Here is a 55850-nt window from a genome sequence, read left to right on the forward strand (position 1 = left end):
CGCGAATGGCCGACGCGTCGAGCCCATCGGCGATAGCAGGTTCCGCGCCCATCCGTCTGATGATCGCGGCCTTCGCCGTCGTTCGCGTCGTGCCAACGACGGAATGACCGGCCGCAATCAGGGCGGCAACGAGTGGACGGCCCACAGCGCCAGTGGCGCCTGCAACAAAGATCCGCATGGCAAATCCTCCTGCTGCTGCCCCACAATTATGGCCGGCAGGTAGTCGAAGGAAATGTGAATTCAAGCGCGCGAATGTGGCTGAAGGCCCACCCGGACTTGTTCCGCAAAGGCCAAGCCGCATCGCGCGCGGATCGACAACAAAAAGGCGCGCCGTGGGCGCGCCTTCGAAACGTCGTTGTGACTGAGACTCTTACCGAATCGTGACCGGCGCGGGCAGCGGCGGCACCACCGCCGGCTGCGCACTGGGAGCGGGCGCCAGTTGGGCCTGTGCCGGACGGGGGGCTGCGGCAGCCGGGCCAGCGGCGGGCGGCGGAGCGGCTGACGCGCTAGCGGTATTGGCGGGCGGAGGGCCGCCCGGCATCACCACCACGCGGGTACCGACCTTGGCGCGCTCGAACAGGTCGGAGACGTCCTCGTTCAGCATGCCGATACAGCCCGAGGAGACGAACTTGCCGATCGTCGAAGGCTGGTTGGTGCCGTGGATGCGGTAGATGGTCGAACCCAGATACATTGCACGTGCGCCGAGCGGATTGCCGGGGCCGCCGGCCATGAAGCGCGGCAGATAGGGCTGGCGCTCGATCATCTCGGTCGGCGGATGCCAGTCCGGCCACTCGGCCTTGCGGCTGATCTTCTGCACGCCGTTCCAGGTGAAGCCGTCGCGGCCGACGCGGACGCCGTAGCGAATCGCACGTCCGCCACCGAGCACGTAGTAGAGGTGGGTATTGGCGGTATCGACGACGATGGTGCCCGCGGGCTCCTTGGTCGTGAAGGCCACTTCCTGGCGGCGCAGATGCGGCGGAAGCTGCGCAGGGCCGACTTCCGGCTGCTCTTCCGGCGGCAGCGCGGCGAGTTGCACCGGCTTGCCATCAGCTCCAACGGCGGGTTGCTGCGACTGCGGGAGCGCGCCAGTGGCGGCGGGCGCGGCCGCCGGTGCAGCGCCGATGGCCCCCGGCGGGCGCAGGCCGGCGCGGTCGTCGTTCGGATAGACGATACCGGCGCCGGGAATGCGGCTATCGCCGCGGTCCGAATAGACCGGCTGCTGCGCACCAGGCGGGCGGTCCGCATAGATGACCGGCGGCGGACCGGCCGGGCGGCCGTAACGCGGATCGTCGGGCGAAAGGATCGGGCCCGTCGGCGTCGCGGCGCCACGGTCCGAATAGGCCGGGCCAGCGGCCGGCCGGCCATAGCGCGGGTCGTCCGGAGAAAGGATGGGGCCGGTGGGCACCGGGGCGCCGCGGTCCGAATAGACCGGGGCGGGCGCCGGGCGGCCATAACGGGGATCGCTGGGCGACAGCACCGGGCCGGGCGGCGGCAACGCAGCCGAACTCGGCGCGTTCGGCGCCTCGTCGTCTTCCAGTCCGTCGAAATCAGGGTCGCCGGGGCGGCGATCGTCAACCGCATAGCCACCGGGCACGTACGGTCCCGGAGCTGTCGAATAGGTCTGGCCGGGAGCTGACGGATAGCTCTGCGCATGGGCGAGCGAAGTTCCCGCCATGCCAGCGGCAATGGCGGCACAAATCGTCAAAATGCGGTTGTTCATCATCGCCTTTGTATAGACCCCAAGCCCCACCGGACGGTTAACGGCAGATGACGGAACATCGCGGCGCATTCAAGACAAATCCACGAAATTCGGCCCAAGCCAGCCATTTGTGATCGCGGCCAAGCTGCGGCAAAGATGCCTCAGGACGGCGGAAATCGCCATCGGCGGGTGGTGCGCGACGTCGAACCGCAGATTTTGTAACGAAAAGCCGCCCGGCATTGAGATATTCTCAAATCGGCCTGATTCGCGTGCACCCCCACCCCGCCGCATCCGGCCCGCACAGTGGTCACCGCGTTCCCTTGGCAAGCAATAACCCTTCAGAGATCAAGGAGGGTGGAACCCTGGTCCATGCTTCCCGGCTTTCGTTTTTTGTTCATCGCTATCGTGCTGTCGACGTCGATTCTGGTTTTTGGTCTTGGCGCTGCCGCCCTGTTGCGGGCCGCGCATGAGGAATTTGCCAATCTTCCCTCTCGACGGGCGGCGCCCGAGCCGATGTTCGCCCGCCAGATTGACGAGCAGCCGCCGACGCTGGCGCTGCTGCGCATCGACACGCCAGTCGTGCAGAACCCCACGGAGAGCGTTCCGGCCGCCACCGCTCCGGAAGCAACCGCGGACACCCCGGCACCGCCGACTGCGGACGCCAGTCCGGCTGAGCCCGAGAAACTGGCAGTGCTGAAGCCGGCAGAACCGATGCAAGTCGAAGTCGCCAAGGAAGTTGCAAAGGATGCCGCCAGGCCGGAACCTCTCGCGCGAGAGGCAAGCGCGGAGACCCCGCCCGCTCCCGCAGCCGAAGCTCCCGCTACCAATACGGAACTGAAGCTCGCCGCCATCCTGGAGACGCCCGGACCTTCAGCCGTGGCGACCCCGTCGTCCCCGGCCGAGCCGGCGACGGAGGCAGCTTCACCTGAAGGCAGCCTCGCTGCGACCCGGATCGCGACGCTCGGCGGTCCCGCCGTCCTCATCGATGAAAAGACATCGGCCACGGAAGCGAAGCCGGATCGCAGCGCAATCAAGAAGCAGGCTGCACAGCGGGCCCGGGAAAAGCGGCGAATTGCGGCGGCGCGCCGCGCACGTCTGGCACGTGAGGCAGCGCTGACTCTGCAGCAGCAGCAACCCAATCCGTTCTTTCCGCTCCCGATGACGAGCGCGACGAGGTAACGTCCAAAATTTGAGGATCAGGCCGGGCCGGTCGCAACCGGGGGACCGTCGGCTGCGCCCCACTGCGTCCACGAACCGTCATACAGCGCCGGGTTCTCGACGCCGAGACGATAAAGCGCCAGCGTCAGCACGGCGGCGCTGACGCCGGATCCGCAGCTCGTCACGATCGGTACATCGAGCTTCACGCCGGCGCCTGAGAACGCCGCCCGCAACTCATCGAGCGGCTTCATCGTCCCGGTCGCGGCATCGAACAAATTGTTGTAGGGCAGGCTGAGGCTACCCGGGATGTGCCCGGAGCGAAGTCCTGGCCGCGGCTCGGCAACCTTGCCCTGATAGCGTTCATTGGCGCGCGCATCGATCACCTGCTCGGCGCGGGTCGCGAGGTTTTCGACCAATTGCTGCATGCTGCGCGTGCGCCGCGCATCGAACGTCGCCTTGAACGTCGAAGGCTTCGGCGTCACCTGCCCGCTCTCGACCTTGCGGCCTTCCGCGACCCACTTCTTCAGGCCGCCATCGAGCACGCGCACGTCCTTGCCGAACGACAGAAACATCCACCACACCCGGGGTGCAGCGACCCAGCCGCCGGAATCATAGACCACGACGGTGTCGTCATTGCCGATCCCAAGCGCGCCGACGTCACGGCCGAATTGCTCGGCGGGAGGAAACATGTGCGGCAGCGGATTGGAATGGTCGGACACCGCATCGACGTCAAAGAACACCGCGCCCGGAATATGCGCGGCGAGATAGTCGTCTTTCGGCAACGGCATCACGCCCGGCATCTTGAACGTGGCGTCGACGATTTTGACGTTGGGATCGTTCAGGTGCGCGGCGAGCCATTCGGTGGAGACGAGCGGGTCAGTGGTGGTGGGCATGGAATTGAAGTCTCCGGCATTTGCTGAGATCGTCATTGCCGGGCTTGACCCGGCAATCCATCGTTCTTCGGAACGATTCACTTCAGGGTGGACACGCGGGGTCAAGCCCGCGTGTGACGAGCTGCCCTATTTCTTCTTCGGCTCCCATTTCTCGACCGGACCGCCAGCGTCGCGCCAGGCGGCGAAGCCGCCACCCATATGCGCAACCGGCTTCAGGCCCATGTCCTGCGCGGTCTTGGCCGCGAGCGCCGAGCGCATGCCGCCGGCGCAATGGAAGATGAACTTCTTGTCCTCCTGGAAGATCGGCTTGGCATAGGGGCTTTGCGGATCGATCCAGAATTCCAGCATGCCGCGGGTGCAGGAGAACGCGCCGGGAATCTTGCCTTCGCGTTCGATCTCGCGGGGATCGCGGATATCGACGATCACGACGTTGGGATCCTGCGCCGCCTTGATGGCCTCAGTGGCGCTGACAGTCTCGATCTCGGCATTGGCTTCGTCGATCAGGGATTTGATACCGCGGTGAATGGTCTGGGGCATTTGTTACCTCTTTATGCTTGTACCTGCCCTCGCGTGTCCCGGACGCGGCGCGGCACGGAGTGACGCGACGCAGAGCCGGGACCTACATCGCGGCCAACCGATGGGCCCCGGCTCTGCAGCGCACCGCTGGCGCGCTGCGCTGCGTCCGGGGCGCGAAAGCCGTTACCGCACCAATTCCTTCATCGCGCTTTCGAGGCCTTCGATCGTGATCGGATACATCCGATCCGAAAGCAGCCGGCGGATGATGGTGGTGGATTCCGAATAGTCCCAGTGTTTCTGCGCCACCGGATTGAGCCACACCGTATGCGGATAGGTGCGCGTGATGCGCTCCAGCCAGACCGCCCCGGCTTCCTCGTTCACATGCTCGACCGAGCCGCCCGGCACCATGATCTCATACGGTGACATCGAGGCGTCGCCGACGAACACCACCTTGTAGTCGTGCGGATATTTGTGCAGCACGTCCCAGGTCGGCGTGCGGTCGGTGAAGCGACGCTTGTTCTGCTTCCACACGCCTTCATAGAGGCAGTTGTGGAAGTAAAAATATTCCATGTGCTTGAACTCGGACTTCGCGGCCGAGAACAACTCCTCGACCTGCTCGATATGGGAATCCATCGAGCCGCCGATGTCGAAGAACACCAAAACCTTCACCGCGTTGCGCCGCTCGGGGCGCATGTGCACGTCGAGATAGCCGTGGTTGGCGGTCTCCCTGATCGTGGTGTCCAAATCGAGTTCGTCGGGCGCGCCGGTACGGGCGAATTTGCGCAGACGGCGCAGCGCGATCTTGATGTTGCGGATGCCGAGCTCGACATTGCCGTCGAGGTCTTTGAACTCGCGCTTGTCCCACACCTTCACGGCGCGGTTGTTGCGGTTCTTCTCCTGCCCGATTCTGACGCCTTCGGGATTGTAGCCATGGGCGCCGAACGGCGAGGTGCCGGCGGTGCCGATCCACTTGTTGCCGCCCTGATGGCGGCCCTGCTGTTCCTTCAGGCGTTGGCGAAGCGTCTCCATGAGCTTGTCCCAGCCCATCGCCTCGATCTGCTTCTTCTCTTCCTCGGTGAGGTATTTTTCCGCGAGCTTCTTCAACCATTCGGCGGGAATGTCCGCCTTCTCCATGGCGTCCAGCAGGCTTTCCAGCCCTTTGAACACGGTGCCGAAGACGCGGTCGAACTTGTCGAGGTTGCGCTCGTCCTTCACCAAAGCGGCGCGGGAGAGATAGTAGAAATTCTCCACCGTCTGATCGGCAAGGTCGGCGTCGAGCGCCTCCATCAGCGTCAGATATTCGCGCAGCGTCACCGGGACCTGCGCGTCGCGCAACGATGTGAAGAATTGCAGAAACATAGGTTACAGATTGCCCGCCGGGCGGCACACGTCAAGGGCCAGAGCCTCTCAAAGGCCGGCGCATGGCTGTCAGGCCTAGACCGGGTGGGTTTTTCAATTACAATTGACCTGTAAAAGGCTTATTCCGGCAGGGGAAATTCAATGGGAATCGTAGCGGCGCTGGTCATTGGCGGTATTGCGGGCTGGCTTGCCGGGTTGATCGTGCGCGGCGCAGGCTTCGGGCTGATCGGCAATATCGTGATCGGCATCATCGGCGCGCTGCTGGCGAGCTGGCTGTTGCCGCAGCTCGGCGTCAGCCTCGGCGCAGGCTGGATCCGCGATATCGTCAACGCCACGATCGGCGCGGTGATCATCCTGGTGATCCTGTCACTGATCAGACGCTGACGAAGCCGCAGCAACTCCAATCGCGACCGCCGGACCGGCGGTCGTTTACTGTTCAGGCCGCGAGCGGCTGACGAACGAACCACAAGGCAAACGGATAGATGAAATTTACCGGCACCAAGGACTATGTCGCCACCGACGACCTCAAGGTCGCCGTCAACGCCTCGATCGTGCTCGAGCGCCCGCTGCTGATCAAGGGCGAGCCGGGCACCGGCAAGACCGTACTGGCGGAAGAAGTCGCCAAGGCGCTCGGCGCGCCGCTTCTGACCTGGCACATCAAGTCGACCACCAAGGCGCAGCAGGGCCTTTACGAATACGACGCGGTGTCGCGGCTGCGCGACAGCCAACTCGGCGATAGCAGGGTTTCCGACATCTCCAACTACATCAAGCGCGGCAAATTGTGGGAAGCTTTTACCCACGAGAAGCGCCCGGTGCTTTTGATCGACGAGATCGACAAGGCCGACATCGAGTTTCCGAATGACCTCCTGCTCGAACTCGATCGCATGGAGTTCTTCGTCTACGAGACCGGCGAGAACATCAAGGCGAGCCTGCGCCCGATCGTGATGATCACCTCGAACAACGAAAAGGAACTGCCGGACGCGTTCCTGCGCCGCTGCTTCTTCCACTACATCAAGTTTCCGGACGCCGACACCATGGGCCGGATCGTCGACGTGCACTTCCCCGGCATCAAGAAGCGCCTGGTGGAGGAAGCCTTGCGCATCTTCTTCGAGGTGCGCGAGGTGCCGGGCCTGAAGAAGAAGCCCTCGACCTCGGAGCTGCTCGACTGGCTCAAGCTCTTGCTGAACGAGGACATCACCCCGGAGATGCTGCGGGAGCGCGATCCGCGCAAGCTGATCCCGCCGCTGCACGGCGCGCTCTTGAAGAACGAACAGGACGTGCACCTGTTCGAGCGGCTGGCGTTCCTCAGCCGACGCGAAGTGTAATTCGCTGACGACTGCGACGCCAGAACCTGAGGTTCTGGCGTTTTGCTTTTCAGAACACGACCAACAAAAAAGAACAGGGAAGATGAACGTTCAAAGCCAGATCGACGCAACGTCGCCCCGCACGACGGAGCATTTCGACGTCCTGATCGCGGGCGCCGGCATCTCCGGTGTGGGCGCCGCCTATCATCTAACCACGCAGTGCCCGGGAACGACGTTCGTGGCGCTCGAAGCGCAAAAGACCTTCGGCGGCACCTGGACCACCCACCGCTATCCCGGCATCCGCTCCGACAGCGACCTGCATACCTTCGGCTACCGCTTCAAGCCGTGGACGACAGCGCCGATCGCGAGCGCTGCGGAAATCCTCAAATACATGGGCGAGGTGATCGAGGAAAACGATCTCGCCCGTCACATCCGCTACCGGCACACCATCACCTCGGCCAAATGGTCGAGCGAGGAAAACCTCTGGACCATCGAAGCCACGCGCACCGACACCGGCGAGAGGCTGCGCTTCACCACCAATTTCTTCTGGATGTGCCAAGGCTATTATCGTCACACCGAGGGCTATACGCCGGAGTGGAAAGACATGGCCAAGTTCAAGGGCCCGATCGTCCATCCACAGAAATGGCCTGACGACCTCGACTACAAGAACAAGCGCGTCGTCGTGATCGGCTCGGGCGCTACCGCAGCGACGCTGATCCCGGCGCTGGCTCCCGATTGCGCGCACGTCACCATGCTGCAGCGTTCGCCCACGTATTTTCGCACCGGGCGCAACGCGATCGAAATCGCCGAGGAGCTGCGGAAACTGCAGGTCGACGAGACCTGGATCCACGAGATCACGCGGCGCAAAATCCTGTTCGACCAGGACGCCTTCACCCGCAAGACATTCAATGAGCCGGAAGCGGCTAAGAAGGATTTGTTGTCGGCGGTCGAAGCCTATCTCGGCAAGGACTACGACATTGCAATGCACTTCACGCCAAAATACCGGCCGTGGCGGCAACGCATCGCCTTCATTCCCGATGGAGACCTGTTCCAGGGCATCAAGTCCGGCAAGGCTTCCGTCGTCACCGACGAGATCGAGAGCTTCACAGAGAAGGGAATCCTGCTGAAATCCGGCAAGGAGCTGGAGGCCGACATCATCATCACCGCGACCGGCTTCAATCTCTGCGCCACCGGCGACATCGAGTTTGCCATCGATGGCAAGCCGCTCGACTTCGCCGATACCGTGACCTATCGCGGCATGATGTTCACCGGCGTGCCGAACCTCGTCTGGGTGTTTGGTTATTTCCGCGCGAGCTGGACCCTGCGCGTCGACCTCGTTGCCGACTTCGTCTGCCGGCTGCTCACGCACATGAAAGAGACCGGAGCGAAAAAGGTAACGCCGCAGCTTCGTCCCGAAGACCACAACATGCCGCTACTGCCGTGGATCGATCCGGAAAACTTCAACCCCGGCTACATGATGCGCGGCATGCACTTGCTGCCCAAGCGCGGCGACAAGCCGGAATGGCAGCACAACCAGGACTACTGGGCCGAGAAGGACGAATTCCCGGCGATCGACCTCAAGGACAAGGCGTTTGTTTACGGCTGAGGCCGGTCGGCTGATGATCAGACTGAGTGACGGGGACATCCCGTCACTCGACATCAGCGGGGACGTGCCTCAATCAGATTGAAGCGGCCGGCCGGATGACTCGTGACCAGATCGAAGCCGCTCTGGTCGAGCAATTCGCGGTACTGTCGCTCGGTGCGCTCAAGTCCTCCGGGCCCGCGAAGCATGTTCAGATCGCTCAGCGCCTGCTCTCTGTCCTCGTCCGCCATGGATGGCCTCTCCGGCATCAGCCGTTCCACCAGAAGCAGTTTGCCTTCGCCCGGGAGCGCCTTGCGACAGTTTTGCAGGATCGTGACACTGCGCGCATCATCCCAGTCGTGAATGATGCTCTTGAGGATGATCGCATCAGCGATCGCCGGCACGGTCTTGAAGAAATCGCCGGCCACAAATTCCACGCGGTCATCGACACCGATCTGTCTGAGATGCTTGCTCGCGGCCTCGGCACATCTCGGAAGATCGAAAACAGTTCCGCGCAGTTTGCTGTTTTGCTGCGCGATAACGCCGAGCAATTCGCCGGATCCGCCGCCGACGTCCATCAGGTGGCGTATCCCGCTGAAGTCATAGGACTGAAGGACATTCGGTGTGACAAGACGGGTAAGCTCCACCATCGCCACATTGAACTTGTCCACAATCTCAGGCGTCCGGCCCATCAGCTCGAAGCTGTCATCGACGCCTTGCAGTTGCGCTGCGGTCTTGCCGGTCATGATGGATTCAAGCATTCCGCTCCAGGATTTTGAAATCAGTTCGGTCTCAAGGATTGCCCAGCCCTTGACCGAATGTTTCGCGGAGCTATCGAGGCAGGCACCCATATCCGTCAACGCATAGCGATCTTCGCCGCTGCGCGAACAGATGCCGATGGTGGAAAGCGCGGTAAGCAGGCGTCCGAGCGAACGCTCATCCGCCCCGGTTGCCTTGGCGAGCTTGCCGACCGTCTGCGGTCCGTAGCTCAACAACTCGGCGAGCCCGAGTCTGGCCGCGACATAGATCACCGCCGTAACACGTTGCGACTGGATCAAATCGAAAAGCCTGAGGGCCGATACTTGAGATGACATCGCGCCTCCTGTTGTCGTGATTGTTGATCTCCCTGCGGACTTGCGCGCTTGACCATCAAGCGTGGCGCCTAACCGGGATGAATGAAATGAACCAACTCACAAAACTCATGTATACTATAAAGGTATTTTGATACTTCAAATTCGGTATTATTTGCCAAACGATCGCGATCATTGTATACAGACTGAACCCAAGACGAAGGAGTGCAGCCATGCCGTCCTCATTCCCCCTCAATGCCTGGTACGCCGCTGCCTGGGACGTCGACATCAAGCATGCGCTGTTTCCGCGCACGATCTGCGGCAAGCATGTCGTGATGTACCGCCAGTCCAACGGGCGGGTCTGCGCGCTGGAGGACGCCTGCTGGCACCGCCTGGTGCCGCTCTCGAAGGGACGGCTCGACGGCGATACCGTCGTCTGCGGCTATCACGGGCTGAAATTCAATGCGCAGGGCCGCTGCACCTACATGCCCTCGCAGGAGACCATCAACCCGTCCGCCTGCGTGCGTTCCTATCCCGTGGTTGAGCGCCATCGTTTCATCTGGCTGTGGATGGGCGATCCGGCGCTGGCAGATCCGGCGCTGGTGCCGGATATGCACTGGAACGACGATCCCGCCTGGGCCGGCGACGGCAAGACCATTCACGTCAAATGCGACTACCGCCTCGTCGTCGATAATCTGATGGACCTGACCCACGAAACCTTCGTGCATGGCTCCAGCATCGGCAATGATCACGTGGCCGAAGCCCCGTTCGACGTCACCCATGGCGACAAGACGGTCACCGTGACGCGCTGGATGAAGGGCATCGACGCGCCGCCGTTCTGGGCCGCGCAGTTGCAGAAGCCGGGCCCGGTCGACCGCTGGCAGATCATCCATTTCCAGGCGCCCGGCACCGTCAACATCGACGTCGGCGTGGCGCCCGCCGGCACCGGCGCGCCGGAAGGCGACCGCTCGCAGGGCGTCAACGGCTTTGTGCTCAACACCATGACGCCGGAGACCGACACCACCTGTCATTATTTCTGGGTCTTCGTCCGCAATTACCGGACGACCGAACAGAAACTGACCACCGAAATTCGCGAAGGCGTGTCGAACATCTTCCACGAGGATGAAATCATCCTCGAAGCGCAGCAGCGCGCGATGGACGAGAATCCAGACCGCACGTTCTACAATCTCAACATCGATGCGGGGGCGATGTGGGCGCGGCGCGTGATCGACCGGATGGTGGCGCGCGAGAGCGCACCGCAGGCCATGCAAGCTGCGGAGTGAGGAAATGAGCGAGCGCGACGCCGAACGTTCCGTGTCGCAGACCGTGCGGGCGCAGCTCGCGCTGCGCGACATGATCCTGTCCGGGCGGCTGCGCCCGGGCGAACGCATCTCCGAATTGCAGGCGGTCGACATCACCAGCGTTTCGCGGACCCCGGTGCGGCTGGCGCTGGTCCGGCTGGAGGATGAAGGCCTGCTGCAGGCGATCCCGTCCGGCGGCTTCATGGTGAAAGCGTTCACCGAGCGCGACATTCTGGATTCGATCGAGCTGCGCGGCACGCTGGAGGGCCTCGCCGCGCGCTTTGCGGCCGAGCGCGGCGTCAGCGCGCGTAGCCTTGAGCCGCTCAAGGAGTGCCTTGCCGATCTCGACCAACTGGTTCGGCAGGACCCGATTTCGGTCGAAGCCTTTTCCGCCTATGTGACGATGAACGCGCGGTTTCACGCGCTGCTGAACGAATTGTCCGCCAGCGCGCCGCTGATCCGGGAGATCGACCGCGTATCGGCGCTGCCGTTCGCTTCGCCAAGCGCGTTCGTGATGGCGCAGTCGGCGCTGCCGGAAGCGCACCAGATCCTGCTGATCGGGCAGGATCATCACCGCGTGGTGGTCGATGCGATCGAGAACCGCGAGGGCGCGCGGGCCGAAGCCGTGATGCGCGAACATTCCCGCCTCGCCGCGCGCAACCTGCGGCTCGCGATCCGGAACCGCACGCATCTCGATTTGCTGCCCGCGCTCGCCCTTTTGAAATCGCCAGTCGAATAGAGATAGCCCATGCGTTTTGCCGAGCAATGGAGCTGGTGCACCGTCGAATCGATCCGCGACGTGACGCCGACGATCCGCGAGTTCCGCCTGCGTCCTGAAAGCGGCCGACTAGCGCCCTACCCGGCAGGCAGCCATATCGGCGTCTCCGTGCTGATCGACGGACAGCCGGCGCGGCGCTCCTATTCGCTGGTGGAGAACAGTGACGCCGGCACTTATCGCATCGCGGTGCGGCTGGCGCCGGATAGCCGCGGCGGCTCGCGCGGCATGTGGAATTTGCGAGCTGGCGCGCGGATCGAGATCTGCAACCCGAGCTCGCTGCTGGAGATCGATTGGACGCGGCGAAATTATTGCCTGATCGCTGGCGGCATCGGCATCACGCCGATGACAGGCATCGCAGCCGCACTCCGGCGCAGGCATATCGACGCCCCGCTGCATTATGCCGTGAAATCGCGCGGCGACGCGGCCTTCTTGGACGAACTGACGACGCTGCTCGGCGACCGGCTGAACGTCTACGCCTCCGACGAAGGCGCGCGGCTCGATCTCGACGCCACCTTCCGCGCGTTGCCGGATGACGCCATCGCCGTGATGTGCGGGCCGATGCGGATGCTGGAGGCGGCGCGGCGCGCCTGGAACGAGGCAGGTAGAGCGCCCGCCGATCTCCGCTATGAGACCTTCGGCTCCAGCGGCTTGATGCCGACGGCGGAATTCCGGGTGCGGCTGAAGGATACGGACACCGAACTGGTGGTGCCGCAGAACAGCTCGATGCTCGACGCGCTGAACGGCGCCGGCTTCGAGGTGATATCGGACTGCCAGCGCGGCGAATGCGGCGTCTGCGCGGTCGACGTCGTCGCGGTCGAGGGCGAGATCGACCACCGCGACGTGTTCTTCAGCGATCAGCAGAAGCAGGACAACCGCAAGATCTGCCCGTGCGTGTCACGCGCGATCGGTGTCGTGACCATCGATACGCTGTACCGGGCTGAGGCTGTCTAGTTTAGCGCTCGGACAGGCGGATTATCTGGCGCCCGCTATTCATCGCCTTGAGATTGTTGACGTACTCCTCAGGGCGCTGCCAGCGGTGAGGAACTTTCAATCCCATGAATTCCGCGATGTCACCGATGAACGCAGTGCAATTGGTTGTTTCGGCGTTCCAGACCGGTGAACTCGCCTGCAATTTCTTGATGTAGGCGAAAACCCTTTTTGCGTCCGGCTCATTCAAGTAAACGCGATAACTAGCGGTCAGGTACTGCGGATCAAGATCGCCATAGCTTGCCGTGGTCTCGGACGGCACCCACATCAAATGACCAAGGACATAAGCTGCGTTGTCTCCCGCAGGGGTAAGGCCTGCGACTTCAACTGCTCGCTCGCTTGTCTTCCCAAACCAGACGAAAGCGTGTCCCCAGCTCGCCGCCGTCCTGGCTCTGAAATCAACGTAGTACGGGCCCTTTGCTGATCCCGGCTTTCGAGTCGGCTGTGGCGCCGGTTTGGATTCAGTGGACGCCGCCTCACTGGAAACAAGCGCGCTCGCAGCGGCGGCGCGCTTGTGGACCTCCCGTTTCTGGGGAATGAAACGTTCCGAGCGGGCGCGAGTGTCAATCTCGCGTGCCGAAGCTGATTGGGTTTTGCACTGGAGCAAGACAGCGAGTGCGAATCCCGCAAGCAAGCATATTCCCAACCACTTCGGCCGATTTGCCACGCTTCGCCCTTCAACTGTCGACGATAAAGGTCAGATTCCGCGAGACCTTAAATCAATACCGCGCATAGGGCCGCGGCGGCGCGACAGGCGTCTTGCCGATTGGGGTCTTCCCGATTGGGGTCTTGCCAATCGGCATCTTTCCGACTTGGGCCGTCTGATAGACGGGCTGTCGGCGCGGAATGTCGGCAGCACCAGCGGCAGTCACCACGGCAAGCGTTGCACCGACAACAATCACAGTCTTCATCACGGTACTTTTCCTCCAGGTTAGAAGAAACAAGGCAGCAAACTGCTGCGGCGTTCTCCTCAGACCCGCCGTGAGCATGAGCGTCGGAATACGTCGACAGTGCGGCAGATCAGACACGTTCGAGGGATAGGTCTACAGTGCGGCATATATGAGACATGTTGGAACCTCGACCCTATTCGGTCGATGGTGCGATAGCCGAACGCCATTGTCGCGCCAATCCATCCGATGGCGATGCCAAGGCGATATTGACAACGGGCCTACGTTGTTCGGCTTTGGGCAAACTCGTAAGTCCGGAGGTGATCGGCAATAGACGGAGGCTGCCATGTGGGCAGCCTCTCTCCATGCCTTCTATCTCCACGTCGCCGCCTGCCCCCGTCATGGGGACTCATCCCAACGTGGAGATGAAACGACAGGGCTCACGCCCATCCCGAACTCACGTGTGGGCTTCCGATCGGTCCTCAACAACCGTTGTGCGGCCTCGGCGTTTGTGGCGCAGCGCTCGAGCCAGCGAGCCACGAGAAAATCAACCCGCGCGGCAAATCGCCGTTGAGCCGCTGCCAGCAAAGGCCTCGCGCCCAAGCTCTGATTGGATGGTCTCTTGACGTCGTTGCGGGCGTTCATCTTGCCCTCCTGCCGGTTCGGCGGAGGGAGCGGCCCTGCGCCGAGAGTTACACTCTTGCTTTGCGGATCAGCCCCGCTTCGAGCTGAAAGTTCGGGCCCCACGTCATCACGGACATGCACGACCAATCGGCCAGCCGAATAAGCGGCCGGACGCGGACGGCAGTCTCTGCGATGTGTGTGCGCGCGTTACGCATTGCGGTCCTCTAAGAGTGCAGGCAATTTCACCCGCGAAGAATGTCACGATCTAAACGCAGAGAAAATTCGGCGCGTCAATGTTTTATGCGCACGAGGTGCGGGATTTGTTGCGCGCTAGTAATTTTCGAACGCTAGCGGAGCCGACTGGGTTCGAAAATTTCAGGCTATTGTCCGTTGGGCGGAAGTGGCGGTTTACTTCGCCATGTCCGGTCTAGCCCGGGAAGCACACACCAATCGGACGGATCGGTATGTCCACTTGGGGGTCATTAGCTGAACCTACAGCCCATCTCCGGACCTCCGTTCTGCCCGCGAGAGCAGACGTTGCCCATCGTGATCGTCATGCCGGCGATGGGCCACGAGCGGACAGTTAATGAGGCCTCAGCACCCCTTGTCGCGCCAAGTTTTGTCGTCGATCCGCAGTGGATCGCTGTCAAGTCCGCTCAGCGGCACTAGAAAAGTAGAGAAGCGCCGCAACAGAGCTGATCACCAACGTCGCGCCCGTTAAGCTCAGCATCGTAATACGTTCGCCAAGGATCCATGCTCCTAGCATGAGCGCGACGACTGGATTGACGAAGGTGTAAGTGGCGACAACCGGGGCGGACATGCGATCGAGCAGCCACAGGTAGGCTGTGTTCCCGACGACGCTACCGAGGAGCGCCAGATAGAGCATACCGCCGAGTGATACGATTGAGACCTGGCGCGGCGAGAAGTCGATCCATTCGCCGACCAAATGACTCAGCATCAACAGGCCGACGCTACCACAGATAAGCTGCATGCCAGCAAGATCATGGGGCGGAATATGGGCTGCGCGCCTTTGCACGTACACGCTGCCGAGTGCCCAGGACAGAGAGGATACCAGAAGCAAAAGAATCACACCGATCGGCAGCGAATTGTGCGTATTCGATGTTTCATTCCATGCGATTACTGCAACGCCGGCCAAGCCGGGCACAAGCGCTAAGAGTCTTCTTAAAGCTTCGCTTTGACCAGTTGATACGTTGACAAGCACGATCCAGAACGGAATCGTCGCCAAAAAGATGGCCGATAACCCCGAAGGGACATAACGCTGGGCATATGCGAGGGTCCCGTGACATCCGATGAAGAGGAGCGCGCCACTGATTGCAGCGTGCCACCAATCTTCCCGCGATCGTGGAGTCAATCTCCTCAATTGCGAGAAGCCAAGCAATACAGCGCCACCAAGAATGGAGCGCGCTCCAATCAGAAGCAAAGGGGGGATTGACTGCAAGCCTAGCGCGATTGCTAGATATGTTCCCCCCCATAATAGATAGATGGCGCCGAATGCGCCTATTAATTGGGCTCGGCGTGTGCCTATCGACATAGATGCCCTCTTGCTGTTGACAATCAAGACAACAGCATGCCAACACATCGACAAGCGACGAGGTTTCCGTTGCTGATAAAGGCTCGCCCCGAGGTGAAATGTCTTCTCCGGGTCACGAGCGGCAATCCTCTAACTGATCGTAGGATTTCCGCCTCTCCGTCCGAAGCGAAAATCTGCGCCTTTGTGAGTCCACGCCCCTAGAAGAATTCGTCGAGGAACGCCGCCGCTTCATCCGAGATGCCGGCGATCTTGTTCGTTGCCTGACGATAGAACTTGAAATTGAGCTCGGTCCCGGGTTGGCCGTCATTCCAGTCGGTGAAATGCTCGAGCTCGCTCCGCCCCAGCGGCCGCTTCGCGAGCGCGGTGCGTCGGATGGTGACGCTCACGCGCGGTGTTTGCCTGGTGATGCCGCGCTTCCTGGCGATCGCTTCAGCCGAAACCACAACGCCGCGCGCGATAAGGCCCTGCCCGCCCTCGTTCTCGCTCGCGAACACGAAAACCGTGTCGCCTTCGGCGATATGCTTGCCGCCATACATGGTCTTTTGCGCTGTCAACGCGAACGTCTTCGGCCGCAGATCGGAAACCTCGGCCTTGATCGCGAACGCCATGCTCCTCGTGCCAATGCTAGGCCGACACCGGGAATCTGACGGCTTCCAGCGCGGTTTTGCCGCGGATCATGTCGGAGGCCTTGTCGGCGATCATCAGCGTCGAGGCATTGAGATTGGCCGAGATCATGCGCGGCATGATCGAGGCATCGACCACGCGCAGGCCCTGCAGTCCGTGCACGCGCAACTGGTCGTCGACCACGGCCCATTTGGCATCCGCCGGTCCCATGCGGCAGGTGCAGCCGGGGTGGAATGTGGTCGTGCCGCGCTCGGTGGCGGCCGCCAGGAATTCGTCGTCGCTCTGCACCTTGGGTCCGGGGAAATCCTCATAGGCGTAGTATGGCGCGAGCGGCTTGGACGCGAGCAGCCGGCGCGCCAGTTTCATGCCGGCGACGACGACGCGGCGGTCGATCTCTTCCACCAGATAATTGGTCTGGATGATCGGCGGCGCGAACGGATCGGCGGAGCGGATGCGGACATAGCCGCGGCTCTCCGGGCGCTGCTGCCATGAGGCAACCGTCATGCCGGGCTCGTCCTCGAGCTGGCCCTGCACGCCTTCCTTGTAGCTCGCCGGCGTAAAGGTGAGCTGCAGGTCGGAGCTTTCGGTGGTCTCGCCCGAGTGCCAGAAGCAATAGACCATGGTCGGCGACAGCGACAGCAGGCCGCGCCGCGTCGTGGCCCATTTCAGCGCCTCGACCCAGAGGCTCAAGCCGCGCCGGAGTTCGTTGATAGTCCTGATGTTCTTGACGCGCGCGACCGAGCGCGGCGCGTAATGATCCTGCAGGCCTTCGCCGACGCCCGGCAGCGCGTGACGAACCTCGATCCCGTGCGATTGCAGTAGTTCGGGCGAGCCGACGCCGGACAATTGCAGCACCTGCGGCGAGTTATAGGCGCCGCCGGAAAGAATGACTTCCTTGTTGGCGCGCACCTCGACGGGCGTGCCTCCCTTGCCGCCCCGGAGATAACGCACGCCGACCGCGCGCTTGCCCTCGAAAATGAGGTTGGTGACATGCGCATGCGTCCGCACATCGACATTCGGCCGCTTCCGCGCCGGATGCAAAAACGCCTTGGCGGCGCTCATGCGCAGACCGTTCTGGATGGTGCGCTGGCAGTAGGAGACGCCCTCCTGGATCGCGCCGTTGTAATCGGGATTTTTGGGGATCCCGAGGCTGACGGCACCTTCCATGAAGGCCTCGCACAGCGGATCCTGCCAATCCATGGTGGTGACGGTGAGACTGCCTTCGCGGCCGCGATAGGTCTCGTCGCATTCGCCGACGCGGCACTCCAGCCGCTTGAAATAGGGCAGTATGTCCGGATACCCCCAGCCGCGGTTGCCTAGCTGCGCCCAGGTATCGAAATCCTGGCGCTGGCCGCGGTTGTAGATATGGCCGTTGATCGACGACGAGCCGCCCAGCGTCTTGCCGCGCGGCGCGTAGATGCTGCGCCCGCCGGTCCATGGCCCCGGTTCCTGCTGATAGGCCCAGTTGACGCTCTTCATATGGAACGTCTTGATGAAGCCGGCGGGCAGATGGATGTAGGGATGCCAGTCCTTGCCACCCGCTTCGAGCACGCAGACGCGGCTGGAAGAATCTTCGCTGAGCCGGTTGGCGAGCACGCTGCCTGCGGAGCCCGCGCCGATAATCACATAATCGAACGTTTCCATCGTCTCTTTTCTGGCGCGGCTTAGTTACCGCGGCTTATCGTTGAGTTGATAGGTAAGATGCGCCTTCACCGTCGGCCATTCGCTGGCAATGATGCTGTAAACCACGGTGTCGCGCAATGTCCCGTTCGGCGCGATCTGATGGCTGCGCAGGATGCCGTCCAGCTTGGCGCCCAGGCGCTCGATGCCGCGCCGGCTCTGGTGATTGAAGAAATGGGTACGGAACTCCACGGCAATGCAATTCAACTTCTCGAACGCGTGCGTCAGCAGCAGCAATTTGCACTGCGTATTGAGCGCGCTGCGCTGCACGCGCTTGGCGTACCAGGTCGAGCCGATCTCGACGCGGCGGTTGGCGGCATCGACGTTCATATAGGTCGTCATGCCTGCAATCTTGCCCTCGGCATCAAACACCGTGAACGGCAGCATCGATCCCGCCGCGAACAGGCCGAGCCGGCGATCGATTTCTTTTTTCATGTTTTCGGCGGTCGGAATGGCGGTGTACCAGAGCTTCCACAGCTCGCCGTCCCTCACCGCTTCCACCAGGCCGTCGATGTGATCGTGCGACAACGGCTCCAGCCGCGCGTGCTCGCCGCGAAGGGTTATCGGTTCAAGAAAGGCCATTCTCTAACTCCGCTCTCTCCGTTGTCATTGCGAGGAGCAAATGCGACGAAGCAATCCATCTATCCCCTCGTGGCGCAATGGATTGCTTCGCTGCACTCGCAATGACGTGGATGGTTCACTTGTTCAAAAAATTCAGCGCCAGTCCCGGCCGCGCCCAGTCCATTGCGATCAGTTCGCCTCTGCCCGACAGCGTGATGTAGGCGGTCTTCAACTCCGGCCCGCCGAATGCGATATTGGTGGTGACGCGGTCGCCGGTCGGCACCTGCTCGACCAGCGTGCCGTCAGGCGCGATCACCGAGATGCAGCCCGACACCAGCGTCGCCACGCAGACATTGCCACTTGCCTCCACCGCCATCGAGTCAAACATCTGATAGCCACCGAGCCCCGCGATCGGCTTGCCGCGCTCGCCGCGGTAGATCACGTCGCGCGGCTTGATGGTGCCGGGCTCGGATATCTCATAGGCCCACAACCGCGCGGTCGGCGTCTCCGCGATGTACACCGTCTTCTCATCCGGCGACAGGCCGATGCCGTTGGCGGGCAGCACGCCGTGCACGACCTCCACGACCTCCTTCATGCCCGGCTTGAGATAGTAGAACCCGCCGACATCCATCTCGCGGGCGCGGCGCTTGCCGAGGTCAGAGAACCAGAGGCCGCCGTGCTTGTCGAACACGAGGTCGTTGGGCCCCCGCAGCGCATGCTCGCCGCATTTGTCGACGACGGTCTCGACCTTGCCGCTCTGCAGATCCACGCGCTGGATCGAGCCGCCCTGATAATCATCGGGCTGCGGCCCCGGCATGATCATCTTGCCCGTGGGAATCCAGCTAAAGCCGCCATTGTTGCAGATGTACATCTTGCCGTCGGGGCCAAGCGCTGCGCCATTGGGGCCACCGGGAATTTGCGCGACGACCTCCTTGCGCCCATCAGGATAAACCCGCGTCAGCCGCTTGCCGCGGATTTCGACCAGCACCACCGATCCGTCCGGCATGACAACCGGGCCTTCCGGAAACTCCAGATCGGTGGCGAGAACGCGGATATTGGCCATGAATCCTCCCGGCTTGCTTTTGGCTGCAGGCGGATTTCTGGCTCGGCCCCGCACGCGCAACAACTCGTTGCGGCAGTTATGGCAAAGTCGGTTTGGCTTGCCAAGCAATCACGGGCAATGAAGCGGCGCAGGGCAGCATTGCGGAGACGCTACTCCTTGACCGGCACCCAGATCTCCAGCCCGCCATTGCCGGTGGCGGGATCGAAATTCTCGTCGTAGCGCTCGAAGCTCGGCGCATCTGCCGCCTTCATGCCGGATGCCGGCAGCCAGTGATTCCAGATCGTGTTGACGGTGCGGCGGATCGTCGAGATGTGCTCTGAGTGGGTGAACACCGCATACTTCTGCTCCGGAATCCGCACACGGGCGAACTCGCGCGGCAGATCGGAGAAGTCGGCGACTTCGACGCCGGCGATGTAGTCGAAGCCGGAATCATCGCCATTGCAGCAGACGCCGTAGGCCACCTTGCCGACCCGGTTCGGGATGTCGTCGACTTTCTGGTGAAATTGCTCCCACTGGTTCGGAATGCCGGCGCCGCCGTTCTCATGCGTGCAGCGTTCGCTGATGCCGGCGATGAGCAACGGCTTGGAAGTTTCGAAACGCGGCGGCTTGAGGGTATCGAGCAGGGTTGAATCCATCATGATTGGCTCCTGAAGCTTGAGATGATCAAGGCACGTTGCGGCGCGGACCGCTTCGGGCGTCGTGCCGAAATGGTCGCGGAACGCGCGGGTGAAAGCTTCGTGAGAACTGTAGTCCGCATCCAGCGCGAGGCTGAGAATGTCGGGCGCGCCGGCGGCCAGTGCCTGCGCCGCCTTGGTCAGCCTGCGGGCACGCACATAGCGCATCACCGAAAGGCCGGTCGCAGCGGCAAACGCCCGCACCAGATGGAAACGCGAGACGCCGGCAATGCCCGCGATCTCATCGAGCGTCAGCGGCTCGGCGAGATGGCTTTCGATGTACCAGAGCGCCTTCTGGGCTGGATTCATGACGGACAGCTCTCATGCGAAGCGTTGGCATTATCGGCGGTTCCGCCGCGCTTCATTTGACAGTCCTTGCTCTTCGATCGTGCCACTGACAAGGTAGGGAACGCTCTCGGAGGTACCATGCTGATCACCAATGTCCGGGCGCACCATATCCGTATTCCCTATGACGCCGGTGTCGCGAGCTTCAAGCAAGGCGCATCCGCCATCTCGGCGCTGGAAATCGTCATGGTGGAAGTTTCGACCGACGCCGGCATCACAGGCTGGGGCGATGCCTTTGCCTATGTCTGCCCGCGAACCAGCTACGCCGCCATCGAGGAAATGATTGCGCCGCAAGCACGGGGACTGGAAGTCCCAGATGCGGCCGGCATTCCCGCCTTCATGGAACAGATCCAGCGCAACCTGCATCTGTTCGGCCGCTATGGCATCACCATGTTTGCGATCTCAGCGTTGGATATTGCGCTGTGGGACCTCGCGGCAAAGGTCAAGGGCGTGCCGTTGCACCGCCTGATCGGCGAAGCCAGGCGCACGCGGATTCCTGCCTATGCGAGCCTGCTGCGGATCGGAAAGCCCGAGCTGATCGCAAGCGAATGCGAGACCGCGCTGCGGCAGGGCTACAAGGCGATCAAGCTGCATGAGACCACAACGCCTGCGGTATATGCCGCGCGGCAGGCGATCGGCGCCGGCATTCCGCTGATGGTCGACTTGAACTGTCCGCTGAATGGCGAGGCCGCGATCGCCTTCGCGCATTCCTGCCGCGACGCCGCGCCGCTGTTCCTCGAGGAGCCGGTCTGGCCGCCGGAAGATTTTGCAACGCTAGCTGAAGTGCGAAGCAAGGGCGGGCTCAACGTTGCGGCCGGAGAGAATGCCTGCACGGTTCATCAGTTCAGGCAGATGCTGAAGGCGGGCGCGGTAAGCCATGCGCAACCCTCCGTCATCAAGGTCGGCGGCATCACCGAGTATCTGAAGGTCGTCGACCTCGCCGACGAATTCGGCGTCAGGCTTGCACCGCATTCACCGTATTTCGGCCCGGGCTTCCTGGCGACGCTGCACTTGATGTCGCTGGGCGACGACGCGAGCTTTGTCGAGGTGTTCTCCATGAAACGCGCCGCCTGCTTGTGGCACGGCCGCATCGACGTCGATGCCAATGGCAATGTGGAGGTGCCGCAGGGGCCGGGTCTCGGTTACGAACCGGACAAGGCCATCATGGAGCAATACCGCGTAGCGTAATCCGCGGGGCAGCCCCCTACTTGGTGCCGTCTTTCGGCGTCGCTGCATCCTTCGCAGCAGGCGCTGAATCCTTCGCCGTGGGCGCAGCGGTCTTCTTCGCATCCTCCGCCGCCTTGTTCTGCGCCGCCTGCAACTCGCCGACCAGCTTCTGCAAGCCAATGACCGCGTTCTTCAGCGCCTCGATCTGCCGGTTGGCGGCATCAGTTTTCTGCTGATGGTCGGTGGTGAGTTTTGTGATCGTCTTCTGCAGGAAGTCGACATTGCTCTGCAGGCAAGAGGTGCGCCGCTCCATGGTTTTTTCGACGGTGCAGATCTCGATGCCGGGAACGTCCTGCGCGTGGACGCCCGCCGGCAACAAAGCCATCAGCAGCGCGATGGCGACGATCATGATCCTGGGCATCGCAGCAATCATCAAAATCCTCGTTCCACAAGCATCTCACGCGGGGGAACGTCTATCACGGCAATTTGCGCGAAGCAGGGCCCCGTCCCCAGAGATACCATACTGATACCTCATTCAGGCGTTGTGCTTCATCCCGTTAACAGTGGATGGATTTCGCCGCACCTCAAACCGGTGTGTTTGCCGGCTGCGGCAGTGGAGATTGATTGATGGCAACGCGTGAAAAACGACTGGCGCAGTTCGACGGCAACGGGGAGCCGCCGCCGAACCTGCCGGTGGAAGTTCTTTGCGAGGATCACAGCGGAACCTATCAACTGCCGTTCGCCTGTCGATGGATCGACGGTCAATGGCGCAATGACAGGACCGGCGGCATGGTCGAGGCCACCGTGGTCGGTTGGCGACTGCCGCGGCCGAGATCTGAAAACGCCGCGGAGAGGCCCTGAGCCGTCGCAGATTGCGTCAAAATGCGACGGATGCGCGCGGAACTTTAAGGTTCGGAACAGCTACGGAACGAACCGCGCCCGAATCACTGATTTGGTGCCGTACGCTCCTGTTCACGGCTAGATGTCGGGCGCCATCCCAGGCGGCGCACCACATAAAGGACCACGGCAATCGGCCGCAGCCAGCGGCCGACGACAAAGGTTAATTCCTCGGCGGATGACATGGCGGTCAGCTCCACGGCGTGGGCGGCGGCACCTTGTCGATCGCAGGAGGGACGTCGACGGTCTTGAAGTCGGCGGGGCTGACGATCTCGAGGTACTCCATGTCCTTCGAGTAATCGTACAGGTAATGCGTGATGCCCGGCCGCTGATGCACGACATCGCCGGCCTGCACCAGGGTCGACTTGTCCTCATACATGAAGCGCGCCCAGCCCTTGGTCATGATCACGATCTGGAATTCGCATTCGTGCTTGTGCCAGCCGGTGCCCTCTTCAGGCGGCAAGTCGGGGTTGGCCTTGACCAGGTGGCAAATCACCTGCCCGCCGGTGGCATCGGCAATGCCGAGATCGCGGTACAGGAAGAAGTCGCGCAGACCTCCGCCCTTGAACTCGGTATCGCCGGGTTTGACGTGAGAGAATTTACTGACGATGGCCTGCTGGTTCATGGAAACCTCCACGGTTCGCGTTGACGGGACCGCGACAGGCGAAGAGCGTCCAAATTTTCGGCAGCGTCGCATCGTCGCGTTCACGGCTGCATGTTGCTATGCGAAATCCACGCCAGTCGCGCTGCAATGCAGCGGTCGCCGGCATCGGTGTAGTGAACCGCTTGGCCGGAGGCAGAAATCCGGTTTCAGCAGCTTGCGAAAATGGTGAAGGGATCGGGCCCTGCGCCGGTCACGGGTGGCACGGGGCTTGAGCAAAGGCTGCCCGTTGCCTGAGCCGTCCAAACGGGCCATGGCCGCGCCAGGCCTGCCTAATATTCGACCTCGAGTTCCTCGATATCGGCCGGCTCGGCCTTGGCCGCCTCGATCCATTCCTGCATCTCTGGCATCGCCATGATGGTACTGGCGTAGGCCGCGAGGGCGGGCTCGAGTTTGACGTCATAGGTCATGAAACGGGTCACTACGGGCGCGTACATGGCGTCCGCCATGGTGCGCTCGCCGAACAGGAACGGCCCGCCTGACTCCGCAAGGCATTCGCGCCAGATGGTGCAGACCCGGTCGATATCGGCCTGCGCGCGCGACCAGATCTTGAAGCCGGGGAAATAGCCCTTCAGGTTGACCGGCAGCGAGGCACGCAGGGTGGTGAAGCCGGAATGGATTTCACCGCAGATCGAGCGGCAATGGGCGCGCCGGATCCGGTCGGCCGGCAGCAGGCCAGCGCCGGGCATGGCCTCGTTGAGGTATTCCGCGATCGCCAGCGTATCCCAGATGGTGGCGCCGTCGTGGCGCAGGCACGGCACCAAGATCGACGACGACAGCAGCAGGATTTCGGCCCGCGCCGAGGCATCGTCGGGAGCGGTGATGACCTCCTCGAATTCGAGACCTGAGAATTTCGCGAGCAGCCAGCCGCGCAGCGACCAGGACGAATAATTCTTGCTGGAGATGGTCAGTGTCGTCGTCGCCATATGGCCTTCCCTCGAATCCCCAAAACGCCTTTGCCGGGCAAGGGCGGCCGACCGCGGCGCCGCCCAATGCCTGTGCGCTGGGCATTTGCGCAGCAAACCACGTGCCAGTTTTAGAGGCGGCCGGGCCCGCTGTGGCGTCGATATTGCATGGCGTTATGGGACAGGGGCTGATGTGAATGATGTCAATGATGTACCAAGCCTATCAGAACCACATGGACCTGACGTCGCCATGGCGGACCGGGGCGGCAGCGGCGCTCAGATATCTCAACCTGGTGCCGCAGGGCGTCTCCGACAAATTGTTCGGCCGGCTGGCCGCTTCGCTCGAACTGATCTCGCGCTCCTCCCTCACCTATCACCGGCCAGCCTATGGCATCGACAGGGTACTGGTCGGCAATCAGGAGCTGGAGGTAACCGAGGAAGTCACCTTCGCCACCCCATTCGGCTCGCTGCTGCACTTCAAGAAGGAGCTTGCGCCGGAGCAGCCGCGGCTGTTGCTGGTAGCGCCGATGTCCGGCCATTTCGCGACGCTACTGCGCGGTACCGTGAAGACACTGCTGCAGGACCACGACGTCTACATCACCGACTGGCACAATCCGCGCGACATTCCGCTTCGTGCCGGCCGGTTCGGGCTCGAGGATTACACCGATCACCTGATCACCTTCCTGGACAAGATCGGTCCGCGTGCGCACATGGTGGCGATCTGCCAGCCGTCGGTCTCGGCGCTGGCTGCGGCTGCCGTGATGTCGGAGGATAATCACCCCGCCCGCCCGGCTACACTGACCCTGATGGCCGGGCCGATCGACACGCGGATCCAGCCGACCAAGGTCAATGAATTCGCCAGGAGCAAGCCGATCAACTGGTTTGAAAAGAACCTGATCAATTACGTGCCGGTGCAGTGCAAGGGCGCGTTCCGAAAAGTCTATCCCGGCTTCGTGCAGCTCACCGCCTTCGTATCGATGAATCTGGAACGCCACATCAAGCAGCACATCGACCTCGCCAATCATCTCGCCAGGGGCGAAAAGGAAAAGGCCGCGATCATCAAGACCTTCTACGACGAATATTTTGCGGTCATGGACCTGCCCGCCGAATTCTATATCGAGACTGTTCGCGACGTGTTTCAGGAGCATCTGTTGCCGCAGGGCAAACTGATGCATCGCGGCCGGCCGGTCAGCCCGGCCGCGATCAGGCGCATGGGCCTGATGACGGTCGAGGGCGAAAAGGACGATATCTGTGCGATCGGCCAGACGCTGGCGGCACAAGACCTCTGCACCGGCGTGCGCGCCTATCGCAAGGTGCACCACATGCAGGCCGGCGTCGGCCACTACGGCGTGTTCTCCGGCAAGCGCTGGAACAACGAGATCTATCCGCTGCTGCGGGACTTTGTGCATCTGAATTCGTGAGGGCTGGCGCACCGCTCTCTCCACGTCATTGCGAGGAGCAAAGCGACGAAGCAATCCATTGGCTCCTCGTGCGCCGAGAGATGGATTGCTTCGGTTCGCTCGCAATGACGGAGTGGCGGGTCTAGCCGTCCTCCCTCTCGCGCGCTAGCATTTGCCAAGGTCGACCGCTCAAGAGTCGTCCCAGGAGGATTTCATGATGCGGCTTTCAAAAATACTTCGCACACTCGCGCTCGCCACTCTCAGCGCACTCCTGCTGTCCGTCACAGCCACGGCTGCCGAGGTGCACGTGATGATCTCGGGCGGACTGTCGGCCGCCTACAAGGCGCTAGTTCCGGAATTCGAGCGCAGCACCGGCCACAAGGTGCTGACGGCTTACGGGCCGTCGATGGGAACGACCACGAATGCTATCCCGGTACGGCTGGAGCGCGGCGAACCGGCTGATGTCCTCATCATGGTCGGTTATGCACTCGACGATCTCGCCAAGAAAGGCAAGGTGACTGCCGGCACCAAAGTCGATCTCGTCAGGTCGCCGATCGGGGTTGCCGTCAAGTCAGGCACGCCGAAGCCGGACATCTCTACGGCGGATGCGCTCAAGCGCGCGCTGCTTGCGGTGAAGACGGTCGCCTATTCCGACAGCGCCAGCGGCGTCTACGTCTCGACCGAGATGTTCGACAAGCTCGGCATTGCCGACGAGATGAAAGACAAGGCGAGGAAGATTCCGGCCACACCAGTCGGCGAGATCGTCGCGCGCGGCGATGCCGAGATCGGCTTCCAGCAGATCAGCGAATTGAAGCCGGTGGAAGGCATCGAGATCGTCGGCCCGCTGCCGGACGAATTGCAGAAGATCACGGTGTTCTCCGCAGGGATCGCCAGCGTCTCGAAAGAACCCGAGGCCGGCAAGGCGCTGATCAAGTTCCTCGCCTCACCCGCCGCGCGTTCCGAAATCGTCAAGAGCGGGCTCGACCCGATCGCGCCTTAGTTTGGCGAACTAGCAAACTTTGCGTTCCCCGGATGCTGCGCAGCGCGCCGCCCTTGCGGCGTGGTGCGCTGCTGATCCGGGGTCCACGCTGCGAGATTTGGGTCCCGGCTCAGCGGAGCAGCGCTTTGCGCTGCTCCGCGTCCGGGACATGATGCCTTCACCGATGCATGTGCTGCATGGCGAGCAGCACGATCACGGCGAGCGCCAGCACGACCGTCGTGCTCTTCCAGAACAAGAGCGGATTGCGCTCGATCAGCGGCGTCCGTGACGTCGAGAGATAGTTGGCATTGGGATGGCGCAGGTCGAACAAGAATTCCGAAAAACTGTCGTAACGCTTGTAGGGATTGGAGTGCACCGCCTTTTCCAGCGTGCCGTCGATCCATTGCGGCAACTCGCGGTCGCCATGCGACACCGGGCGGTAGACCAGCTTGTTGAATTGCGACCTGGTCCGCGCCTTTGCGATCTGCGCGCCGTAGGGCAGTTTTCCGGTCAGCATCTGGTAGGTGATGACGCCGAGTGAAAACAGGTCCGAGCGCGTCGTCGCCGGCTCGCCGAGGAAATATTCGGGGGCGGTGTATTGCTGGGTGCCGAGAATGTCATTGCGGATGCCGGAGGGCTCGCCCTCGACGACACCAGTGATTTTCGTCGAACCGAAATCTATGATCTTCACGGTGCCCGTAGCATCGATCATGATGTTGTCGGGCCTGACGTCCTGGTGCAGCATCTCCTTGCGGTGGAAGGCGCGCAAGCCCTTGGCGATCTGCTCGACGATGCCGCGCACGGTCTCCAGGCTCGGCTTCGGATTGTCGATCATCCATTGCGTCAGCGTCTGACCGTCTATGTACTCGGTCGCGACATAGAGGAAGTTGCGCTTGCGCTGCAGCAGGCAGGGTTTCAGCACGTGCGGGCTGTCGATCCGCCGCGCCACCCACTCCTCCATCATGAACCGCTTCAGGTAAGCGGGATCGTCGCGCAAGTCGATCGACGGAATCTTGATGGTGACCACCGCGTCGGTTTCGATATCGACGGCAAGGTAGATGTGGCTGCGGCTGGAGCCGTGCAGTTCGCGGACGATCCGGTAGCCGTCGAACACGGTGCGCGCCTCCAGAAGCGGCGGCAGCGGCAGTTCATGCGGCTGGGCGAACACTTCGCTGGCGGCGCCGTCGGGCACCTCATCGACGCGGACGATCTGGACGGTGAGATTGTCGTTGCTGCCAGCTTCAAAAGCCTGGTCGACAATCCCCTTGGCGGCTGCATCGAGATCGGCGCCGCCTTCATTCACCGCCTTTGCCATGCGACGGGCGCTGAGATGCTCGTAGATGCCGTCGGTCACGAGCACAAAGACGTCGCCCGGCTCGAGCCGCAGCATCTGGTAGTCGATCTCGATTTGCGGATTTACGCCGAGCGCCCGGCCAAGATAGCTCTGCTGCGAGGAGATGACGATGCGGTGGTCGTTGGTCAGTTGCTCCAGCGTGTTGCCGGAGAGGCGATAGATGCGGGAATCGCCGATGTGAAAGAGATGCGCCGTGGTCGACTTGATGACCATGGCGGAGAGCGTACAGACGTAACCACGGTCCTTGTCATAGGCATACTGGCTGCGCGTCTGCGAATGCAGCCAGGAATTGGTCGCCTCCAGCACGCGCTGCGCCGAGGTGCGCACCGACCAGGATTCCGAGGTGCAGTAATAGTCGGTCAAAAACCCCTTCACTGCCGATTCCGCGGCGACCCGGCTGACCTTGCTCGTGCTGATGCCGTCGGCCAGCACGATGGAAATGCCCTTGAGGCTGAGCAGCGGCTCGTCCGGGATCAGGACGCCATGGAAATCCTGGTTGGTTTCCTTGAGGCCCTTATCGGAAAATTGTCCGACCGATATTTTCAGCTCGCGCGGCATTCCCGGCTTTCACGACAATGGGCCTCTCCCGTTACGAGGAGAGGCCCATCCTCGTCTTAAGATCAAGCGGCAATGCGCGAGGACGGCCGCGAAGATGCCGCAGCCGACGCGCTACGCGACGGACCGGTCTTCACGTGAGTGGCGTACAGGGTCAGCCCGGTGAAAGCGAGACCACCGACGAGGTTGCCGACCACGGTCGGGATCTCGTTCCAGACGATGTAGTCCCACCAGGTGAACTTGCCGCCGAGCAGCAGGCCCGACGGGAACAGGAACATGTTCACGATGGAATGCTCGAAGGTCATGAAGAAGAACAGCATGATCGGCATCCACATCGCGATCACCTTGCCGCTGACGTGGGTGGAAATCATCGCGCCGACGACGCCGGCCGAGACCATCCAGTTGCAGAGCATGCCGCGGATGAACAGCGTCAGCATGCCGGCCGCGCCATGGTTGGCATAGCCGACGGTGCGGCTCTCGCCGATCGTGCCGATCACCTGTCCGACCTTGTCCGGCGGCTGCGACCAGCCGAAGGTGAACACGATCGCCATCATCACGGCGACCGTGAAGGCGCCGGCAAAATTGCCGATGAAGACGAGGCCCCAGTTGCGCAGCACGCCGCCGAGCGTCACGCCAGGGCGCTTGTCGATCAGCGCCAACGGCGCCAGCACGAACACGCCGGTGAGCAGGTCGAAGCCGAGCAGATACAGCATGCAGAAGCCGACCGGAAACAGCGCGGCGCCGACGATCGGCACGCCGGTCTGCACGTTGATGGTGATCGCAAACGCCGCGGCAAGCGCAAGGATCGCTCCGGCCATGTAGGCGCGGATGACCGTATCGCGCGTCGACATGAAGATCTTGGATTCTCCGGCGTCGACCATCTTGGTCACGAATTCCGAAGGCGCGAGATAGGCCATTCCAGTTCCCCTTTCGAGACAACGTTGAAGCGCGCCGGATGCTGCGCAGCCGTGCACCGATTGAATGAAAAATCTTGCCGTCCTCGTGCGCGACAGATCCCGCGCCGCCTTTGAGCGGCACAGAACGACGCAGGTCACGCCCGATCAGGAACGGAGGATGCGCGAGCTATCGTGAGGTGGTCCCGAAGACTGCTCGAAGCGCCTCACGCGAGGCCGCTTGATCCCAACGCCTTCAGCCAACGCTGGCCTTGGCAATCCGAACGGACGGCAGTCGTCATTGACTGAGACAGGATTAAGCAATCGATGTGCCAACCCGAAATCGGGCCGCAGGCTCAAAAAGGCGCGTATTTCTACGTGGTTATGGCCCTATCGCGCGGGATCCGGACGAGAACAGATGCCTTGTATTTGTGCAATTGCACAGAAGTTAGCGCCTGCTGTGCAGCGCCTCGTCGTGCCGAAGCGCGCGTAGCACGGCGCTGAATCCGCAAACTCGCTGTCGTCCCGGACAAGCGAGCACGGCGAGCGCCGATCCGGGACCCATAGCCACAGGACAAAGTTTTGCGAACGCTGGCGCCCCTGCATCTTCCAACAACTCAATCCTGTGGCTATGAGTCCCTGCGTTCGCATGCGTTCGCAGGGACGACAGCGGAGCAAGCTTCTACTTCGTCTGCGTCCGGATCGGCCGATCTTTCAGGCCGTTATTGTCGTAGGCCTTGCGCAGCGTGCCGTTGGAGATCGCTTCGTTCAGGAACTTTACCGCAAACGCCAGCGACAGCGGATGATTGGGCGGCACCGCCACTGCCGTCACGGTCTGCTTGAAGGTTTCATCCAGCACGCGCGTGCCCGGAATCCTCTTTGCCATCGCGTTGAGCTGATCGCGCGACAGCGCGAACGCATCGATCTCGCCATTCTTGAGCAGGCCGAAGATTTCGTCATAGGTCTGGTAGCCCGTGACCTCAGCGTTCTTCAAATGCGCGATCGCGCCGCGCATCGTGGTCGTGTTGTTGACCGCCGCGACCTTGATCCCGGGTTGATCGAGTGTCGCGAAATTCGTGACCGTCGAGCCAGGCTTGACGATGTAGGTCGCATCCGACACCTCATAGATCGGTCCGAACGACATCCTGCCCTCACGTTCCGGATCCTTCGGCAGGAAGGTGATGTCCCAGGCGCCCTTCGACGCCGCATCGACGATCTGCCCGGAATTGTTGTGCGCGACATATTCGACGGGGACGCCGAGTTGCTCCGCCATCGCCTTGCCGAGATCGACCGGCACGCCGGCATAACCGGTCTCTGTCCTGGTCGACCAGAACGCGCCGCCGGCCGGACTGATCGCGATCGCCACCCGCAGCTTGCCGGTCGGCGCAATCTCATCCTTCAAGGCATCGGCTGTAGCGGGCATCGTCATCATCACCGTCAATCCCAGCAAGAGACCGGCCGTTGCCGGCGAGAGTTGATTGAACATCGGGTGCTCCTTTCCCAGCCGGCGGCTGGCGTCGCGCTCACCCCTTCACCGATGATCAGCGCTTCTTTTTTGCCGCAGCCGCGCCTTTTGGAGCCGCAGCCGGTGTTGCCGGCTCGGCCGTTTCGAATTTGCCGATCGCCATGATCTGGACGCGCGCATTGGCTGATGACGCCGGACGATTGACATCCTGCAACTGTTCCTCGCCTAAACCAAGCGCCTGAAGCCGTTTCGGCGACACCTTGAAGGTGTTCACCAGAACGTCGCGGATCGATTCGGCGCGCCGCTGGCTCAGGATCAGATTGTGGTCGCGCCTTCCGGCGGATTCGACATGATCGACGATCAGATATCGGTAGGGCCGCGTCTTCGGATCTGTGAGCGCGTCCGCGATGCTGCCGATGGTCTGATAGGAGGCCGGCCGGATCAGGGAGGAATCCTGGTCGAACACGACGTCGACACGGATTTGCGGCAGCTTCGTCAGTTGCGGCGCGATCGGCGGGCGCTTCTGCGGCTGCGCATCCGCTCTTGCCTTGATGCGGTCGGCAGCCTGCTGGCGCAAGGCAGCCAAGTCGATATCCGACTCGGCTTCGACGGCAAGCTTCTCAATGATGTCCCCGCTCGACATGGCGGTTTGCGCCCGGCTCGCCGTTATCGGCAGGGCAAAGGCAGCCATGGCGCCCAGCGCGAGACCGATACCGCACAGCTTTTCTCCCCCAAGCATCAGCGATACCCCGCGGCGCTGATCGCCTTGTTGCAGTTCGGGGTCGCCTTCTGGGTGGATTCCAGCAGGCATTGCAGACCCTTGACAGGATCGGTTCGAACCTCACCGCAGAAGCGGTTCAACTCCCAATTGCAGAGTTTCACAAGGGAGGTGCGCGCGGTAATGCGCTGCTGGATGGCGCCGAGGGCCTGGGGATAATCGGTCTTGCACTTCGCCGACACCACATCCTGATTGCGGCCCAGGCACTCCTTCAGGCGCGTCGCATCGAGATTGACGCCGCGGCAATTGTCATCGATGTCCTTGCCGCAGCTCGCGGCCAACATGGCCGCGGCCTCCTCGAATTTCATGGTCTGCGCCGTCGCCAGCGAAGGTATAAATATCGCAATGATGAACAGGAAAAGCCGGATTCGGGTCATGCGCTCACCTCACACAAGGAGGGTGGCGATGGTCAAGTGTTCTGTTTGAGTTCACGGCCGCACAGCGGAGCTATTGCGCCGCAACAAATCGTCGCGGGTCGCAGGGGCCAGCACCTCCGTTCGTCATGCCGGCCTCGTGCCCGCCTTCCATGACGGAAAGGGTGCATGATCAATTGATTAGTGATGTCACGGCGCGGTTTGCGCGGCCGGTACCTTGATCTCCTGCGGCAGGATGATCGCCGCCACGATCACCAAAAGGCACAGCGCGCCGAACGCCTGCAGCATGGTGACGAAGCCGCCCTTTTCGTAGAGCCACGCCACCAGGCCGACGGAGGCGCCGGCCGCGGTGAAGCCGACGAAGTAGCGCACCGAATAGGCGCGCGAGCGCCATTCCTCGGTGGTGTATTTGCCGACCATGGCGTCGTTGACGGTGACCTGCCCGAACGCACCCATCACGATGCCGATGGACGCGATGATCAGCGGCAGGTTCGACAGCGTCGCCGCGAAGTACATGAACGGCGCCAGCAGGAACGACAGCGGCAGCATCACGGCCTTCAACGAATAATGGTCGATCAGCTTGCCTATGGTATATTGCGTCATCGCGCCGAACACATAGACGCCGGCCGCGATCACCCCGAGCAGGGCCGGACTGTTGGTCAGGCCGGCCAACCGCTCGGCGAACAGTTTCGGCATCGCCACGGTGATGGCGTTAAAGGTCGTGGATATCGCGATCACCACGATCAAAAGCGCCAAAAACACCCGCCACATGTCTTCTTTCGCAACCCGCGCCTGCGCTGCGGCCTGCCTGGTGCCGGTTCGGTCCTCGTGCACTACCATCAGCGCAAAGGCCGCGCCGATCAGGATCGTGACGATTCCCGGCGCGATGAAGGCCCAGCGCCAGCCGAGATACTGCCCGATCACGCCGGTGACCAGCGCCGAGGACGCCACGCCTAGATTGCCCCAGACGCCGTTCAGGCCCATTTCGCGGCCGAGTTTGTCGGCATAGGACACGATCATCGCGGTGCCGACCGGATGATAGATCGAGGCGAACAGGCCGATCGCCAGCAGTGCCGCGCCGAGTTGCAAGGGCGTTTGCACGAAGCCGACGGCGATCATCGACGCGCCGATCCCTGAGAAGAAGATCACCATCATGTGGCGCCGGCTCCAGCGGTCGCCGAGCCAGCCCGTGACCAGCGAGCCTGCGCCGAAGGCGACGAAGCCCGGGGTGGCGTAAGGCAACAGCTCCGAATAGGCCATGCCGAGCGCCGGGCCCATGATGATGACGGCGGCGGCAAAGATCAGCATCGAATAATGGTCGATGAAGTGGGCGGCGTTGACGAAAGTGATCACCCGGCTTGCGCTGTTCTTTGGGCTGTTCATGGTCGATTCCCGAATCCCGCAATTTTCCGAAATAGGTTATACGGGGTTGTCCTGACGGGATGTCGCCAATGAATATCGCCGAAAAGCCAATTGCCGCCATTATCGGGCGCCGCATCTCGACCGGCGACGGCATCCACATGATTGCGAACAGCTACCGGAAGGGCGTCCGGCTCGACACCCACATGCACCGCGAGGCGCAGCTCGTCTATGCGGCGAGGGGCACCATGCAGGTGACGACGCCAAAGGGCCGCTGGCTGGTACCGCCGGACCGTGCGGTGTGGGTGCCCGCGCTATCGGAGCATGCGATCGACGTGCTCGCCGATATCGAGATGCGTACGCTCTATTTCGAACTCGACTGGCTGCAGCGCGAAGTGCGCAGCCACAGCCTGGATGCCGAATTCGTGGTGCGGGTGTCGCCGCTCCTGCATCAGACCATCCTGGCTTTGTTCGACGATCGCGGCGACCGCGAGCGAACCGAGCTTCTGCTGCGACTGGCCATGATGGAGCTCGACCAGGCCGAAGATTCGGCGACGTTCATCCCGCTGCCGCGCGAGCTGCGCTGCCGGCGCGCCGCCGACATCGTGCTCGCGGACCCAACCGGCGACCATGAGATCGAAACGCTGGCGCGCGAGGTCGGCACCTCGGTGCGGACGTTGTCGCGGCTGTTCTCGTCGGAGACGCAATTGAGCTTCAAGAGCTGGTGCCAGCGCGCCCGGATTGCAGCGGCGATCGAGAAGCTGTCGACGGATGCCGGCGTCTCCGTCAAGCAGCTTGCCTCGGATTTGGGCTATGCCAGCGTGCCGGCGTTTTCCCATGCTTTCCGGCAGGTTACCGGCAAAACACCGACGGAATTCGCGGGGAAGGAGTGAGGTAAACGACATTGTATTGACGTCATTACCCGCGAAGGCGGGGTAATCCAGTATTCCAGAGGCGGTGATGATTAACGAACAGGCCGCGGCGTACTGGATACCCCGCAGGAGCCTGTCATCAGGCTCGCCGAGGCGATGGCGGGGCATGACGACCTGGACTTCTTGATTGTGATCGGCACCGACCTAAATCCCATGTAAGATTCCGCAAAACCCCCCGCTGGATTCGACCCGCCACATGGCCAATGCCTTTTTCTCCGATCTTCTCGCGACGATATCAGAACGCGGCCGTACACTGCTGCGGCGGGCCGGACCGTCCGACGACGGCCAGGACGCTTCGGAGCTGATCGAGTTATGTGAAGCGCTGCTGTCGGGCCGCGGCGAAGCCTCCGGCACCGCGATGGCGCGCGAGGTGCTCGATCGCTACCACGATCTCGACGCCGCCGGCCGGCTCACCTTCTTCGAAACGCTGGCCCGCAACTTCGGCCCCGACCGCGAGAAGCTGTCGCAGGCGATCGAGAGCTGGCGCAGCCAGCCGAATGACAGCGATGCCAGCGACCTTCATTTTGCGTCCGAGCCGCGTCGGCAGGAGCTGATCCGCCGGCTCAACCGTGCGCCCGGCGGCACCAGCGAGCTGGTGGCGATGCGCGCCGACCTGCTTTCCTTGATGAAGGGCAACAAGGATCTGGCCGCGCTCGATCGCGACGTGGTGCATTTGCTGTCTTCTTGGTTCAACAGGGGATTTCTCGTGCTGCGAAGGATAGACTGGTCGACGCCGGCCAATATTCTGGAACAGATCATTCGCTATGAAGCCGTGCACGAAATCCGCGACTGGAACGATTTGCGCCGCCGCATAGATCCCGTCGACCGGCGGTGCTACGCCTTCTTCCATCCCCAGCTCAACGACGAACCGCTGATCTTCGTCGAGGTCGCGCTGACCGAGACAATTCCGACCGCGATCGCACCGCTGCTTGCCGCCGAACGGCAACCGGTGCCGATCGAACGCGCGCGCACCGCCGTGTTCTATTCGATCTCGAATACGCAGAAAGGGCTTGGCGGCATTTCCTTCGGCAGCTTCCTGATCAAGCAGGTGGTCGAGGAGTTGCGGCGCGAACTGCCGAAGCTCGACACCTTCATCACGCTGTCGCCGGTGCCGGGCTTCATGCAATGGCTGAAACAGGCCGACGATGTTCCGCTGGGCGATGAGGAGCGGATACTGCTCGAAAGCCTCGACAAGCCGGACTGGTTCGAGAACGACGAACTGACCGCGCAATTGCGCACCGTGCTGGAACCGCTGGCGGCGTACTATTTCCTGAAAGCCCGCACACCGAAGGGCCGACTGGTCGATTCGGTGGCCCGCTTCCACATCGGCAACGGCGCACGGCTGGAGAAGATCGACTGGCTCGGCGACCTCTCGCCCAAGGGCCTGCGGGAATCTGCAGGCATCATGGTCAATTACCTCTACCGGCTCGAGGACATCGAGAAGAACCACGAGGCCTACGCCAACCAGGGCGAGATCGCCGCCTCCAGCACGGTGAAGAAACTGCTGAAGACCGAGGGGCGGCGGTTATTGGACATGCGGCTGTCATAGGACGGCGCGGAGCCCTTCGCGATGACGGTCATTTGGAGCGACAGCCGCGACGGCGTGGACTGGCAGGAACTCGAAGCGCTCTATCGGGCTGCCCCGCTCGGCACCAAGAACGCGGCCGATCTCGAAGTGGTGTTCGGCAACAGCATGTTCTGCTGCTTTGCCCGCGATGGCGACCGCCTCGTCGGCGCCGGTCGCGTCCTGGCTGACGGACGCGATTGCGCGTATCTTTGCGACGTCGCGGTTTTGCCGAGCCATCAAGGAACAGGTCTCGGAAAACAGCTTATCGAAAGACTGCTCGCCAAATCACAAGGACACGCGAAGATAATCCTCTATGCGGTCGCGGGCCGCGAGCCGTTGTATGCGAAGTTCGGCTTCCTGCGGATGAAGACCGCGATGGCCATTTTCAGGAACAGGCAATCAGCCATCGAGAAGGGGTTATTGTCCGAGGGCTGATCTGGGAATCCGTCTCAGGACTTGTACTCATAGAGCAACCGGGCTCGGATGGTGCCTTCCAGCGCCCGGATGTCCGCGAGCACGCGCTGGCCGTCGGCGGCCGAGGCATCGACGTCCAGCACCACGTAGCCGACGTCGTGCGCGGTCTCGTAATATTGCGCGGCGATGTTGACGGCATGACGCGCCAGCACTTCATTCAAACGCCCGAGCATTCCCGGCAGGTTGCGCTGCACCTGAATGAAACGCGTGCCTGACGGCCGCGGCGGCAATTGAACCTGCGGGAAGTTGACGGCGCCCATGGTCGAGCCGGAATCGCTGTAATCGACCAGCTTGCGCGCGACTTCGGCGCCGATACGCTCCTGCGCCTCCTCGGTCGAACCGCCGATATGCGGCGTCAGGATGACGTTCTCCAGGCCCTGCAGCGGCGAGACGAAGCGCTCGGAGTTCGAGCGCGGCTCGACCGGAAAGACGTCGACTGCGGCGCCGCGGAGCCGGTTTTCCCGCAGCGCCTCGGCGAGCGCCTCGAGGTCCACGACAGTGCCGCGGCTGTTGTTGATGAAATACGCGCCATGCTTGATCGCGCGAATCTCCTCGCGCCCGATCATGCCGTTCGTGGCGGGAGTTTCCGGCACATGCAGGCTCACGACATCGCTTTGCGTCAGAAGCTCATGCAGGCTCGCGGTCGGCTCGGTGTTGCCGTGACGAAGCCTGTCGGTGTGATCATAAAAGATCACCCGCATGCCCAGCGCTTCCGCGAGGTTGGAGAGCTGCGAGCCGATATTGCCGTAACCGATGATGCCGAGCGTCTTGCCCCTCACCTCATAGCTGTCGTTGGCCGACTTGTCCCAACGTCCCTCATGGGCGGCGTTGGAGCGCGCGACGATCCGGCGCAGCAGGACGACGATCTCGCCGATTACAAGTTCTGCCACGCTCCGCGTGTTGGAGAACGGCGCGTTGAACACCGGAATCCCGCTCCGGCGCGCGGCCTCAATGTCCACCTGGTTGGTGCCGACGCTGAAACATCCGACCGCGATCAGGCGGTCCGCAGCGTCGAGAACCTCCTTGGTGATTTGCGTGCGCGAGCGGATGCCGAGCAGATGCACCCCCTTGATGGCCTCTTTCAGCGCATCGCCCTCGAGCGCCTTGGACAGGCGTGTCATGTTGGAATAGCCGGCAGTTTCGATTATCTGCACGGCGCTGTCGTTGACACCTTCAAGGAGCAAGACGCGGATCTTGTCCTTCGCAAGCGAGAGTTGGGGAAGCGTGGTGGCCAAGATCGCGGCGTCCTTCAACGATGGATGAGCGGTAAACTGGCGGCCCGGAAATCCATGATCGGCGCCAGAGCGAATGCCCTGTCCAGGCCACCGATTCCAGTCTTTCCTATGGCATCCGGCCCTACGCCGCCAGCGCCTTCATCTCGGCATAGAGATCGGATTTTCCCTCCCGGCCATGGCGTTCGGCGAGTAGCCGGAACAGCGGCTTCCCTGCGATCTTCGCCACCGCGTCCCTTCTGCCGTCATTGCGAGCGAAGCGAAGCAATCCATCGAGCCGCGCATACGGATGGATGGATTGCTTCGTCGCTTCGCTCCTCGCAATGACGGTTGATGCAGATTTGGCTCAAGACTTCGCCTTGTCGCGGAAATACGGCTCGACCGGGCCGTGCACCTTGATGGTCAGCGGATTGCCGTAGCGATCCTTGGCATTGCCTGCGGTGACGCGCACCCAGCCCTCGCTGATGCAATATTCCTCTACATTGGTCTTCTCGACGCCCTTGAAGCGAATGCCGACGTCGCGCGCGAGGATCTCGGCGTTGTAGTACGGGCTGCTCGGATCGACCGAAAGACGGTCGGGGAATTGGTCGCTCATTGCTTTGTTGGTCTCGTTCACAGCAGTGCCTCGATTTCTCTTCTGATTCCCTCGGGCGTCGCGGTTGGGGCGTAGCGCCCGACCACCCTGCCCGAGCGGTCGACCAGGAATTTGGTGAAATTCCATTTGATCGACGGACCCAACAGCCCCGATTTCGCGTTCTTCAGATGGTTGAACAACGGATGCGCATGGCTGCCGTTGACGTCGATCTTGGCGAACATCGGAAACGTTACGTCATATTTGCCTGCGCAAAATTGCTCAATCTGCTTGGCATCGCCCGGTTCCTGCCCGCCGAACTGGTTGCAGGGAAACCCGAGCACCGCAAAGCCGCGTGGCGCCAGTTCACGATGCAACTGCTCCAGGCCCTTGTATTGCGGCGTGAACCCGCAGGCGCTGGCAGTATTGACGATCAGGAGCACCTGATCCTCGAACCGCTTCAGCGGAATGTCTTCGCCGGTAAGCGACTGCGCCGTAAAATCATAAACGCCTGACATCGTCCTCTCTATTGTCACCGGAGCATGATCTTATCCGAAAACCGGTACCCACTTTTCGGGATCATGCTCTAGCTCGCCGGATCGATCGCTGCCGAAGGCGTTCCGCCGGCTTCCACCGCCTCGCCTGCGGCGAGACAGAGATCTTCGCGATAGCGCCCGGAAACCAGTTGCACGCCGACGGGAACGCGTCCGACCAGTCCGGTCGAAACCGTTAGCCCGGGCAGGCCCATGAAGGGAATGGCGATCTGCGGCAATTGCGCATGCCAGACGCGCGCAAACGACGCCTCGTCCTTGCGGTCGAGCTGATCGGGGAACGGCAATTCGCCCGATACCGGCATCAGCAGCACGGCATATTGTTCGAAGAACCCCAGCCATTCGCGGGTCAGCGTCGCACGCCGTGTCAGCGCTTTCGACAGGTCGAAGGGATGCACTTTCGCGCGGTTGCCGCGCAGGCACGCCAGCGCGCCGGGATCGCCTTCGCGCTCGGCGGCTTCCAACTGCGCCTCATAGCCGTCGCCGAGCCAGAGTTTCGTCTGCAGATCGGCGGCCTCGCGCAGCGGCGGCGTGTCGGCGATTTCCTCGACGATCCAGCCCGCGCGCTCGAGCCGCTTGCCGGCGTCCACCACCGCAGCTTTGACTTCAGGTACAGGATCAAGGCCGCCAGGGTTGAGGCACATCGCGACGCGCCTCGGCATTGCCGGCCCTTCGAGCGGCGCCGGCACCCACCAGGGATCGCGATAATCCTGCGCCGACATCGCAGCCAGCGCGATCCTGATATCGCCGATGGTGCGGGCCAGCGGGCCCGACACGGCGCTGATCTGCGGCCCGATCGGCCGTTCGGGGAGCGCCGCGTTGAACGCCGCGATGCGTCCCATGGTCGGCCGCAAGCCGTGCACGCCACAGGCGTAAGCCGGATAGCGGATCGATCCCGCAATGTCGGTGCCGTGCGCGATATGCCCGATGCCCGCTGCGACCGCAGCACCTGCACCGCCGGACGAGCCGCCGGGGGTGATGCCGGGGTCACGGGGATTCTTGGTGTCGCCATGGATGAGGTTGGTGGTGAACCAGCGATAGGAGAACGCAGGGCAATTGGTGCGACCAAGAATGACCGCGCCGGATTTGCGCAAATTGTCGATCACCGGGCTGTTGCTCTTGGCGATCGCGTCGCGCTGCAGCTTCAGCCCGTTGGTGGTGGGAAAACCTTGCTGGTCGATATTGACTTTCACGGTAACAGGCACACCGCCCAGCGGACCGGCATCCTCGCCGCGCCCGATCGCGGCATCGATGGCGGCAGCCTGAGAAAGAACGTCCTCGGGCCTGTGGTCAACGACAGCATTGATTTTGGGATTGACCGCGTCGAGCCGCGCCAGCGCCGCGGTCGCCGCCTCTTTCGCCGAGACTTTTTTCGACCTGATCAGTGAGGCCATTTCCGCAGCCGACAGTCGCCATAGCTCTTGCATGCAAAACTCCATCCAATTGCCGCCCTTGTAGCGCCGCGCGCCGGGCAATGCCAGCGGGGCCGCCGCCCGGATTTAGCGCATATGGGCAATGTAATAGGCGAGATCGGCGATCTGCTCCGGCGAGATCGGCGCCATCACGTCGGCCATGCTGGCGTCGTAGCCGTGGCGGCTATTGTCTTTGTACTCGCCAAGCGTCTTGGCAAGATAATCCTCGCGCTGGTTGGCGATGCGCGGGACGTTTTCCTTGCCGGCGAGGTCGCCGTTATGGCAGCTATCGCAGCGATGCTGCCGCACCAGCGCCTGGCCGCGCTGCATCCGCGCCGGATCGCCATTTTCCCCTGGCGGCTCAGGCTTCGGCATCTTGGCGATGAAGTCCGAGAAAAGGCGGAGATCGTCGTCGGTCAGCGGCTTCGTCATCTCATTCATCGGCTCGAAGACGCGCAACTTCTCGCGGAACATGAAAAGCTGGATCAGCGTATAGGGCGCCTGCTGGCCGCCAAGCGACGGCGTGTTTTCGGTTTCCGATTGGCCTTTCTCGCCATGACAGGCGAGGCACGGCGCGATGCGTTGTTCGATGGTTTCGGCGCTTGCTGATAAGGCGATAGAGGCAAACGCCAGCGCCATTATTGTTTTACGCATCGGCCTTTTCCCGGCACTGTCGTCATTCCGGGGCGATGCGAAGCATCGAACCCGGAATCTCGAAATTCCGGGTCTGGTGCTTACGCACCATCCGGAATGACTGCTACTCGCAATGACGGTTGTTGCTGGACTACGACTTGCCCGCCGTCTTCTGCTTGCCGTAGGTGATGCGATAGACGGCGCCGTTGTAGTCGTCGGAGACCAGCAGCGAACCGTCCTTCATCTGCAGCACGTCGACCGGACGGCCGATATACTTGTTGTCTTCCAGGAAGCCGGTGAGGAACGGCTCCAGCGACTTCATGGTGCCGTCCTTGTTCAGCTTGGCAATGACGACATCGCCGCCAACCTTCTTGGAGCGGTTCCAGGAGCCGTGCCGGGCGATGATCGCCGCGTTCTTGTAGGCTTTCGGGAACATGTTGCCGGTGTAGAAGCGCATGCCGAGCGCTGCGGAATGCGGGCCCAACAGCCCTACCGGCGCGGTGTATTCGTCGCAGGATTTGCCCCAGCCGAACTCGGGATCGACGATGTTGCCCTGCAGGCAGAACGGCGCGCCGAAATGTTCGCCGACTTTGGTGATCCGGTTCAGCTCGTCCTCGGGCACGTCTTCCGACATCCAGTCGCGACCGTTGTCGGTGAAGTAGAGCTGCTTGGTCTCCGGATGCCAATCGAAGCCGACGGTGTGGCGCAGGCCCCGGGCGATCACTTCCGCGCCCGAACCGTCAAAATTCATCCGGCGGAGCAGGCCATGCTCGTCATCGTTGAGCACGTTGTTGCCGGGCTGGCCGACGGGAGCGTAGAGCTTGTTGTCGGGACCGATGGCGATGAACTTCCAGCCATGGGCCTCATCCTTCGGCAGCTTGTCGAAGATCACGGTCGGCTTCGGCGGGTTATCCAGATTGTCTTCGACCTTCTCGATCTTGGAAATCTTGGACAGTTCAGCGATGTAGAGCGTGCCGTCCTTGAAGGCGACGCCGTTCGGCCGGTACAGGCCGGAAGCCAGCACCTTGACCTCGCGCTTGCCGTCCTTGTTGACGATGGCATAGACCTTGTCGACGAGGCGGCTGCCGACGAACACCGTGCCCTTGTCGCCAAGCGCGAGCGAGCGGGCATTCGCCATGCCGGCGGCATAGACCTCGATGTTGAAGCCGGCCGGCACCTTGAGCTTTGCCGTCGGCAGCTTGTCCGGCGCCGCGGGGATCGGCGGCGGCGCGATCGGCGCCAGCTTGGCGGCGGCATCGTTGCCCGCGGGACGTCCGATCAGCGGCGATCCCGGCGGAAGCGAGGGTGATGCCGCGGTACCGGCGGGCGGCGGCGCGCCGGCAGCCGGCGGCGTAGCAGGCTGCTGAGCGGCAGGTGGTTCGGCGGGCTGCTGGGCGGCAGCCGGCGGTTCGGCGGACTGCTGGGCGGCAGCCGGCGGTTCGGCGGGCTGCTGGGCGGCAGCCGGCGGTTCGGCGGACTGCTGGGCAGCCGCGCTTAGTATGAAGGCACTCAGGAATGCGCCGGACAGCAGCACGCTGCGCGGCACCGACAAATAGCTCATCATGGGCGTTCTCCCTGGCGGAAGCCTCTCTCTTCGCGCGGGCTCGCACCGGCGCCGGAGGCTTTCCGGCCGGCACTCTCCAATATTTATCCGCCGGTGCGCAATCGCAAAACTTGCGCCCGGAAGTTGCATCGCAAAACCGAGCGAACACGAAGCTCCGACGCCGGTACAGCGCGCCGTCAGTGCCTGGTGATAGGACCGCCAGGCGCATCTAGAATCGCTTCGGCGAACGGAAACTCCAGCACGATCTCGCCATCGTCGTCGGTGACTTCGATGGTGGCGCTGAGAAGCGCACCGTCGGCGCCATCGGTCTTGAGCAGTTCCCGGATCATGGCACGCGCCATTTCCCAGGCGCGATCGGGATCCCTGAGCACTTCGCCGTCGGGATCGGAAATCAGCTCATCGCCGATACGGGTGTTGAAGTAATATCGCGGCATCGGCGGAAACCTGGCTCCCAGTTGAGCCCCCGCAACCGGAAGGCCCATCTCACACGTTCTTTATCCGGAGCCGGCAGCGCTCCGTCGCACTCAGAATTGCCATTCGCGGTGGTGCGAACAACCGCGAAACGCTTGATCCCACGCTGTTTTGACCAAGGCCCTCCGCACAACTCCGTGACTTGTTCTTTGCGGCGCAGCATAAACAAATAGGGGTTCCAGGCAAAAGATTTAACTGGCGAACTTTTTGATCCGCAGTACTTTAACCAGCGAGGGCGGAAGTCGTCCGGTAGCAAAAGGAGCACCAAATGGCCTGGAAGGCACCGAAAATCGCCGAAGTATCGGTCGGCATGGAAATCAACATGTATATGTGCGCCACCCGCAAGTAAGCGGCAGCGCGTATCAAATCTCACGCAGGTGGACTTCCAGACCTGACGCGTTCCGCGAGTGCGGAATTGTGTCCGAGGCTGGTATCCACCTCGTGGCGTTTTTGGTTTGTATCTTCGAGTTTCGAATCTCCAGGAGACGGATCATGCTTCGCGTCGTCGTCCTGGGCGCCGCGGCTGGCGGCGGAGTTCCGCAGTGGAATTGCGGATGCCCGGTGTGCCGGAAAGCACGAAGCGATCATCCCGAATTGCGGAGCACCCAGGCCTCGATCGCGGTCAGCGCCGACGGGGAGCACTGGTTTCTCGTCAACGCCTCGCCCGACCTTCGCCAGCAGGTGACCGCAACGCCGCCGCTTCATCCCCGGGCTGGACAGCTCAGGCACAGCCCGATCGCCGGCGTGATCCTGACCAATGGCGAAATCGACGCCGTCGCGGGACTGTTGTCGATGCGCGAGGGTTCGCCGTTTACGCTCTATGCGCATGAACGGGTACTTGCGATTCTCAGATCCAACAGCATCTTCAATGTGCTGAACGAGAAAAACGTGAAGCGGCAGCCGATCGAGGTCGACAAGGCGTTCGAGCCGGCGCTGCCCGACGGCAAGCCGTCAGGCATTGAGGTGCTTCCGTTCGCGGTTCCCGGCAAGGGCGCGTGGTATCTCGAAGGCAAGGCGCATCCGGCAGGCGGCGACGGCGCGGGCGACACGCTGGGCTTGCGGATTCTGGACAAAGGAAGCGGCAAGTATTTCTATTTCCTGGCCGCCTGCGCACGCGTGACCGACGATCTCAAATCGCGCCTTTCGGGCGCTGCACTGGTGTTCTTTGACGGCACCGTGTGGCGCGACGATGAATTGATCGCAGCCGGCCTCGGCACCAAGACGGGACAAAGCATGGGCCATATTTCGATGTCGGGCGATCATGGCGCGATCGAGAGCCTCGCCGATCTCGACGTTGGAACGAAGGTGTTCCTGCATATCAACAACTCCAACCCCGCTCTGCTGCGCGGCTCGGACGAGCGCAAGGCCGTGGAGCAGGCAGGCTGGCACATCCCCGCTGACGGAACGGAGATCAAGCTGTGAACGTCGTCGCTGCACCCGCAATGACCGCCCTATCGATCGGCAAGGGCATTACGCTCGATAGCGCCGAGGAACTGGAGGCGACCCTCCGCCATATCGGCGCAACGCGCTATCACAGCTTGCATCCGTTCCATCGGCTGTTGCATGGCGGCAAGCTCAACAAGGGACAGGTGCAGGCCTGGGCACTGAACCGCTATTATTACCAGAGCACGATCCCGCTGAAGGATGCGATGGTGATCTCGCGGTTCCGCGACCGTGCGACCCGGATCGAATGGCGGCACCGCATCGAGGATCACGACGGCGATGTGGGCAGCGAAGGCGGCATCGAGCGCTGGCTCAAACTGACCGAGGGGCTCGGTCTCGACAGCGCCTATGTGGAATCGACCGAAGGCATCCTGCCGGCAACGCGATTTGCGGTGGAGGCCTATGTGCATTTCTGCCGCGACAAGACGCCACTGGAGGCCATCGCTTCCTCGCTTACGGAACTGTTCGCGCCGAACCTGCACGAGGAGCGCATCTCCGGGATGCTGCAGCACTATGATTTCGTCAATCCTGACATCATGAGCTATTTCAGCCGCCGCCTGACCCAGGCGACGCGCGATGCCGGTTTTGCGCTGGAATACGTCAAGGCGAACGCAAAAACGCCGGCCGAGCGCGAGGCGGTCTGCAACGCGCTGATCTTCAAGACCAATGTGCTATGGGTTCAGCTCGACGCGCTGTATCATGCCTATGTCGAGGGCCACATACCGCCCGGGGCATTCGTGCCCCAAGGAAACTAACACGGAAACTAACGAGGAAACCGACAAAGGAACTGGCGATCGATGGCTGCAGGCCGCAACATCAGTGTGAGCGAGGCGAGCCGGCCGAAATTGCCGCGCCACGCTCGCTTGAAGTTCGATGAGACGCGCCAGGTCTGGGTGATCCTGGCGCCGGAGCGGGTGCTGGCGCCGGATGAGATCGCAGTTGAGGTATTGCAACTTTGCGACGGCGTGCGCAGCGTCGCCGACATGGTCGACCAGCTCGCAGCCAAATATGCCGCGCCGCGCGAGGCGATTTTGACCGACGTCGTCGCCATGCTGCAGGACCTCGCCGACAAGGGCTTTCTGACTGAAGCGCGTGAGAAGACGTCATGACCGACATCCTCGCAGACGGCAAAACAGCCAGCGCCGCGCCCAGTGACGGGCTCGCGGTGCTCGAGCAGAAGCGTTCGACCGCGGAGACGTTCGGCATTCCGCTTGCCGTGCTCGCCGAACTGACGCACCGCTGCCCGCTGCAGTGCCCCTATTGCTCCAACCCGGTTGAGCTCGACCGCGGCAGCAGCGAATTGACTACAGAAGAATGGAAGAAGGTCTTGAGCGAGCTCGCCGAAATCGGTGTGCTGCAAATCCATTTCTCCGGCGGCGAGCCGACCGCGCGCAAGGACTTGGTGGAATTGGTGCAGCACGCGACCGATGTCGGGCTGTACAGCAATCTCATCACCTCGGCGGTGCTGCTGAACAGGGAAAAGCTTTCGGCGCTTGCCGATGCCGGGCTCTGCCATGTGCAGATCAGCTTCCAGGGCAACGAGCCGATCGTGGCGGACCGCGTCGCAGGGCTGAAAAATGCGCATGAGAAAAAACTTGAAGTCGCTAAATGGACGCGCGAACTCGACCTGCCGCTGACAGTCAACGCGGTCATGCACCGTCAGAATTTGCACCAGCTCTCCGACATCATCCAGATGGCGGTCGATCTCGACGCCGACCGGCTGGAAGTCGCCAACGTCCAATATTACGGTTGGGCCTTGAAGAACCGCGCGGCGCTGATGCCGACGCTCGAACAGATCGAGGAAACCAGCCGGATCGTCGAGGAAGCCGCGACGCGCCTGAAGGGCATCCTCGCCATCGACTATGTCGTTCCGGATTATTACGCGCTGCGGCCGAAGAAGTGCATGGGCGGCTGGGGCCGGCAGTTTTTCAACATCTCGCCCGCGGGCAAGGTGCTGCCCTGCCACGCCGCGGAAAGCATCACCGGGCTCGAATTCGAATCCGTACGCTCAAACCATTCGATCGCCTGGATCTGGCAGAACTCGGAAGCCTTCAACCGCTATCGCGGCACCGGCTGGATGCCCGAGCCGTGCAAGAGCTGCGAGTTCCGCGAGATCGATTTCGGCGGCTGCCGCTGCCAGGCTTTTGCGCTGACGGGTGACGCCGGCAATACCGATCCGGCCTGCACGCTGTCGCCGATGCACGAGCAGATCTTCAAGGATGCCGAACGCGAGGCCGCCGCGCACCAGGACCGCTTCCTCTACCGCAATTTCGCCGGCGGCACGCTGGAGACGGAAGGCGAGCATGGCGCCTGATGCCGATGCCGGCAAGTCCATCAAACGCGCCGACCCCTTTGCGCCGCTGACGTCGGAGCAGTTCGCGGTCGGTGACGATCACGACATCTACGTCGAGAGCATCGGCCGGCCTGATGGCACTCCAGCGGTCTATCTGCATGGCGGGCCCGGCAGTGGCTGCCAGCCCGATCATCGCCGGCTGTTCGATCCCGAACGTTTTCATGCGGTGCTGTTCGACCAGCGCGGTGCCGGACGCAGCCGCCCCAAGGGTCGTCGCGAAGCCAACACGCTGCCGCATCTGATCACCGACATGGAAATGATCCGCGAGAAGTTCGGCTTTCAGCGCTGGATGGTCGTCGGCGGCTCCTGGGGCGCGACGTTGGCGCTGGCCTATGCGCAGGCCCATCCCGACCGCGTCAGCGGCATCGTGCTTCGCGCTACTTTCCTGGGCACATCAGAGGAAATCGAAAACGGCTTTCTAAAAGTGCTGCCGCGGTTCTATCCTGGGCTTTACGACGACTTCATGAGCGTGTTGCCGGAAGGCGAGCGCGCGCAACCGCTGCAGGCCTATTTCCGCCGCATCCTCGATTCCAATCCCGACGTGCATATTCCTGCCGCGCGGGCATGGGGCGAAACCGAACGCATACTTTCCGAACACACGCCGAACCGCACGCGCCTCGACCGCTCAACGCTGAATTCATCGCGCGGCCTGCCGACAACGCCCTTCATGGAAGCGCATTACTTTGCCAATGACTGCTTCATGCAATCGAACCAGTTGTTGCGGGAAGCGGGTAAGCTCAAAGGCATTCCCGGCATCATCGTGCAGGGCCGTTATGATCTGCTGTGCCCGCCTGCGACCTCGCATGCGGTTGCTGCCGTGTGGCAGGAAGCCGAAATCCGCTTTGTCGAGGGCGCCGGCCACACGCTGTACGATCCGGGCGTCCGCGACACCGTAATGAAGGCAATCGCGGACATGGCGTCCCAAGCCAGCAAATAGGAAGCAAGAAAATGCCGATCGCCGGAAAGGGCATGCTGCTGACGTCGATGAATATCGATGCCGAGCACGAAGCCGAGTTCAATCGCTGGTACGATCGCGAACACCTCGAAGAGCGTGTCGCCATCAACGGCTTCCTCGAAGCCCGCCGCTACGTCGCCCACGACGGCAACCCGAAGTATCTCAGCCTCTATTCCACCGAAACGTTCGAGGTGCTGGACAGCCCGGACTATCGCGCGGCGCTCGCCAACCAGACGGCGTGGTCGAACGCCAATATCGCCCGCTTCCAGAACATGATCCGGGCGGTGGCGCGCATCACGATCAGCCGCGGCACCGGCCGCGGCGCCGCGCTCGGCATCGTCAGGTTGCGGCCCACCGGCGATGGCGAGGAGAAACTGCGCGCCGCGCTGAGCGAACATCTCGATCCCGCAGAGCTTGACGGTATTATTTCCCTGCACCTGATCGAGAGCGACCCGGCGCTGTCGAAGCCGATCACCGATGATCCGTCCGCGCCCAATCCCGGCGCCGGCGACTGGTTCGTGCTGATCGATGCGACCGATGTCGGCGCGGTGCCTGCGGCCATGTTGCGCTTTTCCGGCAATATCGCGTTGAAGCCGCTGATCATCTCGAGCGGAATCTACCGGCTGATGTGGGATCTGGCGAAGAGCGATATCGGCTAGGCTCTTTCCCCGCTGCCGATGGTCGCGCGCAGGTACGTGAACCCGGTTGGCGGCTTGATCGCGGCGTTCCGGAACGGTAACTAGCGATGCCGCTCCGTAAAAACCCGGTGAAGGCGTTGTTAACGCGACGTCGAGTAAACCGGTGGCCAAGATTGCTTTCTGGCATGGATTGCCTAGTCCGGAGCGAGTCCGCACGATTGGTGCTTGCGCCAGGCGGCTTCAATTCTTCTTCTCGTAACGGTCGAATGCCTTGATAAGGCAGGTGAGAATTTCTCCCGAAGTCTCTAATATCGCTTTCAGTTACCCTGATGTTATCTCTCAGATGTGCGATGGGCGCGTGGAAGCGCTCCTTCTTGCAGGTGCTGGCGCGATCGATCGGCTGAAGATGCCACATGCATCTACTTTTCAGCCCACACTGGAGTTGCATTGCATGGCGCAAAAGTCCGCGAACAGTATCGCCGAGATTTTCGCCGCCTTCCTCAAATTGGGCCTCACATCGTTCGGCGGGCCGATCGCGCATCTCGGCTACTTCAGGGCGGAGTTCGTCGAGCGGCGAAAATGGCTGAGCGAAAGCAGCTATGCTGACGTCGTTGCGCTCTGCCAATTCCTGCCGGGCCCGGCGTCCAGCCAGGTCGGCTTCGCCCTCGGCGTCCTGCGCGGCAACGGCCTGCTCGGCGGGTTAGCTGCGTGGTTCGCTTTCACCATGCCATCTGCCATCATTCTCTTCGCTTTCGCGCTCGGTGCGAGCATCCTCACTGGCCCGTTTGCCGAAGGCATTCTCCACGGCCTGAAGCTGGTGGCGGTTGCTGTGGTCGCACAGGCCATCTGGGGTATGGCGAGCAGCCTGACGCCGGACCGCGAACGCGCCGCCATCGCGCTTGCCGCCGTTGCGATCGTGGTTTTCGTCGGTGGGTCGTTCGGACAGATCGGCGCCATCGCGCTTGGAGCCTTGGCCGGACTCTGGCTGTGCCGCGGAGGCGGACCCGCTCCAACCGGCCATCTCGGATTCTCCGTATCGCATCGACACGGCGCGGCGGCGCTCGTGCTTTTCGCGGTCTTGTTCCTGGTCACGCCGCTGGTGACAGCAAAAACCGGCTCGCAAGGGCTTGCCCTGTTCGACGCCTTCTATCGTTCCGGCGCCCTGGTGTTCGGCGGCGGCCATGTCGTGCTGCCGCTGCTGCAGGCGGAAGTCGTAACGCCGGGCTGGGTCAGCAACGAGGATTTCCTCGCCGGTTACGGCATGGCGCAAGCAGTGCCCGGACCGCTGTTCACGTTCGCGGCCTATCTCGGCGCCGTCGCAGAGCCCGCCCCCAACGGGCTCGCCGGCGCTTCGATCGCGCTCATCGCCTTATCCCTGCCGGGACTGCTGCTGGTCTACGGCATGCTGCCGTTCTGGGACGCGCTGCGCCTGCGCCCCAAGGCCCAGGCCGCGATGCGCGGCACCAATGCCGCTGTCGTCGGCATCCTTGGCGCCGCGCTCTACAATCCGGTCTGGACCAGCGCCGTGCTCACGCCACGTGACTTCGGCGTCGCGCTGGCCGGCTTCCTGCTGCTGACGGTCTGGAAGCTGCCGCCATGGATTGTCGTCGTCATTCTTGCGACGGCCGGAGCTGCGCTGCGGCTGACCTGACGTCTGCCCGTTCATTCAGCATTAAATCAAAGCTGCACTGCACATGCTGCAGTGCCACATCAGCGCTGCGACGCTAAATTCACGTCTCCGTACAATTGGAGGGCTGGAGATCGCACAGAATTGCCTTGTGCGCAGCGTCTGGAATGGCTCTAATAAGATAACCCTATGATCCAATTTAAAAACCACAAGAACGCTCGTTAAGCGTTCGCAGGCAAAAATAAGGCCGCGTTTCCTAAGCTTGCGCGGACAAGGTAGGAATGAAACCGACTGATATCTCGGCGCCAGACTACTTTCACAAAGTGGTTGATTGCCAATGGGCCTGCCCCGCACACACCCCGGTTCCCGAGTACATCCGTTTGATTGCCGAGGGGCGTTATAGCGACGCCTACATGATCAACTGGAAATCGAATGTGTTTCCCGGAATTCTGGGACGCACCTGCGATCGTCCATGCGAGCCCGCCTGCCGGCGCGGCCGCGTCGAGGAAAACCCGGTTGCGATCTGCCGCCTGAAGCGCGTTGCCGCCGACTTCAAGGACGACGTCAAGCACCGCATGCCGAAGCCATCATCGGCGAAGAACGGCAAGCGCATAGCGCTGGTCGGCGGCGGGCCTGCGTCGCTTGCGGTGGCGCGGGACCTCGCACCGCTCGGCTATCACTGCACCGTGTTCGATTCCGACCCCAAGGCGGGCGGCATGATGCGGAGCCAGATTCCAAAGTTCCGCCTGCCTGACACCGTCATCGACGAGGAAACGGGCTACATCCTCGACCTCGGCGTCGAGTTCAAGGGCGGCCACCGCGTCGACAGCCTGAAGAAGCTGCTCAACGAGAACTACGACGCGATCTTTATCGGCTCCGGCGCGCCGCGCGGCCGCGAGCTCGACATCCCCGGCCGCAAGGAAGCGGCTGGCAATATCCATATCGGAATCGAATGGCTGGCATCGGTCTCGTTCGGCCATGTCGAGAAGATCGGCCGCCGCGTGATCGTGCTCGGCGGCGGCAACACCGCGATGGATTGTTGCCGCACCGCGCGCCGGCTCGGCGGCGAGGACGTCAAAGTGATCGTGCGCTCCGGCTTCGAGGAGATGAAGGCAAGCCCCTGGGAGAAGGAAGATGCCCTTCACGAGGATATTCCGATCCTCAATTACATGGTGCCGGTGGAATTCAAGCATGTAAGCGGCAAGCTGATCGGCGTCACCTTCCAGAAGGTGAAGGCCGAATACGACGCCAAGGGCCGTCGTAACCTGGTGCCCACGGGCGAGCCTAACCAGACCATCCCTTGCGACGACGTGCTGGTCGCCGTCGGCCAGGAGAACGCGTTCCCCTGGATCGAGCGCGACTGCGGCATCGAATTCGACAAATGGAACATGCCGCAGGTCGATCCCATCACCTTCGTCTCGACCAATCCGAAAGTGTTCTTTGGCGGCGATGCCGCCTTCGGTCCGAAGAACATCATCTGGGCGGTGGCGCACGGCCACGACGCGGCGCTGTCGATCCACAAGATGCTCTCTGGCGAGGACATCAACGAGCGTCCGCTGCCCGAGGTAAACGTCTTCTCGCAGAAGATGGGCATCCACGAGTGGAGCTACGACAACGACATCTCCGGCGACAAGCGCTTCAAGGTGCCGCATCGCGACAAGGTGATCGCGCTAAAGGACATCAAGGCGGAGGTCGAGCTCGGCTATGACGTCAAGCTCGCGCTGGGCGAGGCGCAGCGCTGCCTGAACTGCGACGTGCAGACGATATTCTCGGCGCCCGCCTGCATCGAATGCGACGCCTGCGTCGACATCTGCCCGATGGATTGCATCACGTTCACAGAGAACGGCGAGGAGGACGACCTGCGGCAGCGGCTGAAAGCGCCGTCGCCGCATCACGACCAAGCGCTCTATGTCGCCGAAGGGCTCAAGACCGGCCGCGTCATGGTGAAGGATGAAGACGTCTGCCTGCATTGCGGGCTGTGCGCCGAGCGTTGTCCGACCGGTGCCTGGGACATGCAAAAGTACCTCATCGATATGACTCACGCGGGATCAACATGTCAGTCCAAAGCCCGATCAGCAGCGTAAACGACTTCGTCGTCCGTTTCGCCAACGTCAACGGTTCGGGTTCAGCCAGCGCCAACGAACTGTTCGCGCGCTCGATCCTGCGCCACGGCGTGCCGGTGTCACCGCGCAATATCTTCCCTTCCAACATCCAGGGACTTCCGACCTGGTACGAGGTGCGGGTGACGGAGGCCGGCCATCTCGGCGCCCGCGGCGGCGTCGATTTGATGGTGGCGATGAACCCGCAGACCTGGGACAAGGACGTCGCCTCGATCGAGCCCGGCGGCTATCTGTTCTACGATTCCACCAAGCCGATGCCGTCGTCGAAATTCCGCGCCGACATCACCGTGATCGGCGTGCCGCTGACTGCGATCACCAATTCGACCTATACCGATCCGCGCCAGCGCCAGCTCTTCAAGAACATCATCTATCTCGGCGCGCTCTGCGCCCTGCTCGATCTCGATCCCAAGCTGGTCGAGCAACTGATCGGCGAACAGTACAAGGGCAAGGAAAAACTCCTGTCGTCGAATGTCCACGCGCTGCATCTCGGCCGCGACTGGGCACTGCAGAACCTGAAGTGCCCGATCGGTTTGCAGGTGAAGAAGTCCGACAAGGTCGGCGACCGCATCTTCATGGAAGGCAACAGCGCGGCGGCGCTAGGGGCGGTCTATGGCGGCGCCACCGTCTGCGCCTGGTATCCGATCACGCCTTCGTCGTCGGTGGCGGAAGCCTTCACGAGTCACTGCAAGAAGCTGCGGCACGACCCTGAGACGGGCAAGGCGAAATACGCGATCGTGCAAGGCGAGGATGAGCTCGCATCCATCGGCATCGTGATCGGGGCCTCCTGGAACGGCGCGCGGGCCTTCACCGCAACCTCCGGCCCCGGCATTTCCTTGATGACCGAATTCATCGGCCTGTCCTACTTCGCGGAAATTCCGGCCGTGATCATGAACATCCAGCGCGCCGGCCCCTCGACGGGCATGCCGACGCGCACCCAGCAATGCGACATCATCGCCTGCGCCTATGCCTCGCACGGCGATACCAAGCACGTCCTGCTGTTCCCGGAAGATCCGGCCGAAGCGTTCGAGTTCGCCGCACAATCATTCGACCTCGCCGATCGGCTGCAAACCATGATCTTCCTGATGCTCGACCTCGACATCGGCATGAACCACCGCCTCTGCCGCCCGCTGAAGTGGGACGACGCCAGGCAGTATGACCGCGGCAAGGTGATGACTGCGGAAATGCTCAATGAACCGGGGCGCGATTTCGGCCGCTATCTCGACGTCGACGGCGACGGGATTCCCTACCGCACCTATCCCGGCACGCACCCGACCAAGGGTTCGTTCTTCACCCGCGGCACCTCGCGCGACCGCTACGCGCGCTATTCGGAAGAAGGCGCCATTTACGCCGACAACATGCAGCGGCTCGTGCGCAAATTCGAGACTGCGCAGGACATGGTGCCGCGGCCGTTGCAGGCCAACGCCGCCAGGCCGACCAAATACGGCGTGATCTATTTCGGCTCAACGTCGCCCGCGATGGACGAGGCGATCGGGATCTTGGAAGCGCGCGGGCATCAGCTCGACCGCATGCGCATCCGCGCCTTCCCGTTCCACTCCAGCGTCGCGAGCTTCATCGCCGACCATGATTTCGTTTATGTGGTCGAGCAGAACCGCGACGCCCAGTTGCGGCAGTTGATCGTCAACGAGAACGGCATCGATCCGGTGCGGCTGGTGCCGATCCTGCACTATGACGGCACGCCGATCACCGCACGCTTCATCGCCAATGCGATCGGCGACCACCAGGATCATCTGAAAGTGACCCCTCTCCGCAAGGCCGTGTCATGACCTACATTGCAAAACCGAAATTCCAGCATCCGGGCCTGCCGAAGAACGAACTCGGCTACACCCACCGGGATTACGAGGGGAAAGTTTCGACCCTGTGCGCCGGCTGCGGCCACGACTCGATCACCGCCTCGATCATCGAGGCCTGCTATGAACTCTCGATCGAGCCGCACCGGGTGGCGAAGATTTCCGGCATCGGCTGCTCGTCGAAGACGCCGGACTATTTCCTCGGCAATTCGCACGGCTTCAATTCGGTGCACGGCCGGATGCCGTCGGTCCTTACCGGCGCCAACCTCGCCAATCGCGACCTGATCTATCTCGGTGTCTCCGGCGACGGCGATAGCGCCTCGATCGGCTTCGGCCAGTTCGCGCATTCGATCCGGCGCGCCGTCAACATGACCTACATCGTCGAGAACAACGGCGTCTACGGCCTGACCAAGGGACAATTTTCGGCAACCGCCGATCGCGGCTCGAAGTCGAAAAAGGGTGTGATTAACACCGACAACGCCATCGACCTGGTGGCGATCGCGCTGCAATTGGGCGCGAGCTTCGTGGCGCGCAGCTTCTCCGGCGACAAGAGCCAGCTCGTGCCGCTGATCGCAGCGGCCATCCGGCACAAGGGCGCGGCGTTCATCGACGTCATCAGCCCCTGCATCGCCTTCAACAATCACGCCGGCTCGACCAAGAGCTTTGACTATGTCCGCGAGCATAATGATGCGGTCAACCGCCTCGACGTGCTCACCGGACGCGACCCGATCACCGTCGAATATGCGCCGGGCACGGTGCAGGTGGTCGAGCAGCATGACGGCACGCGACTGGCGCTGCGCAAGATCGACGCCGACTACGACGCCAACGACCGTCTGGCCGCCATGACCTTCCTGCAGAAGCACGCCGCCAAGGGCCAGGTCGTCACCGGACTGCTCTATGTCGATCCGGACGCGGAAGACCTCCACACCCATCTCGACACCGTCGAGACACCGCTCAATACGCTCGAAGCCAAGGACCTGTGCCCCGGCTCGGCGGCGCTGGAAAAGATCAACGCCAGCCTGCGGTAGCTATGCTACCGCGGCGATCTTCCGCGGATTTGCAACGTACTCCTTCAAGACCGTACCGGATGCATCGGCCTCGACGAGAGATACGTCGTAGGTCCAGAGATCGGCAAGGTGCTGCAGCACGCGCTTGGCGTCGGCCTCGATGAGCTGTGCACCCTTCACCACGGTGTGGCGCAACATCAGGCGACGATCGCCGGCAAGGTCGACATCGACGACTTCGATATTCGGGTCGATGAAACCGACATCGTACTGCCGCGCCAGTTCGCGGCGGAGCCGGCGATAGCCGCGCTCGTCGTGGATGGCATCGACCAGGATACCGGCCCGCTCTTCCGGATCGTCATGCAGATGGAACATGCGGAAGCGCCGCATCAGCCGCGGGCTCATGTACTGGCTGATGAAGCTTTCATCGCGATAATTGGCCCAGATGTCGCGCAACACGCCCATCGTGTCGCCGGTCCCGGCGATATCAGGGAACCAATCGCGGTCCTCGGCTTCCGGATTGGTGACGATGCGCTCGATGTCCTGCATCATCGCAAATCCCAGCGCATAGGGATTGAAGCCGGAATAGCGCGGATCGTCGAACTCGGGCTGGAACACGACGTTGGTGTGCGACTGCAGGAATTCGAGGAAATTGCCGTCCGTCAGCCGCCCCTGCTCGTGCAGCCGGCTTATGATGCGATAATGAACGTAGGTCGCCGTGCCCTCGTTCATCACCTTGGTCTGACTCTGTGGATAGAAATACTGCGCGATGTGCCGCACGATCCGCAATATTTCGCGCTGCCAAGGCTTCAGCCGAGGCGCCGTCTTCTCGAGAAAATACAGCAGGTTTTCCTGCGGCAGACCGAGCATCTGGCGACGGCGCTCCACATCCAGTACCGCGCCGCTCTTGGCCGGGCCGGTGGGAACGGTGCGCCACAGATCGTTGAACTCCCTCTCCTCGTGGGCACGGCGCCGGCCCGCCCGCTTTTCCTCCGCGCGTAGGTCGAGGCTCTTCTTGCCGGGATAGCGATCGATGCCGTGCGACATCAAG

At 62.4% G+C, this 55850-nt stretch carries 57 protein-coding genes (2 of these 57 only partly in view); 25 read left to right on the forward strand and 32 right to left on the reverse strand.

The genetic code is table 11. The features are described from left to right. A protein-coding gene (locus V1290_RS11600; protein ID WP_334364527.1) for an NAD-dependent epimerase/dehydratase family protein crosses the window boundary here: on the reverse strand, positions 1-178 show its start. 788 nt of this gene lie to the left of the window's left edge; the window shows 178 of its 966 coding nt (coding positions 1-178); the start codon lies at positions 176-178; its stop codon lies off the left edge, out of view. Positions 179-370: 192 nt separating this feature from the next. Beyond that, the gene (locus V1290_RS11605) at positions 371-1723 is read right to left on the reverse strand and encodes a L,D-transpeptidase (RefSeq protein WP_334368996.1); all 1353 of its coding nucleotides are present in this window, start codon (positions 1721-1723) and stop codon (positions 371-373) included. A gap of 345 nt (positions 1724-2068) precedes the next feature. Between V1290_RS11605 and V1290_RS11610 the strand changes: the two genes are divergently transcribed. Continuing rightward, positions 2069-2878, forward strand: coding sequence for a hypothetical protein (locus V1290_RS11610; RefSeq protein WP_334364528.1), 810 nt, complete (start codon positions 2069-2071; stop codon positions 2876-2878). Between the two features lie 17 nt (positions 2879-2895). Here V1290_RS11610 and sseA read toward each other — a convergent pair whose 3' ends face one another. The 3 genes from sseA to V1290_RS11625 form a co-directional block, all read right to left on the reverse strand. Next, the gene (sseA, locus tag V1290_RS11615; protein WP_334364529.1) at positions 2896-3750 is read right to left on the reverse strand and encodes a 3-mercaptopyruvate sulfurtransferase; all 855 of its coding nucleotides are present in this window, start codon (positions 3748-3750) and stop codon (positions 2896-2898) included. Positions 3751-3876: 126 nt separating this feature from the next. Next, on the reverse strand, positions 3877-4287 hold the full coding sequence (locus V1290_RS11620; RefSeq protein WP_334364530.1) for a rhodanese-like domain-containing protein: 411 nt from the start codon (positions 4285-4287) through the stop codon (positions 3877-3879). Between the two features lie 162 nt (positions 4288-4449). Next, entirely contained in the window at positions 4450-5625 is a 1176-nt protein-coding gene (locus tag V1290_RS11625) for a vWA domain-containing protein (protein ID WP_213253815.1), read from the reverse strand. A 141-nt stretch (positions 5626-5766) separates the two neighbouring features. Here V1290_RS11625 and V1290_RS11630 point away from each other — a divergent pair, with 141 nt between their 5' ends. The 3 genes from V1290_RS11630 (at position 5767) to V1290_RS11640 (ending at position 8535) form a co-directional block, all read left to right on the forward strand. After that, positions 5767-6009 carry a GlsB/YeaQ/YmgE family stress response membrane protein gene (locus tag V1290_RS11630; protein WP_028347039.1) on the forward strand — a complete coding sequence of 81 codons (243 nt, stop codon included), beginning with the start codon at positions 5767-5769 and terminating at the stop codon, positions 6007-6009. Positions 6010-6107: 98 nt separating this feature from the next. Further along, complete coding sequence (locus V1290_RS11635) at positions 6108-6950, forward strand: AAA family ATPase (protein WP_057841802.1); 843 nt, start codon at positions 6108-6110, stop codon at positions 6948-6950. Between the two features lie 82 nt (positions 6951-7032). Further along, entirely contained in the window at positions 7033-8535 is a 1503-nt protein-coding gene (locus V1290_RS11640; RefSeq protein ID WP_334364531.1) for a flavin-containing monooxygenase, read from the forward strand. A gap of 53 nt (positions 8536-8588) precedes the next feature. Here V1290_RS11640 and V1290_RS11645 read toward each other — a convergent pair whose 3' ends face one another. Continuing rightward, a complete protein-coding gene (locus V1290_RS11645; RefSeq protein WP_442894982.1) occupies positions 8589-9605 on the reverse strand; it encodes a methyltransferase in 1017 nt (338 codons plus the stop codon). 209 nt (positions 9606-9814) lie between these two features. On the opposite strand from V1290_RS11645, the gene V1290_RS11650 reads away from it, so the two are divergent. Genes V1290_RS11650 through V1290_RS11660 form a run of 3 tightly spaced genes read left to right on the forward strand, consistent with a single transcriptional unit; the run spans position 9815 to position 12611 of the window. Further along, positions 9815-10864: an aromatic ring-hydroxylating dioxygenase subunit alpha gene (locus tag V1290_RS11650; RefSeq protein ID WP_334364533.1), complete on the forward strand. Its 1050-nt coding sequence runs from the start codon at positions 9815-9817 to the stop codon at positions 10862-10864. Between the two features lie 4 nt (positions 10865-10868). Next, on the forward strand, positions 10869-11621 hold the full coding sequence (locus V1290_RS11655; RefSeq protein ID WP_334364534.1) for a GntR family transcriptional regulator: 753 nt from the start codon (positions 10869-10871) through the stop codon (positions 11619-11621). 9 nt (positions 11622-11630) lie between these two features. Continuing rightward, positions 11631-12611 carry a PDR/VanB family oxidoreductase gene (locus tag V1290_RS11660; protein ID WP_334364535.1) on the forward strand — a complete coding sequence of 327 codons (981 nt, stop codon included), beginning with the start codon at positions 11631-11633 and terminating at the stop codon, positions 12609-12611. Position 12612: 1 nt separating this feature from the next. Here V1290_RS11660 and V1290_RS11665 read toward each other — a convergent pair whose 3' ends face one another. The 8 genes from V1290_RS11665 to V1290_RS11700 all read right to left on the reverse strand — a co-directional run bounded on the left by V1290_RS11665 (position 12613) and on the right by V1290_RS11700 (position 20621). After that, a complete protein-coding gene (locus tag V1290_RS11665) occupies positions 12613-13314 on the reverse strand; it encodes a hypothetical protein (RefSeq protein ID WP_334364536.1) in 702 nt (233 codons plus the stop codon). A 52-nt stretch (positions 13315-13366) separates the two neighbouring features. After that, positions 13367-13558 (reverse strand): hypothetical protein, encoded by a 192-nt coding sequence (locus tag V1290_RS11670; protein ID WP_334364537.1) that lies wholly within the window; start codon positions 13556-13558, stop codon positions 13367-13369. Positions 13559-14804: 1246 nt separating this feature from the next. Further along, positions 14805-15758: an EamA family transporter gene (locus V1290_RS11675; protein ID WP_334368997.1), complete on the reverse strand. Its 954-nt coding sequence runs from the start codon at positions 15756-15758 to the stop codon at positions 14805-14807. 149 nt (positions 15759-15907) lie between these two features. After that, on the reverse strand, positions 15908-16318 hold the full coding sequence (locus V1290_RS11680; protein WP_334364538.1) for a hypothetical protein: 411 nt from the start codon (positions 16316-16318) through the stop codon (positions 15908-15910). A 16-nt stretch (positions 16319-16334) separates the two neighbouring features. Next, positions 16335-17978 (reverse strand): GMC family oxidoreductase, encoded by a 1644-nt coding sequence (locus V1290_RS11685; RefSeq protein ID WP_334364539.1) that lies wholly within the window; start codon positions 17976-17978, stop codon positions 16335-16337. Positions 17979-18002: 24 nt separating this feature from the next. Beyond that, a complete protein-coding gene (locus tag V1290_RS11690; RefSeq protein ID WP_334364540.1) occupies positions 18003-18596 on the reverse strand; it encodes a GNAT family N-acetyltransferase in 594 nt (197 codons plus the stop codon). Between the two features lie 115 nt (positions 18597-18711). Beyond that, positions 18712-19638, reverse strand: coding sequence for an SMP-30/gluconolactonase/LRE family protein (locus V1290_RS11695; protein ID WP_334364541.1), 927 nt, complete (start codon positions 19636-19638; stop codon positions 18712-18714). 149 nt (positions 19639-19787) lie between these two features. Then, complete coding sequence (locus V1290_RS11700) at positions 19788-20621, reverse strand: AraC family transcriptional regulator (RefSeq protein ID WP_334364542.1); 834 nt, start codon at positions 20619-20621, stop codon at positions 19788-19790. 117 nt (positions 20622-20738) lie between these two features. Here V1290_RS11700 and V1290_RS11705 point away from each other — a divergent pair, with 117 nt between their 5' ends. Beyond that, positions 20739-21845 carry a mandelate racemase/muconate lactonizing enzyme family protein gene (locus V1290_RS11705; RefSeq protein ID WP_334364543.1) on the forward strand — a complete coding sequence of 369 codons (1107 nt, stop codon included), beginning with the start codon at positions 20739-20741 and terminating at the stop codon, positions 21843-21845. 16 nt (positions 21846-21861) lie between these two features. Here V1290_RS11705 and V1290_RS11710 read toward each other — a convergent pair whose 3' ends face one another. After that, positions 21862-22245 (reverse strand): hypothetical protein, encoded by a 384-nt coding sequence (locus V1290_RS11710; RefSeq protein ID WP_442895054.1) that lies wholly within the window; start codon positions 22243-22245, stop codon positions 21862-21864. Between the two features lie 206 nt (positions 22246-22451). Between V1290_RS11710 and V1290_RS11715 the strand changes: the two genes are divergently transcribed. After that, a complete protein-coding gene (locus V1290_RS11715; protein ID WP_334364544.1) occupies positions 22452-22685 on the forward strand; it encodes a hypothetical protein in 234 nt (77 codons plus the stop codon). Positions 22686-22768: 83 nt separating this feature from the next. Here the strand turns inward: V1290_RS11715 and V1290_RS11720 are convergent, their stop codons facing one another. The 3 genes from V1290_RS11720 to V1290_RS11730 all read right to left on the reverse strand — a co-directional run bounded on the left by V1290_RS11720 (position 22769) and on the right by V1290_RS11730 (position 24308). Beyond that, positions 22769-22906 carry a hypothetical protein gene (locus V1290_RS11720; protein WP_334364545.1) on the reverse strand — a complete coding sequence of 46 codons (138 nt, stop codon included), beginning with the start codon at positions 22904-22906 and terminating at the stop codon, positions 22769-22771. A 5-nt stretch (positions 22907-22911) separates the two neighbouring features. Then, positions 22912-23346 carry a cupin domain-containing protein gene (locus tag V1290_RS11725; protein WP_334364546.1) on the reverse strand — a complete coding sequence of 145 codons (435 nt, stop codon included), beginning with the start codon at positions 23344-23346 and terminating at the stop codon, positions 22912-22914. 308 nt (positions 23347-23654) lie between these two features. Continuing rightward, positions 23655-24308: a glutathione S-transferase family protein gene (locus V1290_RS11730; RefSeq protein WP_334364547.1), complete on the reverse strand. Its 654-nt coding sequence runs from the start codon at positions 24306-24308 to the stop codon at positions 23655-23657. A gap of 176 nt (positions 24309-24484) precedes the next feature. Between V1290_RS11730 and V1290_RS11735 the strand changes: the two genes are divergently transcribed. Together V1290_RS11735 and V1290_RS11740 are read left to right on the forward strand one after the other, a co-directional pair. Further along, positions 24485-25708, forward strand: a complete 1224-nt coding sequence (locus V1290_RS11735) for a polyhydroxyalkanoate depolymerase (RefSeq protein ID WP_334364548.1) — start codon at positions 24485-24487, stop codon at positions 25706-25708. A gap of 196 nt (positions 25709-25904) precedes the next feature. Next, entirely contained in the window at positions 25905-26687 is a 783-nt protein-coding gene (locus tag V1290_RS11740; RefSeq protein ID WP_334368999.1) for a substrate-binding domain-containing protein, read from the forward strand. A 157-nt stretch (positions 26688-26844) separates the two neighbouring features. Here the strand turns inward: V1290_RS11740 and V1290_RS11745 are convergent, their stop codons facing one another. The 6 genes from V1290_RS11745 to V1290_RS11770 form a co-directional block, all read right to left on the reverse strand. Then, positions 26845-28578, reverse strand: a complete 1734-nt coding sequence (locus tag V1290_RS11745; RefSeq protein WP_334364549.1) for a bifunctional protein-serine/threonine kinase/phosphatase — start codon at positions 28576-28578, stop codon at positions 26845-26847. A gap of 62 nt (positions 28579-28640) precedes the next feature. Then, complete coding sequence (locus V1290_RS11750) at positions 28641-29492, reverse strand: formate/nitrite transporter family protein (protein ID WP_065744419.1); 852 nt, start codon at positions 29490-29492, stop codon at positions 28641-28643. Between the two features lie 658 nt (positions 29493-30150). Then, positions 30151-30897 carry a transporter substrate-binding domain-containing protein gene (locus V1290_RS11755; RefSeq protein ID WP_334369000.1) on the reverse strand — a complete coding sequence of 249 codons (747 nt, stop codon included), beginning with the start codon at positions 30895-30897 and terminating at the stop codon, positions 30151-30153. A 112-nt stretch (positions 30898-31009) separates the two neighbouring features. Beyond that, the gene (locus tag V1290_RS11760; protein WP_334364550.1) at positions 31010-31672 is read right to left on the reverse strand and encodes an OmpA family protein; all 663 of its coding nucleotides are present in this window, start codon (positions 31670-31672) and stop codon (positions 31010-31012) included. Then, entirely contained in the window at positions 31672-32088 is a 417-nt protein-coding gene (locus V1290_RS11765; protein ID WP_334364551.1) for a hypothetical protein, read from the reverse strand. The genes V1290_RS11760 and V1290_RS11765 overlap by 1 nt, the downstream gene beginning before the upstream one ends. 186 nt (positions 32089-32274) lie before the next feature. Further along, positions 32275-33468 (reverse strand): MFS transporter, encoded by a 1194-nt coding sequence (locus tag V1290_RS11770; RefSeq protein ID WP_334364552.1) that lies wholly within the window; start codon positions 33466-33468, stop codon positions 32275-32277. Between the two features lie 68 nt (positions 33469-33536). On the opposite strand from V1290_RS11770, the gene V1290_RS11775 reads away from it, so the two are divergent. From V1290_RS11775 to V1290_RS11785, 3 genes are all read left to right on the forward strand, one after another. Beyond that, positions 33537-34337 (forward strand): AraC family transcriptional regulator, encoded by an 801-nt coding sequence (locus V1290_RS11775; protein ID WP_334364553.1) that lies wholly within the window; start codon positions 33537-33539, stop codon positions 34335-34337. Between the two features lie 235 nt (positions 34338-34572). Next, positions 34573-35925, forward strand: coding sequence for a malonyl-CoA decarboxylase (locus V1290_RS11780; protein ID WP_334364554.1), 1353 nt, complete (start codon positions 34573-34575; stop codon positions 35923-35925). A gap of 21 nt (positions 35926-35946) precedes the next feature. Next, positions 35947-36378 (forward strand): GNAT family N-acetyltransferase, encoded by a 432-nt coding sequence (locus V1290_RS11785; protein ID WP_334364555.1) that lies wholly within the window; start codon positions 35947-35949, stop codon positions 36376-36378. A gap of 14 nt (positions 36379-36392) precedes the next feature. Here the strand turns inward: V1290_RS11785 and serA are convergent, their stop codons facing one another. The 7 genes from serA to V1290_RS11820 all read right to left on the reverse strand — a co-directional run bounded on the left by serA (position 36393) and on the right by V1290_RS11820 (position 42814). Next, positions 36393-37652 carry a phosphoglycerate dehydrogenase gene (serA, locus tag V1290_RS11790; protein WP_334364556.1) on the reverse strand — a complete coding sequence of 420 codons (1260 nt, stop codon included), beginning with the start codon at positions 37650-37652 and terminating at the stop codon, positions 36393-36395. Between the two features lie 343 nt (positions 37653-37995). After that, a complete protein-coding gene (locus V1290_RS11795; protein WP_057841831.1) occupies positions 37996-38244 on the reverse strand; it encodes a DUF3297 family protein in 249 nt (82 codons plus the stop codon). A 17-nt stretch (positions 38245-38261) separates the two neighbouring features. Beyond that, a complete protein-coding gene (locus V1290_RS11800; RefSeq protein WP_334364557.1) occupies positions 38262-38738 on the reverse strand; it encodes a glutathione peroxidase in 477 nt (158 codons plus the stop codon). A gap of 68 nt (positions 38739-38806) precedes the next feature. Continuing rightward, complete coding sequence (locus V1290_RS11805; RefSeq protein WP_334364558.1) at positions 38807-40198, reverse strand: amidase family protein; 1392 nt, start codon at positions 40196-40198, stop codon at positions 38807-38809. 72 nt (positions 40199-40270) lie between these two features. After that, positions 40271-40837 (reverse strand): c-type cytochrome, encoded by a 567-nt coding sequence (locus tag V1290_RS11810; RefSeq protein ID WP_334364559.1) that lies wholly within the window; start codon positions 40835-40837, stop codon positions 40271-40273. Positions 40838-40967: 130 nt separating this feature from the next. Continuing rightward, the gene (locus V1290_RS11815; RefSeq protein WP_442894983.1) at positions 40968-42380 is read right to left on the reverse strand and encodes a PQQ-dependent sugar dehydrogenase; all 1413 of its coding nucleotides are present in this window, start codon (positions 42378-42380) and stop codon (positions 40968-40970) included. Between the two features lie 176 nt (positions 42381-42556). Next, entirely contained in the window at positions 42557-42814 is a 258-nt protein-coding gene (locus V1290_RS11820) for a DUF6894 family protein (protein ID WP_028347078.1), read from the reverse strand. Between the two features lie 305 nt (positions 42815-43119). Between V1290_RS11820 and pqqA the strand changes: the two genes are divergently transcribed. The 11 genes from pqqA to V1290_RS11875 all read left to right on the forward strand — a co-directional run bounded on the left by pqqA (position 43120) and on the right by V1290_RS11875 (position 54823). After that, positions 43120-43200 carry a pyrroloquinoline quinone precursor peptide PqqA gene (gene pqqA / locus V1290_RS11825; RefSeq protein WP_082637312.1) on the forward strand — a complete coding sequence of 27 codons (81 nt, stop codon included), beginning with the start codon at positions 43120-43122 and terminating at the stop codon, positions 43198-43200. A gap of 143 nt (positions 43201-43343) precedes the next feature. After that, the gene (gene pqqB / locus V1290_RS11830) at positions 43344-44273 is read left to right on the forward strand and encodes a pyrroloquinoline quinone biosynthesis protein PqqB (RefSeq protein WP_057841834.1); all 930 of its coding nucleotides are present in this window, start codon (positions 43344-43346) and stop codon (positions 44271-44273) included. A gap of 20 nt (positions 44274-44293) precedes the next feature. After that, positions 44294-45049 (forward strand): pyrroloquinoline-quinone synthase PqqC, encoded by a 756-nt coding sequence (pqqC, locus tag V1290_RS11835; protein ID WP_334369004.1) that lies wholly within the window; start codon positions 44294-44296, stop codon positions 45047-45049. A 42-nt stretch (positions 45050-45091) separates the two neighbouring features. Further along, entirely contained in the window at positions 45092-45403 is a 312-nt protein-coding gene (gene pqqD / locus V1290_RS11840) for a pyrroloquinoline quinone biosynthesis peptide chaperone PqqD (RefSeq protein WP_334364560.1), read from the forward strand. Continuing rightward, positions 45400-46608, forward strand: a complete 1209-nt coding sequence (gene pqqE / locus V1290_RS11845; RefSeq protein WP_334364561.1) for a pyrroloquinoline quinone biosynthesis protein PqqE — start codon at positions 45400-45402, stop codon at positions 46606-46608. The genes pqqD and pqqE overlap by 4 nt, the downstream gene beginning before the upstream one ends. Next, complete coding sequence (gene pip, locus V1290_RS11850) at positions 46598-47584, forward strand: prolyl aminopeptidase (RefSeq protein ID WP_334364562.1); 987 nt, start codon at positions 46598-46600, stop codon at positions 47582-47584. The genes pqqE and pip overlap by 11 nt, the downstream gene beginning before the upstream one ends. A gap of 11 nt (positions 47585-47595) precedes the next feature. Continuing rightward, entirely contained in the window at positions 47596-48261 is a 666-nt protein-coding gene (locus V1290_RS11855; protein WP_334364563.1) for a hypothetical protein, read from the forward strand. A gap of 430 nt (positions 48262-48691) precedes the next feature. After that, positions 48692-49891: a chromate efflux transporter gene (chrA, locus tag V1290_RS11860; protein WP_334364564.1), complete on the forward strand. Its 1200-nt coding sequence runs from the start codon at positions 48692-48694 to the stop codon at positions 49889-49891. Between the two features lie 257 nt (positions 49892-50148). Then, complete coding sequence (locus V1290_RS11865; protein WP_334364565.1) at positions 50149-51951, forward strand: FAD-dependent oxidoreductase; 1803 nt, start codon at positions 50149-50151, stop codon at positions 51949-51951. Further along, positions 51921-53771, forward strand: a complete 1851-nt coding sequence (locus tag V1290_RS11870; protein WP_334364566.1) for a 2-oxoacid:acceptor oxidoreductase subunit alpha — start codon at positions 51921-51923, stop codon at positions 53769-53771. The genes V1290_RS11865 and V1290_RS11870 overlap by 31 nt, the downstream gene beginning before the upstream one ends. Continuing rightward, complete coding sequence (locus tag V1290_RS11875; RefSeq protein ID WP_334364567.1) at positions 53768-54823, forward strand: 2-oxoacid:ferredoxin oxidoreductase subunit beta; 1056 nt, start codon at positions 53768-53770, stop codon at positions 54821-54823. Before V1290_RS11870 ends, V1290_RS11875 begins: the two co-directional genes overlap by 4 nt. On the opposite strand, the gene V1290_RS11880 is transcribed toward V1290_RS11875, so the two are convergent. Beyond that, a protein-coding gene (locus V1290_RS11880; RefSeq protein ID WP_334364568.1) for a SpoVR family protein crosses the window boundary here: on the reverse strand, positions 54824-55850 show its 3' portion. The gene runs 518 nt beyond the window's last position; 1027 of the gene's 1545 nt are visible here — the last part of the coding sequence; its start codon lies off the right edge, out of view — the gene reads right to left on this strand; it ends in the stop codon at positions 54824-54826.

The sequence above is a fragment of the Bradyrhizobium sp. AZCC 1578 genome, assembly GCF_036924675.1.
Taxonomy (GTDB): Bacteria; Pseudomonadota; Alphaproteobacteria; order Rhizobiales; family Xanthobacteraceae; genus Bradyrhizobium.

Coding starts and splice junctions, on each gene's coding strand:
- pqqC (WP_334369004.1), top strand. CDS start 44,294: ATGACCGCCCTATCGATCGGCAAGGGCATTACGCTCGATAGCGCCGAG.
- V1290_RS11625 (WP_213253815.1), bottom strand. CDS start 5,625: ATGTTTCTGCAATTCTTCACATCGTTGCGCGACGCGCAGGTCCCGGTG.
- V1290_RS11730 (WP_334364547.1), bottom strand. CDS start 24,308: ATGGCGACGACGACACTGACCATCTCCAGCAAGAATTATTCGTCCTGG.
- V1290_RS11855 (WP_334364563.1), top strand. CDS start 47,596: ATGCCGATCGCCGGAAAGGGCATGCTGCTGACGTCGATGAATATCGAT.
- V1290_RS11670 (WP_334364537.1), bottom strand. CDS start 13,558: ATGAAGACTGTGATTGTTGTCGGTGCAACGCTTGCCGTGGTGACTGCC.
- V1290_RS11745 (WP_334364549.1), bottom strand. CDS start 28,578: ATGCCGCGCGAGCTGAAAATATCGGTCGGACAATTTTCCGATAAGGGC.
- V1290_RS11610 (WP_334364528.1), top strand. CDS start 2,069: ATGCTTCCCGGCTTTCGTTTTTTGTTCATCGCTATCGTGCTGTCGACG.
- V1290_RS11605 (WP_334368996.1), bottom strand. CDS start 1,723: ATGATGAACAACCGCATTTTGACGATTTGTGCCGCCATTGCCGCTGGC.
- V1290_RS11775 (WP_334364553.1), top strand. CDS start 33,537: ATGAATATCGCCGAAAAGCCAATTGCCGCCATTATCGGGCGCCGCATC.
- V1290_RS11725 (WP_334364546.1), bottom strand. CDS start 23,346: ATGAACCAGCAGGCCATCGTCAGTAAATTCTCTCACGTCAAACCCGGC.
- V1290_RS11820 (WP_028347078.1), bottom strand. CDS start 42,814: ATGCCGCGATATTACTTCAACACCCGTATCGGCGATGAGCTGATTTCC.
- chrA (WP_334364564.1), top strand. CDS start 48,692: ATGGCGCAAAAGTCCGCGAACAGTATCGCCGAGATTTTCGCCGCCTTC.
- V1290_RS11630 (WP_028347039.1), top strand. CDS start 5,767: ATGGGAATCGTAGCGGCGCTGGTCATTGGCGGTATTGCGGGCTGGCTT.
- V1290_RS11865 (WP_334364565.1), top strand. CDS start 50,149: ATGAAACCGACTGATATCTCGGCGCCAGACTACTTTCACAAAGTGGTT.
- V1290_RS11620 (WP_334364530.1), bottom strand. CDS start 4,287: ATGCCCCAGACCATTCACCGCGGTATCAAATCCCTGATCGACGAAGCC.
- V1290_RS11675 (WP_334368997.1), bottom strand. CDS start 15,758: ATGTGTTGGCATGCTGTTGTCTTGATTGTCAACAGCAAGAGGGCATCT.
- V1290_RS11765 (WP_334364551.1), bottom strand. CDS start 32,088: ATGACCCGAATCCGGCTTTTCCTGTTCATCATTGCGATATTTATACCT.
- V1290_RS11680 (WP_334364538.1), bottom strand. CDS start 16,318: ATGGCGTTCGCGATCAAGGCCGAGGTTTCCGATCTGCGGCCGAAGACG.
- V1290_RS11785 (WP_334364555.1), top strand. CDS start 35,947: ATGACGGTCATTTGGAGCGACAGCCGCGACGGCGTGGACTGGCAGGAA.
- pqqB (WP_057841834.1), top strand. CDS start 43,344: ATGCTTCGCGTCGTCGTCCTGGGCGCCGCGGCTGGCGGCGGAGTTCCG.
- V1290_RS11645 (WP_442894982.1), bottom strand. CDS start 9,605: ATGTCATCTCAAGTATCGGCCCTCAGGCTTTTCGATTTGATCCAGTCG.
- V1290_RS11660 (WP_334364535.1), top strand. CDS start 11,631: ATGCGTTTTGCCGAGCAATGGAGCTGGTGCACCGTCGAATCGATCCGC.
- V1290_RS11810 (WP_334364559.1), bottom strand. CDS start 40,837: ATGCGTAAAACAATAATGGCGCTGGCGTTTGCCTCTATCGCCTTATCA.
- V1290_RS11735 (WP_334364548.1), top strand. CDS start 24,485: ATGATGTCAATGATGTACCAAGCCTATCAGAACCACATGGACCTGACG.
- V1290_RS11700 (WP_334364542.1), bottom strand. CDS start 20,621: ATGAATCCAGCCCAGAAGGCGCTCTGGTACATCGAAAGCCATCTCGCC.
- V1290_RS11710 (WP_442895054.1), bottom strand. CDS start 22,245: ATGCCCAGGATCATGATCGTCGCCATCGCGCTGCTGATGGCTTTGTTG.
- pqqD (WP_334364560.1), top strand. CDS start 45,092: ATGGCTGCAGGCCGCAACATCAGTGTGAGCGAGGCGAGCCGGCCGAAA.
- pqqA (WP_082637312.1), top strand. CDS start 43,120: ATGGCCTGGAAGGCACCGAAAATCGCCGAAGTATCGGTCGGCATGGAA.
- V1290_RS11635 (WP_057841802.1), top strand. CDS start 6,108: ATGAAATTTACCGGCACCAAGGACTATGTCGCCACCGACGACCTCAAG.
- V1290_RS11715 (WP_334364544.1), top strand. CDS start 22,452: ATGGCAACGCGTGAAAAACGACTGGCGCAGTTCGACGGCAACGGGGAG.
- V1290_RS11695 (WP_334364541.1), bottom strand. CDS start 19,638: ATGGCCAATATCCGCGTTCTCGCCACCGATCTGGAGTTTCCGGAAGGC.
- V1290_RS11815 (WP_442894983.1), bottom strand. CDS start 42,380: ATGATGAGCTATTTGTCGGTGCCGCGCAGCGTGCTGCTGTCCGGCGCA.
- V1290_RS11720 (WP_334364545.1), bottom strand. CDS start 22,906: ATGTCATCCGCCGAGGAATTAACCTTTGTCGTCGGCCGCTGGCTGCGG.
- V1290_RS11690 (WP_334364540.1), bottom strand. CDS start 18,596: ATGGCCTTTCTTGAACCGATAACCCTTCGCGGCGAGCACGCGCGGCTG.
- V1290_RS11640 (WP_334364531.1), top strand. CDS start 7,033: ATGAACGTTCAAAGCCAGATCGACGCAACGTCGCCCCGCACGACGGAG.
- V1290_RS11655 (WP_334364534.1), top strand. CDS start 10,869: ATGAGCGAGCGCGACGCCGAACGTTCCGTGTCGCAGACCGTGCGGGCG.
- V1290_RS11650 (WP_334364533.1), top strand. CDS start 9,815: ATGCCGTCCTCATTCCCCCTCAATGCCTGGTACGCCGCTGCCTGGGAC.
- V1290_RS11805 (WP_334364558.1), bottom strand. CDS start 40,198: ATGCAAGAGCTATGGCGACTGTCGGCTGCGGAAATGGCCTCACTGATC.
- V1290_RS11770 (WP_334364552.1), bottom strand. CDS start 33,468: ATGAACAGCCCAAAGAACAGCGCAAGCCGGGTGATCACTTTCGTCAAC.
- V1290_RS11750 (WP_065744419.1), bottom strand. CDS start 29,492: ATGGCCTATCTCGCGCCTTCGGAATTCGTGACCAAGATGGTCGACGCC.
- V1290_RS11795 (WP_057841831.1), bottom strand. CDS start 38,244: ATGAGCGACCAATTCCCCGACCGTCTTTCGGTCGATCCGAGCAGCCCG.
- sseA (WP_334364529.1), bottom strand. CDS start 3,750: ATGCCCACCACCACTGACCCGCTCGTCTCCACCGAATGGCTCGCCGCG.
- V1290_RS11780 (WP_334364554.1), top strand. CDS start 34,573: ATGGCCAATGCCTTTTTCTCCGATCTTCTCGCGACGATATCAGAACGC.
- V1290_RS11875 (WP_334364567.1), top strand. CDS start 53,768: ATGACCTACATTGCAAAACCGAAATTCCAGCATCCGGGCCTGCCGAAG.
- V1290_RS11800 (WP_334364557.1), bottom strand. CDS start 38,738: ATGTCAGGCGTTTATGATTTTACGGCGCAGTCGCTTACCGGCGAAGAC.
- V1290_RS11755 (WP_334369000.1), bottom strand. CDS start 30,897: ATGACGATGCCCGCTACAGCCGATGCCTTGAAGGATGAGATTGCGCCG.
- V1290_RS11705 (WP_334364543.1), top strand. CDS start 20,739: ATGCTGATCACCAATGTCCGGGCGCACCATATCCGTATTCCCTATGAC.
- V1290_RS11685 (WP_334364539.1), bottom strand. CDS start 17,978: ATGGAAACGTTCGATTATGTGATTATCGGCGCGGGCTCCGCAGGCAGC.
- V1290_RS11870 (WP_334364566.1), top strand. CDS start 51,921: ATGTCAGTCCAAAGCCCGATCAGCAGCGTAAACGACTTCGTCGTCCGT.
- pqqE (WP_334364561.1), top strand. CDS start 45,400: ATGACCGACATCCTCGCAGACGGCAAAACAGCCAGCGCCGCGCCCAGT.
- pip (WP_334364562.1), top strand. CDS start 46,598: ATGGCGCCTGATGCCGATGCCGGCAAGTCCATCAAACGCGCCGACCCC.
- V1290_RS11760 (WP_334364550.1), bottom strand. CDS start 31,672: ATGCTTGGGGGAGAAAAGCTGTGCGGTATCGGTCTCGCGCTGGGCGCC.
- V1290_RS11740 (WP_334368999.1), top strand. CDS start 25,905: ATGCGGCTTTCAAAAATACTTCGCACACTCGCGCTCGCCACTCTCAGC.